Here is a 57671-nt window from a genome sequence, read left to right on the forward strand (position 1 = left end):
CGGCATGGACACCGTCACCGACGCCCTGCTCGCCGCGATCCTCGCCGCGATCATCTGGACCGGCGCCGGCAACAGCCTCCGTATGGCCCGGCTGCGCGAACACCTCCCGGAACTCCGCGCCCGCAACCTCACCCGCCGCGCGGTCCCCGTCGAGACCACCACCCCGCTCTCCGAGGCCCTGCGCCGAGCCAACGCCGCCGGCGCCCGCGCCCTGGTCGTCGTCGACGCCGACGGCCAGCCCCTCTCCCTCGTCCGCGAGGCCGCCATCGTCGGGGTCCCCGAGCACCGCCGCCCCTGGGTCACCGTCAGCGGCCTCGCCCAGGACCTCACGGACGGCATGCGCGTCTCCGCGGAGCTGGCCGGAGAGGACCTCCTGGACGCCCTGCGCGCCACCCCTGCCACCGAGTACCTCGTGGTCGAGGAGACCGGCGAGATCTACGGCGTCCTGTCCGCCGCCGACGTGGAGCGCGCCTTCGTGAAGGCCATGGCCCGCCCCAACTGACGCACGCACGCGTGGTCGGCGGCCCCCGTAAACGCCGGTAGGCTGGTCACATGTCCGAACCGACCGGTGCCGCCCGCAGGCGCGGGCCCTTCAAGGTCGGGGACCAGGTTCAGCTGACCGACCCCAAGGGCCGCCACTACACGTTCACGCTCGAAGCCGGGAAGAATTTCCACACCCACAAGGGTTCCTTCCCGCACGACGAACTGATCGGTGCTCCCGAGGGCAGCGTTGTCCGCACCACCGGCAACGTCGCCTACCTCGCGCTGCGCCCCCTGCTCCCCGACTACGTCCTGTCCATGCCCCGCGGCGCCGCCGTGGTCTACCCCAAGGACGCGGGGCAGATCCTGGCCTTCGCCGACATCTTCCCCGGCGCACGCGTCGTGGAAGCGGGCGTCGGCTCCGGCTCGCTCAGCAGCTTCCTGCTGCGCGCCATCGGCGACCAGGGCATGCTGCACTCCTACGAGCGCCGCGAGGACTTCGCCGAGATCGCCCAGCAGAACGTGGAGCGCTACTTCGGCGGTCCGCACCCCGCCTGGCAGCTCACCGTCGGCGACCTCCAGGACAACCTGTCCGACCTGGACGTCGACCGCGTCATCCTCGACATGCTCGCCCCCTGGGAGTGCCTGGAGGCCGTCTCCAAGGCCCTCGTGCCCGGCGGCATCCTCTGCTGCTACGTCGCGACCACCACCCAGCTCGCGCGCACCGTCGAGTCCATCCGCGAGATCGGCTCCTTCAACGAGCCGACCGCGTGGGAGACGATGCTCCGCAACTGGCACGTCGAGGGCCTGGCCGTCCGCCCCGACCACCGGATGATCGGCCACACCGGCTTCCTCCTCACCGCCCGCCGCCTCGCCGACGGCGTCGAGCCCCCCATGCGCCGCCGCCGCCCCGCCAAGGGCGCCTACGGCGAGGACTACGACGGCCCGAACGCCGCCGGTGGTGCCGCCGGCCGCTGAGCCGCACACACGGGCGGCCCTGTGCCGCACTCAACGCACGAACGCCGTGGCCGAGTTCCCGGAAATCCTCCGGAACTCGGCCACGGCGTCTTTCATCTGACGCACCGACTTCTGACGTTTCGACGTCGTCTGACCCTCCCGTGCGACCGGGCGAACGAACTGTCGACCCCGCCGTTCCCCCGCACCGTGGTGTGTGGCAGCATGCAGGCCACCCCCACCGGCACAGCCCTCACAGGAGACACTCCTAGTGCAGCACTCCGCCGTCCCGGAACTGGAACTGGCACACACCACCACCCGCCCCATCCACTGGGTCGCCACCGCCACGGCTCTCGCCGGCGTCGTGGCCCTCTCCGCGGGCCTGCAACCCGACTCCGCGCACGCCGCCCAGGCCGCCGGCCCGCAGACCAAGTCCGCGCCCGCCATCACCTCGGCACCCGCGACCACCGGAGTCGCCTTCCCCATCGACTGCGGCCCGCTGAAGGTCGTCGTACAGAAGAAGGCATCCGGAGACCTCGACGGCGACGGCCGGCCGGAGACGGTCGCCGTGGTCCACTGCGACGCGGGTATGGGTACCCCGCCCGACGGCGTCTACGTCCTTACCCAGGCCGCCGGCGCCGCGAAGCCGCGCGTCGTCGCCACCCTGGTCGCCCCGAAGTCCCGCGAGACCGTCACCGACTTCTCCGTACGCGACGGCGCCGTGGTCACGACCCTGCTCGGCTACTCGACGGAGGACGTGCCCAGTTGCTGCCCCGACGTGAAAGAGACCGCCAAGTGGCAGTGGCAGAACGGCGAGTTCGTCCGCTCCACCCCCGGCAACTCCCAGAACGTCTGACCTGACGGCCCGCCGAACCTCAGGCCGCGTCGGGCCCGTACACCTCGACCCGGTCCGCGACCCGGCGCACATGGATGCAGTCACCGGGGCACTCCTTGGCGGAGTCCACGACATCGACCAACAACGGCAGCGGCACGAGCGTGGTGGCGCCCTTGTCCTGCAACAGCTCGTCGTCCGGGCTCTTCACATAGGCCAGACCGTCGATGTCCAGCTCGAAGACCTCGGGGGCGTACTCGGCGCAGATGCCGTCGCCGGTACAGAGGTCCTGGTCGATCCAGACCTCCAGCGCCTCGCCGTCGGCCGCGGCCTCGTCCTGCACGGTGATGTCTCCTGTTTCCGCCGGGTGTTGAACATCGTCGACCCTACCTCCGCCCGCCCGAACGACCTTTCTCCGCGATCCCAGGTTTCACGCCCTCGCATGACGGACACTGTCCGCATGGACACTCTCAGTCAGGGGCGCCTTGGCCGGTTTCCGTCGGGCGCGGAACGCGCCCGCACGGCAACTCACGTCCACCGTGAAGGGTTTTGACCAACCCGGCCTTGGAACTGTCGGCTTCTGAATCACGTTGAGTGGGTATCCACACGGCGTGAGGGAGAGCGCAGGGTGACCGACGACACACCTTGACAGTCTTTGTGATCTAGGGGTTTCAATCGACACCCACCCAGGTAGGGTCTGGAAGCGTCCAGCTCCCCTTGGAGGAGGTGAGGACCGTGGCAGCCCACGACGACGACATGAACCGCGGCATCCGCCCGGGACGAGGGTCCGACGACCCGTCCGGGCAGATTGCCTACCTTGAGCAGGAGATCGCCGTCCTGCGACGTAAGCTCGCCGACTCTCCGCGACACACGAGGATTCTCGAAGAGCGGATCGTCGAGCTGCAGACCAATCTGGCCGGGGTGTCCGCCCAGAACGAGCGACTCGCCAACACGCTCCGTGAGGCCCGCGACCAGATCGTGGCCCTCAAGGAAGAAGTCGACCGGCTCGCACAGCCGCCGGCCGGCTTCGGTGTCTTCCTCGTGGCCAACGAGGACGGCACTGCGGACATCTTCACCGGCGGTCGCAAACTGCGGGTGAACGTCAGCCCAAGCGTGGAACTCGAAGAGCTCCGCCGCGGCCAGGAAGTAATGCTCAACGAAGCGCTCAACGTGGTCGAGGCCATGGAGTACGAGCGCGTCGGCGACATCGTCACCCTCAAGGAGATCCTGGAGGACGGCGAACGCGCCCTCGTGGTGGGGCACACCGACGAGGAACGGGTGGTGCGGCTCGCCGAGCCGCTGCTGGACATCACCATCCGCCCCGGCGACGCCCTGCTGCTCGAACCCCGTTCCGGCTACGTCTACGAGATCGTCCCGAAGAGCGAGGTCGAGGAACTCGTCCTCGAAGAGGTCCCCGACATCGGCTACGAGCAGATCGGCGGTCTGGGCGGCCAGATCGAGATGATCCGCGACGCGGTCGAACTGCCGTACCTCTACCCCGACCTCTTCAAGGAGCACGAACTGCGGCCGCCCAAGGGCGTCCTGCTGTACGGGCCTCCCGGATGCGGCAAGACGCTCATCGCCAAGGCCGTCGCCAACTCGCTGGCCAAAAAGGTCGCCGAGGTCACCGGCCAGGCCACCGGCAAGAGCTTCTTCCTCAACATCAAGGGCCCCGAGCTCCTCAACAAGTACGTCGGTGAGACCGAGCGGCAGATCCGCCTCGTCTTCCAGCGCGCTCGTGAAAAGGCCAGCGAGGGCACCCCCGTCATCGTCTTCTTCGACGAGATGGAGTCCCTCTTCCGCACCCGTGGTTCCGGTGTCAGCTCGGACGTGGAGAACACCATCGTCCCCCAGCTGCTCGCCGAGATCGACGGCGTGGAAGGCCTGCAGAACGTGGTCGTCATCGGCGCCTCGAACCGCGAGGACATGATCGACCCCGCCATCCTGCGCCCCGGCCGCCTGGACGTGAAGATCAAGATCGAGCGTCCCGACGCCGAGGCCGCCAAGGACATCTTCGCCAAGTACCTCACCGAACGCCTCCCGCTCCACCCTGAGGACGTCGGCGAGCACAGCGGCGACAAGACCACCACCGTCCAGAGCATGATCCAGACGGCCGTGGAACACATGTACACGGAATCCGAGGAGAACCGCTTCCTGGAGGTCACCTACGCCAACGGTGACAAGGAAGTCCTCTACTTCAAGGACTTCAACTCCGGCGCCATGATCGAGAACATCGTGGGCCGGGCCAAGAAGATGGCCATCAAGGACTTCCTCGACCACAAGCAGAAGGGCATCCGCGTCTCGCACCTCCTCCAGGCGTGCGTGGACGAGTTCAAGGAGAACGAGGACCTGCCCAACACCACCAACCCGGACGACTGGGCCCGGATCTCCGGAAAGAAGGGCGAGCGGATCGTGTACATCCGTACGCTCATCACCGGCAAGCAGGGCGCCGACACCGGACGCTCCATCGACACGGTGGCGAACACCGGTCAGTACCTGTAAAAAGCAGGGCGGCTGCGGGTGCCCTAAGCGGGTACCCGCAGCCGACTGTTTTTCAGGCCATGACCGAACAAGGGGCGCGCGAGGCAATGACGCAAATGATCTCCCCACCAGCGCAAAGCCGTTCTAGGCTCTTCGGTACCGCCGAGTCGCGCAGTGCGGGGACGGGCACCGCACACGCACCGGAGCGCCAGCGGTACTTGAGCAGCGTCCCCGACCGAGGGCGCCGCCGGGCAAGGAGGGCCGCATGACCGTACGGCGAGTAATGGGCATCGAGACGGAGTACGGGATCTCCGTCCCCGGCCACCCCAACGCCAATGCCATGCTCACCTCGTCCCAGATCGTCAACGCCTACGCGGCGGCGATGCACCGGGCGCGGCGGGCCCGCTGGGACTTCGAGGAGGAGAACCCGCTGCGGGACGCGCGAGGCTTCGACCTCGCCCGGGAGGCCGCCGACTCCAGCCAGCTCACCGACGAGGACATCGGCCTCGCCAATGTCATCCTCACCAACGGCGCACGGCTCTACGTCGACCACGCACACCCGGAGTACAGCTCCCCGGAAGTCACCAACCCCATGGACGCCGTCCTGTGGGACAAGGCCGGCGAGCGCATCATGGCGGAAGCGGCGGAGCGAGCCGCCCAACTCCCGGGCGCCCAGCCGATCCACCTCTACAAGAACAACACCGACAACAAGGGCGCCTCGTACGGCACGCACGAGAACTACCTGATGAAGCGGGAGACCCCCTTCTCGGACATCGTGCGCCACCTGACGCCCTTCTTCGTCTCCCGTCAGGTCGTCACCGGAGCGGGCCGCGTCGGCATCGGTCAGGACGGGCACGAGCACGGCTTCCAGCTCAGCCAGCGCGCCGACTACTTCGAGGTTGAGGTCGGCCTGGAGACCACCCTCAAGCGCCCGATCATCAACACCCGCGACGAGCCGCACGCGGACGCCGAGAAGTACCGCCGGCTGCACGTGATCATCGGTGACGCCAACCTCTCCGAGATCTCGACCTACCTCAAACTCGGCACGACAGCCCTCGTCCTCTCCATGATCGAGGACGGCTTCATCGCCGTCGACCTGGCCGTGGACCAGCCCGTCCGCACCCTCCACCAGGTCTCCCACGACCCGACCCTCAAGCGCCTGGTCACCCTCCGCAGCGGCCGGACCCTCACCGCGGTCCAGCTCCAGATGGAGTACTTCGAGCTCTCCCGCAAATACGTCGAGGAGCGCTACGGCTCCGACGCGGACGACCAGACCAAGGACGTCCTGGCCCGCTGGGAGGACACGCTCAACCGCCTGGAGAACGACCCGATGAGCCTGGCCGGCGAACTGGACTGGGTCGCCAAGCGGGAACTCATGGAGGGCTACCGGCGCCGCGACGGCCTCGACTGGGACGCGGCCCGCCTCCAGCTGGTCGACCTCCAGTACGCGGACGTACGGGCCGAGAAGGGCCTCTACAACCGCCTGGTGGCCCGCGGCCGCATCAAGCGCCTGCTGGACGAGGACACGGTCGAGCGGGCGCGTACGACGCCTCCGGAGGACACGCGCGCGTACTTCCGCGGACGCTGCCTGGAGCAGTACGCCGACGATGTCGCGGCCGCCTCCTGGGACTCCGTGATCTTCGACCTCCCGGGACGGGACTCGCTCCAGCGCGTCCCAACCCTCGAACCGCTTCGCGGAACGCGTAATCACGTCAAGGAGCTCCTTGACCGCTGTCGTACCGCGGAAGACCTGGTCAGGGTCCTGTCGGGCGGCTGACAGGACCCTCGGGTCCGGGGCGCCGGACAGGGTGGAATGTCCGGTGGCCGGGAATCATCGAGGTGGCCGCCGTACGTTGTAGGAACTGCGGGGCCGATGTCAGTCCCTGCAAGTAGGGTCTGATCAAGAACGTCGAACCGAGCGGGGTGAGGGTTATGGCGACCAAGGACACCGGCGGCGGACAGCAGAAGGCGACGCGCTCCACGGAGGAGGTCGAGGAGCAGGTCGAGGAGGCACAGGCGACCGACGACCTCAAGGAGCGCCACGAGAAGCTGAGCGACGATGTCGACTCGGTTCTGGACGAGATCGACGATGTCCTAGAGGAAAACGCAGAGGACTTCGTTCGAAGTTTCGTTCAGAAGGGTGGCGAGTAGCCTTCGAATTGAAGGTCACGGGGGGCTCGGGTTGGTAAGTGAAGAGGGTGCGAAGCGCTGCTCGCGGTGTCAGCAGTACAAGCCGCGGGCGGACTTCGCGCGAAATGTGGCAATGCGGGACGGCCTGCAGGCCTACTGCCGTGAGTGCGCAGCGGCTTACCACCAGGAGCGGCAGGTGGCCAAGGGGTGCAACGTACGGCCGAGAGTGAGTACACCCGAGGGCCACAAGCACTGCCGCACGTGTGGCGAGGTAAAACCGCACAGCGAATGGGATCGAAACCGTAGTGCTTCGGACGGCCTGGCAACGCTCTGCAAGGCATGTAAGGCGGTGAAGGGCCGCGCGGGCCATTTGAAGCGCAACTACGGACTCACCGAAGCCGAACGTGACGCGATGGTCGCCTCTCAAATGGGGCTCTGCGTGATCTGTTTGAAAGCTCCTGCGGTTCATGTGGATCACTGCCACGAGACGGGTAGGGTCCGTGGCGTACTGTGCTTCAACTGCAATTCGGCCATCGGCAAGTTGGGAGATGATCCCGACGCTGTTCGTCGGGCTGCCGCCTACTTGGAAGGATCCTCGTGGAAGCCAACACTCGTAGCCCCGGGCGTCTACCAGCTGCCTTCCTGACGCCTGGGTCGTCGTCCTTCATGGATTTCCTCTCCGACCACCAGCCGGAGATGCTCCCGGGCAACCGCCAACTGCCGCCCATGCAGGGCGTCATCGAGGCTCCGCACGGCACGACGATCGTCGCCGTGACGTTCCCCGGTGGCGTGGTGCTTGCCGGTGACCGGCGGGCCACCATGGGCAATGTCATCGCGCAGCGGGACATCGAGAAGGTGTTCCCCGCGGACGAGTACTCGGCCGTCGGCATCGCCGGCACCGCCGGGCTCGCCGTCGAGATGGTCAAGCTCTTCCAGCTGGAGCTGGAGCACTTCGAGAAGGTCGAAGGCGCCCAACTCTCCCTGGAGGGCAAGGCGAACCGACTGTCCACCATGATCCGTTCCAACCTCGGCATGGCGATGCAGGGCCTGGCCGTGGTCCCGCTCTTCGCCGGTTTCGACGTGGACCGCGGCGTCGGCCGCATCTTCTCCTACGACGTGACGGGCGGCCGCTCCCAGGAGCACGGCTACGCGGCCACCGGCTCCGGCTCGGTCTTCGCGCGCGGTGCCATGAAGAAGCTCTTCCACGACGGCCTGACCGAGGCCGAGGCCACGACCCTGGTGGTCCAGGCGCTCTACGACGCGGCCGACGACGACTCGGCGACCGGTGGTCCCGATGTCGCCCGCCGGATCTACCCGATCGTCACCGTGATCACCGAGGACGGTTTCCGCCGGCTCACCGACGACGAGTCCTCCGAGATCGCCCGTTCGATCCTGGAGCGGCGACTGCAGCAGCCCGACGGCCCGCGCGCCGCGCTGCTCTGACGCAGGGCCCGTTCTCATCAAGGTGATCCAGTGACTTCGACGGAACTTTAAAGAGAGGGACGGATACCGGTGTCGACGCCGTTCTATGTCTCACCCCAGCAGGCGATGGCCGACCGGGCGGAGTACGCCCGCAAGGGCATCGCCCGTGGCCGCAGCCTGGTCGTGCTGCAGTTCGCCGACGGCATTGTCTTCGTCGGCGAGAACCCGTCCCGTGCGCTGCACAAGTTCAGCGAGATCTACGACCGGATCGGGTTCGCGGCCGCCGGAAAATACAACGAGTACGAGAACCTGCGGATCGGCGGCGTCAGGTACGCCGACATGCGCGGTTACACCTACGACCGGGCGGATGTGACCGCCCGAGGCCTCGCCAACGTCTACGCCCAGACGCTCGGCACGATCTTCTCCAGTGCGGCCGAGAAGCCGTACGAGGTGGAGCTGGTCGTCGCGGAGGTCGGGGACACTCCCGACGGCGACCAGATCTATCGGCTGCCGCACGACGGTTCGATCGTGGACGAGCACGGCTCGGTCGCGGTCGGGGGCAATGCCGAGACGATCAGCAGCTATCTGGACCAGCGCCACCGTGACGGCATGACGCTCGCGGAGGCGCTCAAGCTGGCCGTGCAGTCCCTGTCCCGTGACACGAACGGCAGTGAGCGGGAGATTCCCGCCGAGCGCCTGGAGGTCGCGGTCCTGGACCGTACGCGTCCGCAGGCCCGTAAGTTCAAGCGCATCGTCGGCCGTCAGCTGTCCCGCCTGCTGGAGGGCGAGAACGCGGACACGTCGTCGGAGGAGTCCGACGCCGACGACGAGGAGTGAGTCGACCTCACGCAGCCTCTCGCGCGCCCCGGCCGGTCATCGGCCGGGGCGCGCGGCGTTGCGGGGGCCACAGGGGCGTCAGGGGGCGCCTGGTGGCGCCGTAGAGCCTCGGACGACCAGTTCCACCGGGATGTCTCCCTCCTCCGGTACGCGGCCGTCCAGGACGGCCAGGAGGGCGCGCATGCCGTGTTCGCCGAAGAGTTCGGCGTCGAGGTGGACGGTGGTGAGTTCCGGGTCGATGGCAGTGGCCAGGGCGAGGTCGTCGAGGCCGGTGATCGAGAGGTCGTCGGGGATGCGCAGGCCCAGGCGGCGGGCGGCCTTGTAGGCGCCGGCGGCGAGTTTGTCGTCGTCGCAGACCAGGGCGGTCACTCGCGAAGCGGGGTCCGCGAGCGCTGCCTCGGCCGCGGCCAGGGCGCCCTCGATCGAGATGGGGGCTCGGGTCGTACGGACCGTGGTGCCCGCGAACTCGGCGACCCGTGCGGCCAGTTCACGCGCGCGTACCTCGAAGGTCCAGGACGGGACGTCGGCGGCGAGGTGCAGGAAGTGCCGGTGGCCCAGGGTCAGCAGGTGGTCGGCGACCTGGCGGATGCCGTCGCCGATGTCCAGGTTGACGGTGGCGGCGCCCAGGCTGCCCTCCGGGTCACTGTCGAGCATGACCAGGGGGAGCTGGTCGCCGCGGATCGCGGTGAGGGCGTCGGCGGCCATGGAGGAGGCGATGACGCCGTCCAGGGCGGCCTGGGCGGAGGCGAAGGGGTCGCGGGCGGGGCCGATGCCCTCGGGGGAGGGGTAGAGGACGACTCCGAAGCCGTTTTCGGCGGCGACGCGGGCGGCGCCCGTGTAGACCCCGGCGAAGAACTCCGTCGTCAGCACCGGGACCACGAGCAGGACGGTGCGGGTGCGGCCCAGGCGGAGGTTGCGGGCGGCGAGGTTGGGACGGTAGCCGAGGTCGCGGGCGGCCTCGCGGACGCGTTCGGCGGTCGTGGCGGAGACCCGGCCGCGCCACTTGTCGCCGAGCACCAGGGAGACCGCGGCCTGGGAGACGCCGGCGGCCTGCGCGACGTCGCGGCTCGTGGGGCGGGTGTTGCCTGGTGCCACGGTCGGCCTGCTCCTTGGTGAGGATCCGTAGGGACTCCGTATGGACGCGTGAACAGCGCACATGGTACGTATGACAGACGACGTTATACGTAAAACCTCATGGGTGACGGTGAGGGGGAGGGCGGTTCGAGGCCGTGGGATATCTGGAGATCCTCAGGGCGAGGCACGCCACCCGCCTGCTGGTGGGCACGCTGGTGGGCCGGTTGCCGAACGCCACCGCGGCGATCGCGATCGTGCTGTTCATCCGCGCGGAGGGCGGCACCTACAGCCTCGCGGGCGCGCTGGCGGCCGTCTACGGGATCGCCAACGCGGTCGGACAGCCCCTCCTGGGACGCCTGGTGGACGTCCATGGACAGCCGCGCGTGCAACTGCCCGCCGCGGTCCTGTCGGCGCTCGCGATGACCGTCTTCGCCTTCTGGGGCACCGATCCGCTGCCGCTCGCCTACGCAGCCGTAGCCGCCGCCGGGCTTTTCGCGCCTCCCCTGGAGGGCGGTCTCCGGGCGCTGTGGCCGGCCGTGCTGCGCCGGGAGGAGCAGGTGCACACGGCGTACGCCATGGACGCGGTCGCCCAGGAAGTCATGTTCACCGTGGGGCCGTTGCTCGTGACGGTGTTCGTGTCCCTGTGGTCCGCCCCCGTGGCGCTGCTCGTGCTGAACGTCATCGGGGTGCTGGGCGCCCTCTCCGTAGTCGTCTCGCCCCCCTCGCGCGCGTGGCGCTCGGCTCCGCGCGAGGCGCACTGGCTGGGCGCCCTGCGCTCGCCGGGACTCCTCGCGCTGCTGGGCGCCTTCCTGTTCGTCGGGATGGCGCTCGGCTCGATCACGGTCGCGTCCGTGTCGTACGCCGACGGGCACGGCGGTGACGTGGTCTACGGCTGGCTGATGGCGGCGATCGGGCTGGGGGCGCTCCTCGGTGGGACCGTCTACGGGGCGCGGCAGTGGACCGGGGTGCCCGAGCGCCGACTGCGGGTCCTGGTGGGGCTGCTGGCGGTGTGTTACCTGCCGTTGATGCTCATGCCGGGCGCGGTTGCCATGGTGCTGCTCACCGTGCTCGCCGGGGTGTTCCTCGCGCCAGCCCTCGCCTGCGCCTTCATCATCGTCGACCGGCACGCGCCCAAGGGTACGGTCACCGAGGCTTTCTCGTGGCTTGTGACGACGTTCACCGTGGGGGCGTCGGTCGGAACGGGCGTCGCGGGGCCGGTCGTACAGGCCGGTGGGGCGCTGTGGGGGTTCGCCGTGCCGGGGGTCGCGGGGGCGGTGTCGTTGCTGGTCCTGGTGGCCACGGGGCGGGTCCTCGCAGCTCCCGCCGGGGGTGCGGTGGTTGCGGCTTCATCGGAAAATGATCCAAATCGAGCTGTCGAACCCCGTTTCAGCACAGGGGATCGGGCGTAATGTTCACTCATGGACCGCCGCATTTTCGGGCTGGAGAACGAGTACGGCGTCACGTGTACGTTCAGGGGACAGCGGCGTCTGTCTCCCGACGAAGTGGCTCGGTACCTCTTCCGCCGTGTCGTGTCATGGGGCCGCAGCAGCAATGTCTTTCTGCGAAACGGCGCCCGGCTCTATCTCGACGTGGGCTCACATCCGGAATACGCGACCCCCGAATGTGACAACGTGACCGAATTGGTCACCCACGACAAAGCCGGCGAGCGCATTCTCGAAGGACTCCTGGTGGACGCCGAACGACGCCTGCACGAGGAGGGAATCGCGGGCGACGTCTACCTCTTCAAGAACAACACCGACTCGGCGGGCAACTCGTACGGCTGCCACGAGAACTACCTGGTGGCACGGCACGGCGAGTTCTCCCGGCTCGCGGACATCCTCATCCCGTTCCTGGTCACGCGTCAGCTTCTGTGCGGCGCGGGCAAGGTGCTCCAGACTCCGCGCGGCGCCGTGTACTGCGTCAGCCAGCGCGCCGAACACATCTGGGAGGGCGTCTCCTCGGCGACGACGCGTTCCCGGCCCATCATCAACACGCGGGACGAACCGCACGCGGACGCCGAGCGCTACCGCCGTCTCCACGTCATCGTGGGCGACTCGAACATGTCCGAGACGACCATGCTGCTCAAGGTCGGCGCCACCGACCTGGTGCTGCGCATGATCGAGGCGGGTACGGTGATGCGCGACCTGACCCTGGAGAACCCGATCCGGGCGATCCGCGAGGTCAGCCACGACATCACGGGCCGGCGCAAGGTGCGTCTGGCCAGCGGACGCGAGGCCTCCGCGATCGAGGTGCAGCGCGAGTACTACGAGAAGGCCGTGGACTTCGTCGAGCGCCGCGGCATCCGTACGGGCACCGTCGAGCAGGTCCTGGAACTGTGGGGCCGCACGCTCGACGCGATCGAGGCCGAGGACCTCGACCGGATCGGCACCGAGATCGACTGGGTCATGAAGTACCAGCTCATCGAGCGGTACCGGGCGAAGCACAACATGACCATGTCCCACCCCAGGGTGGCGCAGATCGACCTCGCCTACCACGACATCCACCGTCGCCGAGGGCTCTACTACCTCCTGGAGAGGAAGGGCCAAGCCGCCCGGATCTGCAACGACTTGAAGATCTTCGAGGGCAAGTCCGTTCCGCCGCAGACCACTCGGGCCAGGCTCCGCGGCGACTTCATCCGCAGGGCTCAGGAACAGCGGCGGGACTTCACCGTCGACTGGGTCCATCTCAAGCTCAACGACCAGGCCCAGCGCACGGTGTTGTGCAAGGACCCGTTCCGTTCCGTGGACGACCGGGTGGAGAAACTGATCGCCGGAATGTAGGCAAAAACATCCGGATACCGACGTCCGGATACATATTCGGTACGCCACACGGGCCCCGTACGTTTCACGTACGGGGCCCGTGCCACGCCGTAGAGTTGCGCGCACGCCATCAACAAGATCGACCGATACGAGGCCTTCACCGTGCGCCGACGCTCCGTTCTTATCGCTGTTCCCGCAGGACTTGTGACGATCGCGGGGTGCGGTGACAGCGATTCCTCTTCCAGCAAGGCCAGTGCGTCGCCGTCGCCCTCGCCGTCCGCCTCGGCCTCGACCGTGCCGCCGCCGAAGCTGGTGGACGGTCCGCTGCCGGCGATCACCGCGGGCACGAAGTTCGACGAGAAGCCGACCGTCGCCAAGGGCAGTGGTGATCCGTCGAAGAACCTCGCGGTGAAGACGGTGATCGCGGGCGGCGGCAAGGCCGTTGCTGAAGGCGACTTCGTCAAGGTGAACTACCTGGGCCAGATCTGGTCGACGGCCAAGATCTTCGACAACTCCTACGACCGCAACACCTCGTTGGTCATCCAGCTCGCCCAGGGCGGCATCATCGACGGCTGGCGCTACGGCCTCGCGGGCAAGAAGGTCGGCAGCCGCGTCGAGATGGCGATCCCGCCGACCTGGGGCTACGGCACGGCGGGCAGCCCCCAGGCGGGCATCAAGGGCACCGACACGCTGGTCTTCGTGATCGACATCCAGGACGCCTTCAACGCCAAGAGCTCCGCCAAGGGCACGACCGTCGCGCAGTCCGACGCGGATCTGCCCAAGGTCGGCACGAACACCGACGGCAAGGCCCCCTCGGTTACCGTCCCGAAGGTGGACCCGCCGAAGAAGCTGGTGTCGAACTACGTCCTGGAGAGCGACGGAGCCGTCGTCAAGGAGGCGCAGTCGATCCTCTGTCAGTTCAAGGGCGTGGTCTGGAGCACCGGCAAGGAGTTCGAATCGACGTACTCCCAGGGCCGGTTGAGCCAGTTCGCGATCAAGGACATGGAGTCGGTCGTCAAGGGCCTGGCCCAGGGCATCACCGGCAAGAAGGTCGGCAGCCGCGTCATGATCGTCGCGCCCGCCGACCTGGCCTACGGCGACACCCCGCCGAGCGGTGGCGCCATCAAGAAGGGCGACACCCTGGTGTTCTCCGTGGACATCCTCGCGGCCATGTGACCCCTGCCGGTCGGGGCCTGGCCGGAGCGCGAATTCGGCCGGTCTGCGAGACTGTCCCAGTTGCCTTGTCGTACACAAGCAGGAGCCAGAGACGTGAGCATCGAGAAGCCCGAGATCGACTTCCCGGAGGGCGAAGCCCCGGCCGACCTGGAGATCAAGGATCTTTGGGAGGGTGACGGCGAGGTCGCGGTGGCGGGCCAGAACGTCACCGTCCACTACGTGGGCGTGTCCTTCAGCACGGGCGAGGAGTTCGACGCCAGCTGGAACCGCGGCACCCCGTTCAAGTTCCCGCTCGGTGGCGGCCGCGTCATCAAGGGCTGGGACCAGGGCGTGCAGGGCATGAAGGTCGGCGGCCGCCGCCAGCTGACCATCCCCTCGCACCTCGCCTACGGCAACCAGAGCCCGACCCCGGCGATCAAGCCGGGCGAGACCCTGATCTTCGTGGTCGACCTCATCGCCGTCTGATCACCGGTTCCGACCGGACCCGATCACCTGGGGCCCATGCCTGTGAGGGCATGGGCCCTCGGCTTTTGCCAGGCCTGCGCGGGGCGGTACGGTCATCGTTCGTAAGCACATACAGGGAGGCGAAGGGCGTCGATGGCCATTGCCAAGGCCGAGCGGCTGATGAACCTCGCGCTGTGTCTGCTCGGGACGCGGCGGCCGCTCAGCAAGCGTGAGCTGCGCGAGTCCATCGAGGCGTATCTGGAAGCGGGCTCCGACGACTCCTTCAACCGGATGTTCGAGCGCGACAAGGACGATCTGCGCGAACTCGGGCTCGTCATCGAGACGGTGGAGAACCTGGACGGCGAGGTCGGCTATCTCGCCCGCCGAGACAGCAACCGCCTCCCGCCCATCACCCTCGACGCCGAGGAGGCCGCCGCGCTCGGTCTCGCCGCCAAGGTGTGGCAGCAGGCCCGGCTCGCCGGCGCCGCGAGCGGCGCCCTGCAGAAGCTGCGCGCCGCCGGGATGCCCGAGGATCTCGATCCGTACGAGCCGCACGGCGCCCTGGAGCCGCGCATTCCGGTGCACGAGGCGTCGTTCGAGCCGCTGATGCTGGCCTGCCGCGACCGCCGCCCCGTCGTCTTCGACTACCGCAAGGCCACCGCCGCCCGCCCCGAACCCCGCACCGTCGAGCCGTGGGCACTGGAGTGCTGGCGCGGCCACTGGTACCTCGCCGGCTGGGACCGGGACCGGGGCGCCGAGCGTGTGTTCCGGCTGTCGCGGATCACCGGCAAGGTGCGGTCGCGCAACGGGCGGTTCACCGCGGACATCCCCGACGTCGTCACCGTGCGCGAGACCGTCGCGAGCTGGGCGGGGGAGACCGCCGACCGCTCCGCGCTGATCCGGCTGCGCACGGGCTCCGGTTACCCCTTGCGGGCGAAAGCGACGGCGGTTCGGGAACTCGGGGACGGCTGGGACGAGTTGGAGATTCCGTACGGCCACGGGCTGGACGCCTGGCTGGTGGAGTTCGGGCCCGACGTGGTCGTCCTGGAGCCCGCCGAGCTGCGGGCCGACGTGGTGGACCGGCTGCGTGCCGTGGCCAAGGGCTGAGGGGGAGCGGAAGAGAACTGTGGCAGGCAAACCGGTCAGGCCCGTCAACGCCATCGACCAGACCCGGCGGATGCTCTCCCTGGTGACCTACCTGAAGGAGCGCCCCGGGGCACGTATCGAGGACGTCGCCCGTGCCTTCGGGATCACCGAGGACGAGCTGGTCTCCGACCTCGACGTGCTGCCCATGTGCGGGACCAGCTTCCGGGGCGGCGACCTGCTGGACATCGACACCGACGGCGACCGCATCTGGTGGCACAACCCGGACGACGTCGCCGAACCGCTCCGGCTCGCCGCCGACGAGGCGACCGCGCTCCTGGTCGCCGCCCGCGCCGTATCGACCCTCCCGGGCCTGCGCGAGAGCGACCGGCAGGCGCTGCTGCGGGCCAACGCCAAGGTGGAGGCGGCGGCCGGCGAGGCGGCCGGGGCCAGCGCACGGCTCTCGGTGACCTTCGAGTCCGAGGGCGGGGTCTTCGCCGACGTCGACCGCGCGATCTCGGAGCGCCGCCGCCTGTGGATCCGCTACTACTCGCCCGCCCGCGACGAGTTGAGCGAGCGCGAGATCGACCCCATCCGGCTGGTCAGCGTCGGGCACACGTACGTGGAGGCCTGGTGCCGCCGCTCCGAGGCGCGCCGTACCTTCCGCCTCGACCGGGTCGCCGAGATCAAGATCCTCGACGAGCCGTCCGCCCCGCCCGAGATCGAACTGCGGGACCTGTCCGAGGCGCTGGTCCAGCCCGCCGCCGAGGACCCCGAGGTCGTCGTGGAGGTCGGTCCGGGTGGCCGCTGGGTCGCCGAGTACTACCCGCACGACAGTGCCGATGAGCTTCCCGACGGCGGGCTGCGTATTACCTTGCGCACCCCCGACCCCACGTCCCTGAGACGCCTGGCCCTACGGCTCGGGCGCGACGGGCGGATCGTCTCCCCGAGCGACCTCGCCGACAGCGCCCGCCGGGCCGCCCGCGAGGCGTTGGAGGCGTACGACGGTCCGCAGGGTGTTGTTGACGCAGTGCACGGTGTTGACGAGAGGCAGGAGCAGGGGCTGTGAGCGAGTCGACGATGACGGGTGTCTCGGGTGCCCAGGGTGGTCCGGAGATGACGGTGGCCGCCGCGTTCGCCGGGATGAAGAGTGTGGTGCCCGTGATGTTCAGAGCGGGCTGCCCGGACTGCCGGAGCAACTTCGAACTGGCGGCGAGCGCCCTGCGCCTCGCCATCGGCGCCACCAGCCGCACCACCTTCTACTCCTTCACCTGCCCCGACTGCGGCGCGGCCGTACGCAAGCCCGCGGGCGAGCGGATCGTCGAACTGCTCACCGGCGGCGGGGTCAGGACCCTGCGGCTGACCTCCGTCGGGTAGCAGGGTCTAGGCTCGCCCCATGTTCTGGGCGATGGTCGCGGTAGCTGTGGGTTTCCTGGGTCTCGCCGTGCTCGGCGTGCTCGCCGTCCGGGTCTTCCTGGAGGCGCGGCGGCTCGGACTCCAGGTCACGGACGCCGCCCACCGCATCAACCGGGCGGCCGAGGACCTGGAGCGCGCGGCGGCGTCGACGGCGCGTTCCGTCGACGCACTGTGAGTCACATATGGGCGAGGTGTGAGTTGGGCGCCGCATGCGCTTCGGGTCACTTTGCCCTGTCACGTTGTCCGTGGGGGCGGGTACGCTGCTGATCGCGGTCCGGATAACGAGGCCCGGAGCGCGGACCGGGAGTACGCACGGGGATTGCCTCACGTTTACCCCTGAGCGTTACGATCGCTGGCAGCACGCAGGTCGGACAGACGTCCGACCGATCGGACAGCACCCCACCCCAGCCGCCTCGGTGAGAAGGTAAAGACTTATGTTCGGAAGGCTCGGAGCTCCCGAGATCATTCTCATCCTCGTCGTCATCGTGCTCCTGTTCGGCGCGAAGAAGCTTCCGGACATGGCCCGCTCGCTCGGCAAGTCCGCCCGCATCCTCAAGAGCGAAGCCAAGGCGATGAAGGAAGAGGGCAACACCACGCCCACCCCCGCCGGCCCGCCGAACACCGACGAGTCCGTGCAGCGCACCATCCAGGCCTCTCCCGGCGACGTGACCAGCGCCCGCCCGGTCACCGAGCCGTCGGACACGACCAAGCGCTGACGCAGGGCCGGGACCCCCTCGGCCTGCCGCACGAGATGAGGACGTGGGTTGCCTAAGTCTGCCCGCAAGAAGGAGAAGGACCCCGAGGGGCGGATGCCCCTCGCGGACCATCTGCGTGAGCTGCGCAACCGGCTCGCGAAGGCGATGCTCGCCATCATCGTGGTGACCTGCGTGGCCGCCTTCTTCTACAACGACATCGTCAACATCATCACCAAGCCGGTGCTGGACTCGGTCGGTTGCGCCTCCACCTTCGAGGAACTCCAGAAGGCGGGCGACAAGACCCACCAGTGTGCGCAGATCACGATCAACGGTCTGCTGACACCGTTCACGCTGGCGTTGAAGGTGTCCCTGATGGCCGGTGTCGTCCTGGCCTCCCCGGTCTGGCTGTACCAGCTCTGGGGCTTCATCGCCCCGGGCCTGCACAAGAACGAGAAGAAGTACGCGCTCTCCTTCGTCGGCACCGGCGTCCCGCTGTTCCTCGGCGGCGCCTACTTCGCCTACAAGGTGCTGCCCACCACGGCGAAGGTCCTGATCGGCTTCACGCCGAAGGACGTCAACAACCTGCTGCCGCTGGACGATCTGCTCGACCTGGTCACGCGCATGGTGCTGGTCTTCGGCCTCTCCTTCGAGCTGCCGCTGCTGCTGATCATGCTCAACCTCACGGGCGCGCTGACCGGCAAGCGGATGCTCGGCTGGTGGCGCGCGATGATCCTCGGCATCACGGTCTTCGCGGCCGTCGCCACCCCCAGCACCGACCCGCTGACCATGCTGGCGCTGGCCGGCCCGATCTGGGTGCTGTACTTCGGCGCGGTCGTCTTCTCCCTGCTCAACGACCGGCGCAAGCGCCGTCGCGAGGCGGAGGGACCGGACGACGACGAGGCCTCGGACCTGGATCTCACCCCCGAGGACATCGGCGACGTCGAGACCGTCTCGGCCGGCCGGGCAGCCCTGCCCGAGCAGGCGAGCGGCACGGGTTCCGACCGGGTCAACGGCTATGACGACGTGACCTGAGCACCTCCCCACATCACCGCCGAGACCGGCCGTTCCCGCAGTGCGGGCGGCCGGTCTCCGTGTGTGGAGGACCCGTGGGAACGGATAATGATCGTCCTGTTGTCAGTGGCGCCCGGTACGCTCGAAAGCACGATGACAGAGGACCTCTCCCCGGCCGAGCGGTACGCGGCAGCCCGCCTGCGGGCAGCCGAGCAGGCCACCGCGCTCGCGGACTTCCGCGAGATGTACGACTTCGGTCTCGACCCCTTCCAGATCGAGGCCTGCCAGGCGCTCGAAGCGGGGAAGGGCGTGCTGGTCGCGGCGCCCACCGGCTCCGGCAAGACGATCGTCGGCGAGTTCGCCGTCCACCTCGCCCTCCAGCAGGGCAAGAAATGCTTCTACACCACGCCCATCAAGGCGCTGTCGAACCAGAAGTACGCCGACCTGTGCCGCCGTTACGGCGCGGACAAGGTCGGCCTGCTCACCGGTGACAACAGCGTCAACTCCGAAGCCCCGGTGGTCGTCATGACCACCGAGGTGCTGCGCAACATGCTGTACGCCGGTTCGCAGACCCTCCTCGGCCTCGGCTACGTGGTCATGGACGAGGTGCACTACCTCTCCGACCGCTTCCGCGGCGCCGTATGGGAAGAGGTGATCATCCACCTCCCCGAGTCGGTGACCCTGGTCTCGCTCTCGGCGACCGTGTCGAACGCCGAGGAGTTCGGCGACTGGCTCGACACCGTCCGCGGCGACACCCAGGTGATCGTCTCCGAGCACCGGCCCGTGCCGCTGTTCCAGCACGTGCTCGCCGGGCGGCGGATGTACGACCTCTTCGAGGAGGGCGAGGGCAGCAAGAAGGCCGTCAACCCCGACCTCACCCGCCTGGCCCGCATGGAGGCCCAGCGCCCCTCGTACCAGGACCGCAAGCGCGGCCGTGCCATGCGCGAGGCCGACCGGGAGCGGGAGCGCAGATCGCGCTCGCGGGTGTGGACACCGGGACGCCCCGAGGTCATCGAGCGGCTGGACAACGAGGACCTGCTGCCCGCCATCACGTTCATCTTCAGCCGCGCCGCCTGCGAGGCCGCCGTACAGCAGTGTCTGTACGCCGGGCTGCGGCTCAACGACGACGAGGCGCGGGAGAAGGTGCGGGCGCTCGTCGAGGAGCGCACGGCGTCCATCCCGGACGAGGACCTGCATGTCCTCGGGTACTACGAGTGGCTGGAAGGCCTGGAGCGCGGTATCGCGGCCCACCACGCGGGCATGCTGCCGACGTTCAAGGAGGTCGTCGAGGAGCTGTTCCTGCGCGGGCTCGTCAAGGCCGTGTTCGCGACGGAGACGCTGGCGCTCGGCATCAACATGCCCGCGCGCTCGGTGGTGTTGGAGAAGCTCGTCAAGTGGAACGGCGAGCAGCACGCCGACATCACCCCCGGCGAGTACACCCAGCTGACCGGCCGGGCCGGCCGCCGCGGTATCGACGTCGAGGGCCATGCCGTCGTCTTGTGGCAGCGCGGGATCAGCCCCGAGCACCTCGCGGGACTGGCCGGCACGCGTACGTATCCGCTGCGCTCCAGCTTCAAGCCGTCGTACAACATGGCGGTCAACCTCGTCGAGCAGTTCGGGCGGCACCGGTCGCGGGAGCTGCTGGAGACGTCCTTCGCGCAGTTCCAGGCGGACAAGTCGGTCGTCGGGATCTCACGGCAGGTGCAGCGCAACGAGGAGGGCCTGGAGGGCTACAAGGACTCCATGACCTGCCACCTGGGCGACTTCGACGACTACATGCGGCTGCGTCGCGAGCTCAAGGACCGCGAGACCGAGCTGGCCCGGCAGGGCGTGGCGCTCCGGCGCGCCGAGTCCGCCGTCGCGCTGGAGAAGCTCAAGCCGGGCGACATCATCCATGTCCCGACCGGCAAGTACGCGGGCCTGGCACTGGTGCTGGACCCGGGGCTGCCCGCCGGGCGTTCCAACGGGCATCGCGGATTCGAGCAGCATGACGGGCCGCGTCCGCTGGTTCTGACGGTGGAACGGCAGGTGAAGCGGCTCGCGTCGATGGACTTCCCCGTCCCCGTCGAGGCGTTGGACCGGATGCGGATCCCGAAGTCCTTCAACGCCCGTTCCCCGCAGTCCCGTCGGGACCTCGCCTCCGCGCTGCGCACCAAGGCCGGGCACATTCCGCCGGAGCGGGCCCGCAAGCAGCGGTCGCAGGCCGCGGACGACCGGGAGATCGCGCGGTTGCGTACGGCGATCCGGGCGCATCCGTGTCATGGGTGCAGCGACCGTGAGGATCACGCGCGGTGGGCCGAGCGGTATCACCGGCTGCAGCGGGACACGACGCAGTTGGAGCGGCGGATCGAGGGGCGGACGAACACGATCGCCCGGACCTTCGATCGGATCGTTGCGCTGCTGACCGAACTGGATTATCTGCGGGGCAACGAAGTCACCGAGCACGGGAAGCGGCTTGCCCGGCTGTACGGCGAGCTTGATCTGCTCGCCAGTGAGTGTCTGCGTGAAGGGGTTTGGGAGGGGCTTTCTCCTGCCGAACTTGCCGCGTGTGTCTCTGCGTTGGTGTTCGAGGCTCGGGTCAGTGACGATGCGACTGTGCCCAAGGTGCCGTCCGGTGCGGCCAAGGCCGCGCTCGGGGAGATGGTGCGGATCTGGGGGCGGCTTGATGCCCTTGAGGAGGATTTCCGGATCACTCAGACCGAGGGGGTTGGGCAGCGGGAGCCTGATCTTGGGTTTGCCTGGGCCGCGTATATGTGGGCCAGTGGGAAGGGGTTGGACGAGGTTCTTCGGGAAGTGGAGATGCCGGCCGGGGACTTTGTTCGGTGGTGCAAGCAGGTGATCGATGTGTTGGGGCAGATCTCTGCTGCGGCGCCGGTTACTGGTGGGGAGGCGTCTTCTACCGTGGCCAAGAATGCGCGGAAGGCTGTTGAGTTGTTGCTGCGGGGGGTTGTGGCCTACTCGTCCGTGGGGTAGCGGTTTGGGGGCGGGCGCGGGTGCGTTGTGGCTGGTCGCGCAGTTCTCCGCGCCCCTAAAAACTCACCGGTCCAGGTAGGTTCGCCAGGCGCCGTAGCTGGTGATGTCCTCTGCGTCTGTCAGCGCTGCCGGTTCGCAGAGGAAGCCCGGCACCCTTGTGCCGTCCGCCAGTTCTACGCTGCCCAGCGTCATTGGGCGGGGCAGGCTTGCCAGTAGGCGGCCCAGGCCTTCTGCCGGTAGGTGCCATACCTCTGTCTCTATCGCCGCTCCTCCCTCGCCGACGTGAACCAAACCCGGCTTGGGTGGAGTTGTTGCCAGGGCATGCAAGCGGTAGACCGGGGCCGTCGTGGTCGTTCGGTCCAAACGGGCGCCCAGGGACAGGAGTTGGGGGTTCAGGGGCTGACCCGTCAAGTGGGCTCCTACTACTGCCAGTTGCACCGAGGGATTCAGCTCGCGTGCTATCTGTCCCAGGCGGTCGTCCGTGAATGCCGGGCCGATCAGCATGACGCCGAAGGGCAACCCGTTCACCTCGCCGGACGGGACTGCTGCCGCCGCCAGGTCGAAGAGGTTCGTGGAGTTGGTGAAGCGGCCCAGGCGGGCGTTGGCGCCGAGGGGGTTGGCCGCTACCTCGGCAAGGGTGGGGTGGCCCGGGGTTGTCGGGAGCAACAGGGCGTCTGCGTCTGCCAGTTCGGAGAGGGCTTGGGCTCGTAGGGCGGCCAGGCGTTCCTCGTCCGAGTACAGCTGGTGGGCCGGGATGTCTCGGGCTCGGGTGATGATGCCGGTGACCGTGGGGTCCAGGCCCTCCGTGCCGTCCGCTATTGCCTTGTCGACAAATGCCCCTACCGCTGTGTAGCGCTCCGCCACGAACGCGCCCTCGTAGAGCATCGCCGCCGCCTCCGTGAACGGGGTGAGGTCCAGGGTGCGGATCTCGGCGCCCGCGTTGGAGAGGCGGGTTACTGCCTCCTCGTAGGCCTCCGCCCAGCCCTCGTCCAACTCGCCCAGTTGGTCTCGTGGCGGGACCGCTATGCGCCAGGGGCCCGGGGCGCGTTGGGAGAGGGGCGGGAGGGCGCGGGTTGGTGGGGAGGTCATGAAGGACAGGGCCTGTTCGGCCTCGGGGAGGGTGCGGGCGAAGACCGTCACGCAGTCGATCGAGGCGCAGGCCGGGACCACGCCCGCCGTCGGGACCAGGCCCCGGGTGGGCTTCAGGCCGACTATGCCGTTGAAGGCGGCGGGGACCCGGCCCGAGCCCGCCGTGTCCGTGCCGAGGGCGAAGTCGACGATGCCGAGTGCCACGGCAACCGCCGAACCCGCGCTGGAGCCGCCGCTGATCCGTTCCGGGTCGTACGCGTTGCGGACCGCGCCGTACGGGGAGCGGGTGCCGACCAGGCCCGTGGCGAACTGGTCGAGGTTCGTGGTGCCGAGCACGATCGCGCCCGCCGCGCGAAGGCGGGCCACCACCGGGGCGTCGGTCGTCGGCTCGTAGGCGTATGCCGGGCAGCCTGCCGTCGTGGGTAGGCCGTGGACGTCTATGTTGCCCTTGGCCGCGAACAGGCGGCCCGCGAGGGGGAGTTGCTCGCCCGCCGCCACGCGCGCGTCCAACGTCTTTGCCTCTTGCTCGACCTCCGTCTGCGGGCGCAGGTCGATCCAGATTTCGGGGCGGTTCACCGCCTCGATGCGGGCGTAGGCGGCGCGGACTCGGGACACGATGCTCGACATCTCTTCTTGCTCCTTGCGGTTCGGCTCGCGGGTTCGACGTCCGGGCTCAGCTTGCGGGGGCCAGGACCAGCAACGCCGTTCCCGCCTCGACCTGGTCGCCGGGCCTGGCCAGGATCTCGGTCACCACGCCGGCCATCGGGGCGTGGACCCTGGACTCCATCTTCATCGCCTCCAGGGCGAGGAGGGGTTGGCCCGCCGTCACCTCGTCGCCCGGCTCCACGTTCAACTGCCAGACGGACGCGGCGAATTCGGCTTCCACGAGGCGTCCGCCCGCCGGGATCGTCACCTCGGCCTGCGCTGGTGCCGGGGCGGCTGCCGCCTCCGCACGCGTGAACTCGCCCGCCGCCTCCCAGGCATCGCGTTCCGCGCCGAACGCCGTCTGCTGGCGGGACCTGAACTCCGCGATGGACTCGGCGTTCTCGGTGAGGAAGGACTCGTACTCGGCGAGCGAGAACGTGCCCTCCTCGATGCGCGGGACGAAGCGGCCGGAGGTGATGTCGGCCCGGAGTTCGAGGAGTTCGTCCGGTTCCACCGGGTACCACTTGATGCGGTCGAAGAAGCGGAGCAGCCACGGGGAGCCCGGTTCGAACGCGCCGCGTTGCTGCCACCCCGACCAGACTTGGGTCGTCCTGCCCACGAACTGGTAGCCGCCGGGGCCCTCCATGCCGTAGATGCAGAGGTACGCCCCGCCGATGCCGACCGAGTTCTCGGCGGTCCAGGTGCGGGCCGGGTTGTATTTGGTGGTGACCAGGCGGTGGCGCGGGTCCAGAGGGGTTGCCACCGGCGCGCCCAAGTAGACGTCTCCCAGGCCCAGTACGAGGTACTCCGCGTCGAAGACCGTGCCGTAGACGTCCTCGACCGAGTCCAGGCCGTTCACGCGGCGGATGAACTCGATGTTCCAGGGGCACCAGGGGGCGTCGTCGCGGACGCCTGCCATGTAGCGGGCGATCGCCTCGCGTGTTGCCGGGTCGTCCCAGGAGAGGGGGAGGTGGACCGTGCGGGAGGGGACGATCAGTTGGTCGGTGGGGGGTAGGGAAGCTGCTATCTCCCTTACGGAGGACAGGAGTTCGGACTGGGGGAGGCGGGTCGGGTCCGTTTGGATCTGGAGTGAGCGGATGCCTGGAGTGAGGTCCGTGACGCCCTCGAAGTCGGCCTCCGCCACCGCCTCCATCAAGGCGTGGACCCGCATGCGTTGTGCCAAGTCCAGTTGCATGGGGCCGAATTCGACGAGGAGGTTGTCGTCGCCGCTGCGGCGGAAGGTGACGTCTCCGTCCCGCGCCAGGATGCCGCCGTCCACGATGGCGGGGCGGGGTGAGCCGTCGACGTTCACCGGGAGGAAGCGGACGGTGTCACCTGGCCTGAACTGGCCCAGTTTCCAGCGCTCTTGGGTGATGACCGTCGCCGGGCAGACGAAGCCGCCCAGGGACGGGCCGTCGGGGCCGAGCAGGACCGGCATGTCGCCCGTGTAGTCGACGGCGCCCACCGAATACGGGGTGTCGTGGATGTTGGACGGATGCAGGCCCGCCTCGCCGCCATCCGTTCGGGCCCAGCGGGGCTTCGGGCCGACCAGGCGGACGCCGGTGCGGGCCGAGTTGAAGTGGACCTTCCAGTCGGCCGCGTAGAAGTCGTGGATGTCGTCCTGGGTGAAGAACTCCGGTGCCGCGTGCGGGCCTTCGACCGCCGCAACATCCCATACGGCGCCGAAAGTTGGGCGGTCGGCGGTGGGTACGGGTGTGCCCTCGGTGCTCGTGCCGCCGTGCAGGACGTCACCCGTGCGCAGGGCCCGTCCGCCGTGGCCGCCGAAGCGGCCCAGGGTGAAGGTGCTCGCGCTGCCGAGGAAGGCCGGCACGTCCAGGCCGCCCGCGAACAACACGTAGGTGCGCAGACCGTGTTCGGCGGGAGTGCCGATCTCCAGGACCGCGCCCGCCGGTACCGTCACCGGTTCCCACTGCGGGACCGGGGTGTTGTCGATCGTCACCGGTGCCGGGGCGCCCGTCACGCACACCGTGGTGGCGTGCGTGAACCTCAACGTCGGTCCCTGGAGGGTGCATTCGAGGCCGGGGGTGCCCTCCTCGTTGCCGAGCGCGCGGTTGCCGAGGCGGAAGGAGAGGTCGTCCATCGGGCCGCACGGGGGTACGCCGACCTGCCAGTAGCCGGTACGGCCCGGCCAGTCCTGGACGGTGGTGAGGGTGCCGCCGGAGACGATCTCGATGCGGGGGGTGGGGTCCGTGACGGTGGTGAGTGTTGCCGTGGAGTGGGTTGCCGTGCGGAAGTCCGGTTCCGCCAGCGCCGCCCGGACCAGGCCCAGGTTCGTCTCGATGCCGTCCACTCGGGTGCGGGCCAGTGCCTCGTCGAGGCGCCTGAGCGCGTGGGCGCGGTCGGGGCCGTAGGCGATGACCTTCGCGAGCATCGGGTCGTACGACGTCGTCACCTCGGTGCCGGTCTCCACCCAGCCGTCGACGCGGACGCCCTCCGGGAACTCGACCCGGGTCAACAGGCCCGCGCTGGGCCGGTGTTCGCGGGACGGGTCCTCGGCGTAGACGCGGGCCTCGACGGCGTGGCCGCGTGGGGAGCCCGGGTCGCGGACGACGTCGGGCTCGCCCTGGGCCAGCCGTAGCATCCAGGCGACCAGGTCGACGCCGTAGACCTCCTCGGTGACCGGATGTTCCACCTGGAGACGGGTGTTGACCTCCAGGAAGTAGGCCTCCTCGCGCCTCGCGTCGTAGACGAACTCGACGGTGCCTGCGGAGCGGTAGCCGACCGAGGCGCACAAGTCGCGCGCTGAGGTGGCCAGTTGGGTGCGGATGTGGTCGGGGAGGCCCGGTGCGGGGGCTTCCTCCACCACTTTCTGGTTGCGGCGTTGGAGGGAGCAGTCGCGGTCGCCGAAGGTGACGACCTTGCCCTTGCCGTCGCCGAAGACCTGGACCTCGACGTGGCGGGCGTGTTCGACGAGGCGTTCCAGGAAGACGCCGGCCGAGGAGAAGGAGGCGGCGGCCACGCGCTGCACCCGGTCCCAGGACTCGGTGAGTTCGGCGGGGGAGTGGCAGGCCGACATGCCGATGCCGCCGCCTCCGCCGGTCGCCTTCAGCATGACGGGGTAGCCGATCAGGGCTGCTTGGGTGAGCGCCTCGTCCGGGTCCGCCAACAGGCCTGTGCCTGGCGCCAGTTGGACACTCGCCGCCTCGGCTGCCGCTCGTGCCGTGTGTTTCGCGCCGAACAGCTCCAACTGCGCGGGAGTCGGGCCGACGAACACGATCCCGGCGTCCTCGCAGCGCCGTGCGAAGGCCGCGTCCTCGGAGAGGAAGCCGTAGCCCGGGTGGATCGCGCCCGCGCCCGTGTCCTTGGCCGCCTTCAACACCAAGTCGGCGTCCAGGTACGACTCTTTGGCGGGGGCCGGGCCGAGTCGTACCGCCTCGTCGGCGAGGCGTACGTGGGGTGCCGCGCGGTCGGCGTCGGAGTACACCGCGACCGTGCGCAGGCCGAGTTCGCGGGCCGTGCGGATGATGCGGACGGCGATCTCGCCCCGGTTGGCGATCAGCAGCGTGTCGAAGGTCATCCGGCATCCCCTTGGGCGGCGGCCCCGGTGATCGTCATCTCCACTGCCGTCGGCTCGAAGCCGTTGCAAGGGTTGTTGATCTGGGGGCAGTTGGAGACCAGCACGAGGACGTCGCGTTCGGCGCGCAGGGTCAGTTTGAGGCCCGGGGCGGAGAGGCCGTCGACGATGCCGAGGGTGCCGTCCTTCTCGACCGGCACGTTCATGTACCAGTTGATGTTGGAGACCAGGTCACGCTTGCCGAGGCCGTAACGGGCGCCCTCCGCAAGGAAGTTGTCGACGCAGGCGTGCTGCGACCAGGTGTGGTGGCCGTAGCGCAGGGTGTTGGACTCCTTGGAGCAGGCGCCGCCGACCGTGTCGTGGCGGCCCACCTCGTCGTCCGTGACCGTCATCAGCGGGGTGTGCTCGTTGGACATCAGCACGCTGCCGGTGGTCAGGAAGAGGTTGCCCTGGGCGTGGATCGTGTCGGGGGCGCTGTAGCGGACCGACGTGTCGTGGGCGTCGTAGACGAGGAAGTCGACGGCCTGGTTGCCGTGCAGGTCGGTGATGGTGAGGGTCTCGCCGGTGCGGATGATGGCGGACCAGGCAGCGCGGGCCGGTACTTCCACCGTCTTCACGGCCGGTGCGTCCTCGGTCTTCATATGAGCCCCCTCGCGGCAAGGAATTCGGCGGTGTTGAGGAAGGCGCGGCGGCCTTCGGGCGTGGCTTCCCACAGCGGGTCGCCCGGCTTGGTCGCCTCGGCGCGCCAAGCCAGCACCTCCAGCGGGGAGTTGACGTAGTCGTCGCGCGGGTCGGCCGGGTGCGGGACGTTCGCGAGCAGTACGGTCACGTCCTGTTCGGCGCGCAGGGTCACGCTGCCGCCGGGGCCGGTCGAGCCGGTGAAGTCGAGGGAGCCGTCGTCGCGGACCTCGACGCCCTGGAAGAAGGAGAGCGAGGGCGGCAAGTCCCGTGGTTCCAGGCCGTTCTTGGCGGCCGCGAGCTTGAACAGCTCCCGCCCGGCGGGGGAGTCGGACTGCGGGGTGCCGTCGCCGTAGCGCTCGGTGTTGCGGACCAGGGTGGAGGTGCCGCACAGCGCGTCGTGCCGGCCGGAGGTGTCGGCGACGAGGGAGGCGAGGACGCGGCCCTGGTCGGAGAGGAGGAGCTGGCCCTCGCCGAGGTAGGCGTTCCACTGGACCTTGACCGTGTCGGCGACGTTCAGGCGCTCCCACGGGCGGTCGGCCGCGTAGAGGAGCAGGTGGGCGCAGGCGTCGCCGCGCAGGTCGGTCAGGCGGAGCTCGGTGCCGCGGGCCAGGACGCGGTGGGTGTAGTTGCCGCCCGCGACCGTCTCGGCCCACACCAGGTGGCCCGCCTCGCAGGGCGGGGCCGGCCAGTCGCCGGCCGGGACGACGGGCATCGCCTCGGCCCGGGTGCCCTCCTGGGCGCGGGCGTGGTCGCGGGCTCCGTAAGTGGTCGCTGTCGCCATCGCGGGGGACCTCCGGCTGCGGGGACGTCGTGGTCGTGCGGCATTTCTGTCGCTCGACAGAAATTAGGAGGCCGTGGGGTCGCCGGGATTGCCCGGGTGTTGCCGGTCGGTTACCGAGCCCTCACGAAGATCACCCGGCGTTCGGTGGAGGGTCGCCGTGCGGGGCCGTGTGCGAGGATCGAACGCATGGGGACACCAGGTGCACAGGGGGGCCGCCGGGTCGGCAGGCCGCGGGCCGATCAGCGGCCGGACAGTGGACTGTCCCCGCGTGCCGAACTCCTCGCCGCCGCCGCCGAGTTGTTCACCACCCGGGGCTACGCCGCCACCACCACCCGGGCCGTCGCCGAGCGCGCGGGCATGCGGCAGGCGTCGATGTACCACTACGTCTCCGGCAAGGAGGAGCTGCTCGCGGACCTGCTGGAGTCCACGGTCACGCCCTCGCTGACGTACGCCCGGGAACTCCTCGCGGACGACGCGAGCCCGGCCGAGGGTCGGCTGTGGGAGCTGTGCCGCACCGACGTCGAGCTGCTGTGCGGGGGTTCGCACAACCTCGGCGGGCTGTATCTGCTGCCCGAAGTACGCGCCGAGCGGTTCGCCGGTTTTCATGCCGTTCGTGCCGAACTCAAGGACGCCTACCGGCAGTTGCTCGCCGCGACCGCGGCCGGTGGCGCGCTCGCCAAGAGCGAGTTGGAGCTGCGGACGGATCTGGTGTTCGGGCTGATCGAGGGTGTCATCCTCGTGCACCGTTCCGATCCCGAGCGGCCGGTGTCCGCCTTCGCGGAGGCGACGGCCGACGCCGCGTTGCGCATCGCGGGCATCTGAGCCGGATTTCGGGCTGAACCCGAGCCGGAACCGGGGCTTCACTCATTACGGTGAGTGATTTTCGTATGCCCGTTCGCCGTGACTCGCTGTGTGCGATTGAAGCCACAGCGTGTAAATGGGCTGAGGGTACTCCCCTTCCGTGTCCCTTTTCAGGGGCTTGCTGAATATGACACAGCGGTGATCCGGTCGGACTAAGCTCGCCCGCAGCGCACCGAGTTGGGCTGTATTCGTGCGCTTGTTCCCAAACATGCAAAAGATACAGAAGCTCCCCCCGGATTTCCCCCATCCCCCCAGCCGACCTGTCTTTAGAGGGCATACATGGTGAGTGTTCAATCGCCCCCCGGTGGCCGTGAACTTCCCTACGCGCGCGTGCTGTTGCCGCCTGCCATAGTGATGGCCGCGGCGACCGGGGCCGCCGTCGCCCTGGTGGCGGGGCCCGCCCGGATCGCCGTCGGCTGGTGCGGAGCCGTCGCCACCCTTCTGGTGATCGTGACGGCCGCCGAAGCGGTACGCCGCGGACGCAACCTGCGGGACCTGCGCGCCCAGCATGACCGTCACGCTGCGTATCTGGAACGGCGGCTGGCCGACCAGAACACGGAGATGCTCCGGCTCGGCAAGGAGATCCTGCCCGCCACGCTCTACCGGCTCAGCAGTGGAGAATCCCCCGGAGAGGTGATTCGGCAAGTCGTCGACGCCGATCCCGACTGGCGGCAACTTCCCCAGCCGCAGCGCGACTTGCTGAGGACCGTGCTCAACATCGTGCAGCGCGAGGAGAACATGCGTGACTCCGCGCAGCGTTCCTTCGTCAGCATCGCCCGCCGTGTCCAGGCCATCGTCCACCAACAGGCCAAGGAACTCCGGGAGATGGAGGAGGACCACGGCCGTAACCCCGAGGTCTTCGACGACCTCCTGCGCATCGACCACGGCACCGCGCTGATCGGCCGTCTCGCCGACTCCATCTCGGTGCTCGGCGGTGGCCGCCCGGGCCGTCAGTGGCCCGAACCGGTGCCGCTGTACAGCGTGTTGCGCGGCGCGATGTCCCGCATCCTGGAGTACCGGCGCATCGAGCTGCACTCCATCGCCAAGGTCAACATCCGCGGCATCTCCGTCGAGCCGGTCATCCACGCGGCGGCCGAACTCCTCGACAACGCCACGCGCTACTCGCCCCCGCAGACCAAGGTGCACGTCACCGCCGTAGAGGTGCAGACCGGTGTCGCCATCGAGATCGAGGACGGCGGCGTCAGCCTCAGCGAGGAGTCGCGGGCCCGGGCCGAGGGCATGCTGGAGCGCGCCAAGGCCGGCACCGACCTCCAGGACCTGGGCGAGAGCCCGCGCCTGGGTCTCGCCGTCGTCGGGCGGCTCTGCGCGACGTACAACATGCAGATCTCGCTGCGCGCCTCGGCGTACGGCGGCGTCCGTGCCGTCCTCATCGTGCCCAGCGAGATGCTCACCCCCGGCACCGCGCCCGGACTCGCCCACGGCATCGGCGCCACCGCCCTGCCCAAGGCGGAGCTCGGCGCGGTCGACGGTCCCAAGCGCACGATCAAGCGGCGCCGACCCACGAGCCCGCGCATCCCGGCCTCGGTGAGCATGGAGGACGAGGTTCCCGAGGTCACCGAGTGGACGGCGGGCGGCCTGCCGCAGCGCCGCAGCCGGGTCAAGGTCCCGCTCGCGCAGCGGTACGCCGAACAGGCCGCCGCCGAGCGCGCCGAGGCCGCCGCACGGGAGGCCCGCTCCGCCTGGGGCACGCCCGAGCCCGAGCCGGAGAAGAAGGACGAACCCGAACCGGGCCTGTGGGTCGAGGCGTTCATGGAAGGCCTCAAGGGTGACCCGGACCCGACCGCTTTCACCCAGAAGACCGAGCCGGCCCGTGTCGAGGCCGACGACGAGGGGGACCTCAAGTGATCCAGCAGCGAGCCAACTTCGACTGGATGCTGAAGGATCTCGCCGACGGCGTGCCCGGCATCCAGCAGATCGTGGTCCTGTCCGCCGACGGGCTGCGCATCGCCCGCTACGGCGGCGATCCGGACGCGGCCGACCGCGTCGCCGCGGCCTGTGCCGGACTGCAGAGCCTGGCGGGTGCCGTCGCCTCCGAGATCCCGGGCAGCGACGGCCGGATGAAGATGGTCATCATCGAGATCAACGGCGGCTACTTCTATCTGATGGCTGCGGGCGCCAACGCCTACCTGGCCGTCCTGTCCGACGTGGTCGCCGAACCCGGCCTGATGAGCAACCGCATGCGTGACCTCGTCGTCAGAATCGGCGCCCACCTCACCAGCCCGCCGAGGCGCAACGGGCAGACCGTATGACTCCTCCGCAACGCCAGCGGCGACAACCCGCGGAGAAACCGCCGCCCGAACCCGGGAAGAAACAGGGCGAAGGGAAGATCCCGGAGCGGCTGTACGTGCTCACCGGCGCGACCGAGGACGGTGACCGGGCCGAACTCGACCTGGTCACCCTGATCGTGGCGCGTTCCGACGCGCCGCAGTCGGCCACTCCCGAGCAGGCGGCCCTGCTCGGGCTCTGTATCGCCCCCCTGTCCGTGGCCGAGCTGTCGGCCTATCTCAACCTGCCGTACAGCGTGGTGACCGTCCTGCTCACCGAGCTGCTGACGGCCGAACTGGTGCAGGCGCGCGCCCCGATCGTCCGCCAGGCGCTCCCCGACCGTTCCCTCCTCGAAGCGGTGATGCATGGACTTCAAAAGCTCTGACACCATCACGGGCCCTCGCACCGAGGACCATCTCCCGCACACGGCCCAGGCCGCGGTGAAGATCGTGATCGTCGGCGGCTTCGGGGTCGGCAAGACGACCATGGTCGGTTCGGTCAGCGAGATCAGGCCGCTGACCACCGAGGAGACCATGACGCAGGCCGGCGTCGGCGTCGACGACAACTACGGCTCGGAGAGCAAGACGGCCACCACCGTCGCGATGGACTTCGGCCGCATCAGCATCACCGACCAACTGGTGCTGTACCTGTTCGGCACCCCGGGCCAGGAACGCTTCTGGTTCCTGTGGAACGGGCTGTTCGAGGGCGCGCTCGGCGCGGTGGTGCTGATCGACACACGGCGCCTCGAAGTCAGCTTCGACGTCATAGGACGGCTGGAGGAGCGCGGGGTGCCGTTCGTGATCGCCGTCAACTCCTTCCCGGACGGCCCGCATTACCCCATCGAAGACCTGCGCACGGCGCTCGACCTGTCCCCGGACATCCCCATCATCGAGTGCGACGCGCGCCGCCGTGCCTCCAGCCGGGACGTCCTGATGACCCTGATGCGCTTCCTGCACTCCCTGGCGATGACGGGCTCACTGACCTGAACCGCCCAACTCCCCCGACACCGGATCCACTTCAGTTTTCGGAGCGATCACTGTGACGCCTGAACCTCACTCCCTGACCGACACGGACGACACCAGGCTCGGTCCGCCGCCCGGCTGCCCCGCGCACGGCCAGGGGCCCGGGGGACTGCACCGGCTGTACGGCCCCGAAGCGGCGGACCTGGGCGCCCTCTACGAGAAACTCCGCGCCGAACACGGCCCCGTGGCACCGGTGTTGCTCCACGACGACGTACCGATCTGGGTCGTCCTCGGCCACACCGAGAACCTGCACATGGTGCGTACGCCCTCGCAGTTCAGCCGGGACAGCCGGATCTGGACGCCGCTGCGCGAGGGCATGGTCAAGCCCGACCACCCGCTGATGCCGCACATCGCCTGGCAGCCCATCGCCTCGCACGCCGAGGGCGACGAACACCTGCGGCTGCGCGGCGCGGTCACCGGCGCCATGTCGACCATCGACCCGCGCGGTATCCGTCGGCACATCAACCGCTACACCCAGATCCTCGCCAACACCTTCTGCGAGCAGGGCCACGCCGAACTCGTCGGCCAGTTCTGCGAACACCTGCCGATGGCCGTGCTGTGCGAGATCCTCGGCATGCCCGACGAGTACAACGAGCAGATGGTGGAGGCCGCCCGCGACGCCCTCAAGGGCACCGCGACCGCCATCACCAGCCACCAGTACGTCATGGACGCGCTGACCCGGCTCACCGCGCTGCGCCGGGCCGAACCCGCCGACGACTTCACCAGCCACCTCGTCATGCACCCGGCGGGGCTCAGCGACGACGAGGTCAGGGAGCACCTGCGGCTCGTCCTCTTCGCCGCCTACGAGGCCACCACCAACCTCCTCGCCAACGCGCTGCGCATGGTCATCACCGACCCGCGCTTCCGCGCCCAGCTCAACGGCGGGCAGATGACGGTGCCGGAGGCGGTCGAGCAGTCCCTGTGGGACGAGCCGCCGTTCAGCACGGTGTTCGCCTACTTCGCCAAGCAGGACACGGAGTTGGGCGGCCAGCGCATCCGCAAGGGCGACGGACTGCTGTTCGCGCCGGCGCCGGGCAACGTCGACCCCCGGGTGCGCCCCGACCTCAAGGCCAACATGATGGGCAACCGCTCCCACCTGGCCTTCGGCGGCGGCCCGCACGAGTGCCCCGGCCAGGACATCGGCCGCGCCATCGCCGACACCGGCGTGGACGCGCTGCTGATGCGGCTCCCGGACATCGAACTCGACTGCGACGAGGACGAGTTGAGCTGGACCTCGTCCATCGCCTCCCGCCACCTGGTGGAACTGCCGGTGCAGTTCGCCCCGAAGCCCCCGCAGGACGTCTCGGAGAAACCGGGCCACGCGGCGGTCCCGCAACCCCGCCACACCTGGCACGTCGGCATGCCGTCCGACCCGCAGCCGACGGCGGCCGCTGTGCCGCAACCCGTCGAGGTGATGGCTCCGCCGGAGCCGGTCGCGACGCCCGAACCGGTACACCAACTCGGGGCGTGGCAGCGGTTCCTGAGGTGGTGGCGGGGCTACTGACCGGCCCAGTCCGCGTACGAGGACCAGGCTTCGAGCACCCGCCCGCTACGGAACCGGTGCTCGGCCCCCGTGACCGGATCGGTGAACTCCAGTGCCCGCGCCAGCAGTTGGAGCGGTCGCCGGAAATCACCGTCCGGCACGGGGTCGTGGACCACGGGATACAGCGGATCACCGAGAATGGGCACGCCCAACGCGCTCATGTGGACGCGCAGTTGATGCGTCTGCCCGGTACTGGGAACGAGCCGGTACCGGGCGAGCCCGTCCCCCCGCTCCTCGACCAGCTCAACGCGACTGACCGCATTGACCTCACCCTCGACCTGCCTGGCGGCCATCACCCCACGCTCTTTGAGAATCCGGGAGCGCACGGTCGTAGGAAGGGCCAGCCCGGAGTCGTACGACGCGACCGCCTCGTACTCCTTCCGCACCCGCTTCTCCCTGAACAGCGCCTGGTACGCGCCCCGTTCCTCGGGCCGCACCGTGCACAGCACGAGTCCGGCGGTGAGTCGGTCGAGGCGGTGCGCGGCGCCGAGTTCCGGGATCCCCAACTCTCTGCGCAGCCGCGCCAACGCCGTCTCGACGACGTGACTCCCGCGCGGGGTGGTCGCGAGGAAGTGCGGCTTGTCGGCGACGACGATGTGCTCGTCGCGGTACACGACGTCCACGGGGAAGGGCACCGGTACCTCGACGGGCAGGTCCCGGTGGAACCACACGAACATGCCGGGTTCGTAAGGGAGTTGTGCCACGCTCCTGCCGTCCACCCCGACGAACAGCCCGTCGTCCATCATCTGGTCGACGACCCCTTCACCCGCCCCCGAGAGCCGGTCCACCAGGTATTCGCGCACGGTCGTCCAGGAATCCACCGGGGGCAGGCGGACCCGCACCGGATCGACCCCGTCGCGTTGGGGGAGGGGAGAGGGCGGGATGCGGCGTTTTCGGGTCATTGCGATCAAGGGTAGGCGGTCGGTCGGGTCACCGGGTCACGCCGGGAGATCGCCGACCGGGATGCCGAGTCGGTCGGCGACGGTCGTCAGGGCGGTGCCCAGCGGCAGCGCGATCCGGGTGCGGGCGTGCGGGTCGCCCCGGGTGGGGTCCCGGTTGACGATCAGGACCGGCTTGCCCTCCTGGGACGCCTGACGGACGAACCGCAGCCCGGACATCACCGTCAGCGAGGAGCCGAGGACCAGCAGTGCGGTCGACTCGCGGACCAGCCGCCGGCAGTGCTCGACGCGCTCCGGCGGAACCGCCTCGCCGAAGAACACCACGTCCGGTTTGAGGACGCCGCCGCAGTCGGCGCACGGCACGACGCGGAAGTCCCCGACCTGCGCGTCGGTGAGGTCCGCGTCACCGTCCGGGTTGATCCCGGCGGCGACCGGGTCGAAGCCCGGGTTCTCGGCCTCCAGGCGGCGGGCGAGTTCGCGGCGCGGGCTGATGGCGCGGCACGAGAGACACACGACCTGGTCCAGGCTGCCGTGGAGTTCGACGACGCCCTCGCTGCCGGCGGCCTGGTGCAGGCCGTCGACGTTCTGGGTGATCACGCCCGAGACGCGGGCGTCCCGGGCGAAGGCGGCCACGGCCAGGTGTCCGGCGTTGGGGCGGGCCCGCCCGAAGGTGCGCCAGCCGAGGTGGCTACGCGCCCAGTACCGGCGCCGCGCGTGCTCGCTCGCGGTGAAGTCCTGGTAGGTCATCGGGGTGTGCCGGCTCAGGCTCCCGCCCTCGCCCCGGTAGTCGGGGATGCCCGACTCCGTGGAGAGGCCCGCCCCGCTGAGCACCAGCACACCGCCCGCGCTCAGCGCGTCGACGACCGGCTCCAGGTCGGTGGTGCCCGGCAGCAGGTCCGCCGCCGCGGGGGTCCAGCTCAGGGTGGGGCGCATGCGCATGCCGCCAGGGTACGGAATCGGGGGCGGCCCGCGACGGGCGTGGACGGTCGCCGGGGAACGGGACTCCGTCCGTCGCGGGCAAACCGGCACCCGGCGCATCGGGCGGGGCGCGTGGGCGCGCAGGGGCCCGCCGGGGTGCGCGCGAGCGCCGTTGCGGGGCGGCCGGCGGCGGAAAGCATGTCCTGAGTACCGGGAGTTCAGTACCGCGAGCGAGGAGACGTGCGATGTCCAGCGAGTTCCAGCGGACCAAGCTCCAGGCCATGTTCGAGGCGTTCGACGCGGACGGCAACGGCTATCTGGAGGAGGCGGACTTCGTGGCCCTGGCGGACCGCTGGGGCCGCCTGCCGCGCGTGAGAGAGGGATCGGAACTCGCGGCGCGCGTGGACGGCGTGCTGAAGGGCTGGTGGCAGCATCTGTCGGCGACCGTGGACACGGACCGGGACGGCCGGATCGACATGGACGACCTCCTCGCCATGGTGGACCACCTGCCGACCATCCCCGAGGCCGTCACCGCCACCGCCGACACCATCTTCGACGCGGTCGACGAGAACGCCGACGGGCGCATCTCGCGCGGCGAGCACCAGCGTCTCGTCGACACCTGGCACGGGCGGCCCGTGGCGACCGGCGGTGTCTTCGACCGGCTCGACCAGGACGCCGACGGCTACCTCAGCCGCCCTGAATTCGCCCTGCTGTGGACCCAGTTCTGGACCAGCGACGACCCCGCCGACCCCGGCAACCTGATGTGCGGCCCGATCGGCGCCGGGTGAGGCACTGACGGGGGCCCGACGAGAGCGGGCCGCCCGTGCCTCACCCGGCGCCGAGGACTCCACCTCGCGGCCGGGGCCGAACCGCCGTCACGTCGGTTCCGGGACAGCCTCCGAAGTGGTCAACTCCTGTGCCGAGCGAGCCCGTTGTGCCCTCACCGCCCGGTACCCGAACCCCGCCCCCACCGTGACGACCAGGAACAGCACCGTGAACCACTGGAAGTACCAGTGCCCGCCCGCCGGGTCGTACACCGCGGCCCGCGGCCACGCCAGGTTGACGGTCATGACCAGGCCGTAGAGAAGGGCCAGGGCGTTGACCGGCACTCCCCACCGGCCCAGGGAGAAGAGGCGCGCGCCCGTCTCGTCCGTGCCCTCCACCTCGAACTCGCCCCGCACGCGGCGGAGCAGCAGCGGTCCCGTCACCATCGCGTACGCCAGGTACAGCATCACGATGCAGGTCGTGCCGATAGCGAGGAACGCGTCCGGGGAGGCGAAGTTGAGGAGGAGCAGGGCGGCCGCGAGGACGCCGACGACGAGGGCCGGGGCGCTGGGCATGCCGGTGCGAGGGTTGACCTTGGACAGGCGGGCGGAGAACGGGAGTTGGCCGTCCCGGGCCATCGAGAAGAGCATGCGGCAGGCCGCCGTCTGGATGGCCAGCGTCGCTACGGCTATCGCCACCACCACGTCCGCCAGCAACGCCTTGCCGACGCCGTCGCCGAGGCTGCTCGTGAGGACGTAGCTGAGGCCGTCGACGCCCAGGTGACCGTCGGTCAGGCTGGGGGCGGCGAGCAGGCCGCCGAGGATGATCAGGCCGCCGAGCAGGCCCGCGGCGGTGAGCGCGGTGAGGATCGTGCGGGGCGCGGTGCGGCGGGGGTTGTGGGTCTCCTCGCTCATCTCGCCCGCGCTGTCGAAGCCGATCATCACGTACGCCGCCGTGAACGAGCCGACCAGCAGCGCGCCGAGCAGGCCGCTCTCCAGGCCGCCGCCGGTGTGGAACGTGATGCTCGGGGTGCGCTTCGAGTGGGTCAGGAGCAGGACGACGATCAGGATCGCGCCGATGATCTCCGCCGTCACGCCGACCCGGTTGATCACCGACATCACGCGGTTGTCGAGGATGTTCACCAGCGTCGTCAGGACCAGCAGGATCACGCCCAGGACCGCCGCGTTGGCCGCGCCGTCCGGTGAGGTGGGTGCCGGGTCGCCGCCCACCAGCTGGAAGCCCGACCAGATCGCCGGCAGGACCATCTGGAGGGCCAGCGCCGCCGCCGCCACGACCACGATCTGGCCGATCACCATGATCCAGCCCGCGAACCAGCCGAACGTCGCGTTGGAAAGGCGGGACGACCACTGGTAGATCGCGCCCGAGATCGGGTAGCGCGCGGCCAGTTCGGCGAAGCAGGCCGCCACCAGCAACTGGCCCGCCAGCACGATCGGCCAGGCCCAGAAGAAGACGGCGCCGCCGAACGCGTACCCGAAGGCGAAGAACTGGAAGACGGTCGTCAGTACGGAGATGAAGGAGAACCCGGCGGCGAACGACGCGTACCGGCCGAGGCTGCGGTGCAGCTCCTGGCGGTAGCCGAACTCGGCGAGGGAGTTGTCGTCGGGGGAGGGGGAGTGCGGCGGATCGGGGCGTACGTCGGAGGGGGCTGTTGTGGTCACGGCGGCACCTGCCTTCGGCGCAGGAGAGCGGAATCCTGACGGCGACAGCGGAATTCCTGTCGGGTGACAGAAATTAGGGAGGTGCTGTTTCGGCCACGTCACGCCACGGTGTCTGTGGCGGGCCTAAGTCCTCACGCCGGAACACTGCACACCGCGCACCCGCACACGGGCACACCCCACACCGCCCGGCGCGACCGGCCCGCGCACGGCGAAGGGGCGGTGCCGTGAAGCACCGCCCCTTTTCCGAACCTGAATCCGTCCCCGGCGCTACGCAGCCGCCGTAGCCCCCTCCTGCTCCGCCTCGATCTTCGCGTTCCACTCCCGCTTCGACGCCTGCCAGCCGTCCTCGTTGTGGCCCAGGCGCCAGTAGCCGGAGATCGACAGGTCCTCGCGCGGGATCGCCAACTCGACGCGCAGCAGGGCGCGGAGGTCTTTCACGAAGGCCGCCTCGCCGTGCACGAACGCGTGGATCCGGCCCTCGGGGAACTCCAGCGCCCGGACGGCCTCGGCCAGCGCCTCGCCGACCGGACGGTCGCCGCGGTGCAGCCAGACGACCTCGATGTCGGAGTCGATCTTCTGCTCCTCCTCGGGCCCGGAGACCTCCACGAAGGCGTGGGCCGTGGTGCCCTCGGGCAGCGACTCCAGCGCCCGGGCGATCGCGGGCAGCGCGCTCTCGTCCCCGGCGAGCAGATGCCAGTCGGCATCCGCGTCGGGGGCGTAGGCGCCGCCGGGGCCCATGAAGTGGACGGTCTCGCCCGGCTGGACCCGGGTCGCCCACGGACCGGCGAGGCCCTCGTCGCCGTGGATCACGAAGTCCAGGGTCATTTCGAGGTGCTGGGGGTCCCAGGCGCGCACGGTGTAGGTGCGGGTCACCGGCCACTGCTCGCGCGGGAACTCGGCGCGGATGCGCTCCACGTCGAACGGCTCGGGGTAGACCGCGCCCCCGGCCGGGAACAGCAGTTTCACGTAATGGTCGGTGCAGGTGTCCGCCGAGAAGTCGGCCAGACCCTCGCCGCCGAGCACCACGCGCTGCATATGGGGAGTCAGCCGTTCGGTGCGGACGACCTGCGCGGAGTGGGGCTTACGCGGCTTCCGTGCCGGACGTTCTGCCATGACGGCCTCCCAGATTCCCATGCTTAGGCTTACCTAAGTTAGCACTAGATTCTTTGTGATAGGCAAGAAGGCGAGAGCAATAACAATGCTTACGCGCCCAGCGTGGTGAGCAGTCGCTGCAATGATCCGCCCAGCCCCCACCGCTCCGCCAGTGCGCCCACCAGCTCCGGGTCGCGCGGGGCGTGCGGGAGCGTCGTGTCGACATCCGGCAGGGGTACGTCGTCGGCGACCCGGACGACCTTGGGCGCGACCGCGACATACGGCCGCGACTCGTCGAGCCGCTTGCGCTGCGAGGGGGTCAGCTTGGACTTGGGGTCGTCGATCGCGGCCATGATCCCGGGCACGTCACCGAACTCGGCGAGCAGCTTCGCCGCCGTCTTCTCGCCGATCCCGGGGACACCCGGCAGACCGTCGCTCGGGTCGCCGCGCAGCAGCGCCAGATCCACATAGCCGCGCCCGTCGACACCGTACTTCTCGCGCAGGAACGTCTCGTCGGTGAGTTGGAGCGAGCCGACACCCTTGATCGGGTACAGGACGCGGATCCCGCGGGCGTCGTCGACGAGCTGGTACAGGTCGCGGTCGCCGGTGACGATGTCGACCGGGCCCTTCGCGTGCGCCGTGAACGTGCCGATCACATCGTCGGCCTCGTACGGCTCGACGCCCACGCGCGCGATGCCGACCGCGTCGAGAACGGCCTCGATGATCGGCACCTGCGGGGAGAGCGTGTCCGGCACTTCTTCCTCGTCCGGACCGCTCTCGCGGACCTCGGCGACGCGGTGCGCCTTGTAGGTGGGGATCAGGTCGACGCGCCACTGGGGCCGCCAGTCCGCGTCCATGCAGGCGACCAGGTGGTCGGGGCGGTGGTCCTTGACCAGGCGGTCGATGAACTCCAGCAGGCCGCGTACGGCGTTCACCGGCGTGCCGTCCGGCGCCTTCACGGACTCCGGGACGCCGAAGTAGGCGCGGAAGTAGAGCGAGGCGGTGTCGAGGAGCATCAGTCGTCCGGTCACCCCACGCATCATGCCGCACGACGGCGCGACGACCACCCCTCCCTGTCACCCGGAGGGACCAACACCGTCTGTTGGTGAGCTGGGCCACTCCTGTGTTTGCGCCCGGGAAGCCCGGGAAGGCGCGGCGTCGGAGCGATGCCGGTTGCACATTCAACCGTCGAGGGACTCTCGGGTCCGTCGCCGTCGCTCCCGTCCTGCCCCCGATCGAGAGGTACGCGTGTCAGCCAGGCTAGAAGCCGAGCATCTGTACAAGGTGTTCGGCAGACGACCCGACCAGGCAGTCGAACGGCTCCGCGAAGGAGCCGACCGGGAGGAACTGCGCGCCGACGGCACCACCGCCGCCGTGATCGACGCCTCCTTCTCCGTCGCGCCGGGACAGATCTTCGTCGTCATGGGCCTGTCCGGCTCCGGCAAGTCGACTCTCCTGCGCATGCTCAACGGACTCCTGGAGCCCACCGCGGGCCGCGTCCTCTTCGACGGACAGGACCTCACCGCGCTCGGCGACCGCGAACTCCGCGAGGTCCGGGCCCGCAAGGTCAGCATGGTCTTCCAGCACTTCGCGCTCTTCCCGCACCGCAGCGTCCGCGAGAACGCCGCCTACGGTCTTGAAGTGCAGGGCGTGCCCCGCGCCGAGCGCCTGAAGCGCGCCGGCGAGGCGCTCGCCCTGTGCGGCCTGGCCGGCTGGGAGGACTCCTGGCCCGACGAACTGTCCGGCGGGATGCAGCAGCGCGTCGGCCTGGCCCGCGCGCTCGCCACCGACGCCGACCTGCTCCTCATGGACGAGTCGTTCAGCGCCCTCGACCCGCTGATCCGCCGGGACATGCAGGACCAACTTCTGGAACTGCAGCAGTCGTTGAAGAAGACGATCGTCTTCATCACCCACGACCTCAACGAGGCCATGCGCCTGGGCGACCGCATCGCCGTCATGCGCGACGGCCGCATCGTGCAGACCGGCACCGCCGAGGACATCCTGCTGCGCCCCGCCAACGACTACGTCGCCTCCTTCATCCAGGACGTCGACCGCTCCCGGGTACTGACCGCGAGCTCCGTCATGGACACCGGTGTCGACGGCCACGAGGCCGACTGCGACTGCACGACCGCCACCCCGGACACCCCCTTCACCGAGCTGTGCGCGATCAGCGCCCGCCTCACCCACCCGGTCGCGGTGGTCGACGAGGCCGACGAGGTCGTAGGAGTCGTACCGCAGGAACGCCTTGTCGCGTTCCTCGGCGGGGACTCCGTGGAGGAGGTGACCGCCCATGCCTAGGCTCCCGCTCGGCGACTGGGTCGACTCCGGTGTCGACTGGCTCCTCGCCCACATGTCCTGGCTCTTCGACGCGATCAAGACGGTCGTCGAGGGCATGTACGACGGCATCAACGCGGTCCTCACTGCCCCCGAACCCCTGATCCTCGCGGGCATCTTCGCCGTGATCGCCTGGTGGCTGCGCGGCCTGGTCGCGGGTGTCCTGGCCTTCGCCGGGTTCCTGCTCATCGACTCGCTCGACCTGTGGGACCGGGCCATGTCGACACTCGCCCTCGTCCTCGTCGCGACCGTCATCGCGCTGGTGATCTCGATCCCGCTGGGCATCTGGGCGGCCCGTTCCAAGACGGTCAGCGCGGTTGTACGACCGGCCCTCGACCTGCTCCAGACGATGCCGTCGATGGTGCTGCTGATCCCGGCGATCCTCTTCTTCGGCCTCGGCACCTCCGCCGGCGTCATCGCCACCCTGATCTTCGCGCTCGCCCCCGGCGTCCGCATGACCGAGCTGGGCATCCGCCAGGTCGACGCCGAACTCGTCGAGGCCGCCGAGGCGTTCGGCACCTCACCGCGCGACACCCTGCTGCGCGTCCAACTGCCGCTCGCGCTCCCGACGATCATGGCGGGCGTCAACCAGGTCATCATGCTGGGCCTGTCGATGGTCGTCATCGCCGGCATGGTCGGCACCGGCGGCCTCGGCGGCGCCGTCAACGAGGCCATCGGCCAGCTCGACATCGGCTTCGGCTTCGAGGCGGGCGTCGGCATCGTCGTCCTCGCCATCTACCTCGACCGCATGACCAGCGCGCTCGGCACCCAGATCTCCCCGCTCGGCCGCAGGGCCGCCGCCAAGGCCCGCGCGTCCGACGGCGCCAAGCTCTGGAACTACCGCCCCCGCCCCGCGTTCGCCGTGATCGGCGTGGTCGTCCTCGCCCTGGTGGCGAGCGGCATCGGCGTCTTCGGCTCCTCCTCCGACTCGACGGCGAGCGCCGCCGACGACGTCGGCAAGGGCAAGAACATCACCATCGGCTACATCCCCTGGGACGAGGGCATCGCCTCCACCTTCCTCTGGAAGGAGATCCTGGAGGAGCGCGGCTACAAGGTCACGACCACCCAGTACGCGGCGGGCCCGCTCTACACCGGCCTCGCCACCGGCCAGATCGACTTCCAGACCGACTCCTGGCTGCCCACCACGCACGCCGAGTACTGGAAGAAGTACGGCAAGCAGCTCGACGACCTCGGCAGCTGGTACGGCTCCACGTCCCTGGAGCTGACCGTCCCGTCGTACGTGAAGGACGTCAACACCCTCGCGGACCTCAAGACCCACGCCTCCGAGTTCGGCGGCAAGATCACCGGCATCGAACCGAGCGCCGGAATGATGGGCCTCCTGAAGACCAAGGTCCTCAAGGAGTACGGCCTCCAGGGCTCCTACGACGTCGTCGACGGCTCCACCCCGGCGATGCTGGCCGAGCTGAAGCGCGCGTACGCCAAGAAGCAGCCGATCGTCGTCACGCTCTGGTCGCCGCACTGGGCGTACAGCGACTACAAGCTGAAGAAGCTCAAGGACCCGAAGAATGCCTGGGGCAAGGGCGACGCCGTGCACACCATCGCGCGCAAGGGCTTCGCCGACGACAACCCCGACGTCGGCAAGTGGCTGAAGGACTTCAAGATGACCGAGAGCCAGCTCACCGGTCTGGAGGCGCAGATCCAGAAGTCCGGCAAGGGCGGGGAGCAGGACGCCGTCCGCACCTGGCTGAAGCAGCACCCGGGCCTCGTCGACCAGTTGGCCCCGGTCGCGAAGAACCAGAAGAGCGGGCAGAACTGAAAAGCCAGGCGGCCGGGTGACCTGACGGCACCGGCCGCCGCCCCGAGGTGGGCCCCGCCGCACGTACCCCCCTTCGTGCGGCGGGGCCCACCTTTTCGTGCTGTCCCGGTACGAAAAGGATCCGGCCAACCACACAGCGCTACGAAGCCCCCCGATCCGGCCCTGGATGTGGGCGGGAACACAGTCGACCGCGCACGCATTGAAGAGTAAAGAAGAACTCCCGTGCTGATCGAGGGTCGGCGGACCCTCGCGCACTGGCCAGAACTGTGAGGTCCGATCGCACGCTGTGTGACGTGGATGTGACAGGCGCATGAAACGGTTTGCCGAACATGCGTAGGGTGCAGAGAACTCATCAGAGGCAGCTTCAGATGTGGCTGCGGAAACAACCGCGGACCGACGAGCGAAGGAGGGAGCCGGAGCGATGGGCGACCACAAAGAACAGCCCCTTCGGGTGGGCGCGGCCGTACGGCGCCGTCGCCGTGCGCTGTCCCTGACCCTCGCCGTCGTGGCCGAGCGCAGCGGCCTGTCGGTGCCCTTCCTGAGCCAGGTCGAGAACGACCGGGCCCGCCCCAGCCGCAGCTCCCTGGAGAAGGTGGCCGACGCCCTGCGCACCACGGCCGTCGAACTCCTCGCCGCCGCCGACCCCGCGTGCAGCGTCGACGTCGTCCGCGCGGAGGAGCCCGAGTCGGCCGCACCCCGGATGCGTTCCCTGGTACGGGGCCATCACCAGCTGCACGCCTCGGAGTTCACCGGCGACCACGACGCCGGGCGCGAATTCCAGCACCGCAACGACGAGTTGATGTACGTCGCGGACGGCGCCGTCGAGATCGAGGCGGAGGGCCGCGCGTACCGTCTCGTGCGCGGCGACACCATGTACCTCACCGGAGGCGTCCGCCACCGCTGGCGCGCGACCGTGCCGGACACCCGGGTGGTCGTGGTTGCCGTGGCCGAACACATCGAGGCCGTCCAGGACCGCCAGCGCTGATGCGCGTCGTCTCCCTCGTCCCGTCCCTCACGGAAGCAATTGCCGTGTCGCTGCCGGGAGTTGTGGTCGGCGCGACGGACTGGTGCAGCCACCCGTCCGACCTCGACGTGACGCGCGTCGGCGGCACCAAGAACCCGAAACTCGACCACATCATCGCCCTCGCCCCCGACTTGGTGATCGCCAACGAGGAGGAGAACCGCGCACCGGACCTGACGGCCTTGCGCGAAGCGGGAGTTGATGTCCTGGTCACCGAGGTCCGCGACGTTCCCCAGGCCTTCCGCGAACTGACCCGGGTCCTCGCCGCATGCGGTGCTCCGCTACGACCGCGCTGGCTGGACGAGGCGGAGGAGGCGTGGGCGCAACTCCCGGAACCGGAAAGCCGCATGACCGCCGTCGTCCCGATCTGGCGCCGCCCCTGGATGGTGCTGGGCGCGGACACGTTCGCGGGAGATGTCCTGTCCCGGCTCGGAGTCGACCACGTGTACGCGACCCACGCCGAACGCTACCCGCGCGCCACGGTCGACGAACTGCGTTCTGCGGCACCGGACTTGGTGGTCCTCCCGGACGAGCCCTACCGCTTCACGGCCGACGACGGACCGGAGGCCTTCGCCGGGCTGCCCTGCGCGCTCGTCAGCGGCAGGCATCTCACGTGGTACGGGCCGTCACTGGCCGAAGCGCCACGGGTGCTGGGCGCGGCCCTGCGAGCAGCTCACCGCTGAGCAGGCCCCGGGCCGTGTGCACGGCGGCGGTGACCCAGGCGGCGACCAGCACGCCGTAGAGGGCGATCGCGAGGCCGTCGTAGACGGCGAGGCCGGTGTGGTGGGAGAGGGACTCGGCGCCGGTGACGCAGGTCCCGACCGGGAAGGTGAACGCCCACCAGGTCATCGTGAAGCGCATGCCGTGGCGGCGGGCTCGGACGACGTGGGCGGTGGCGAGGCCGAGCCAGAGGAGGGCGAAGCCCATGACGGGGACGCCGTAGAGGACGGCGAGGAGGCTGAAGGCCTGGGCGTCCGCGGCGGGTACGACACCGGGGGCGAAGTCCGCGAACTTGCCTACGGCGGTGGTGGATTGGCCCAGCGGGCCCAGCACCAGGAACAGCGTCGGGGTGAGCGCGAGGGGCAGCGGGCCGCCCGTGACGAGCCGGGCGAAGACCAGCGGCAGCATCAACAGCGTTGCCAGCAGGCTCAGTCCGAACATCGCGAAGCACGCGAGGAGCAGCGTCTCCCGGGGCTGCCCGGCCGGGAGATGCGGCACGAGGAGCGGGCCGAGCGCGGCGGACACCATGGGCGCGACGACGGGCAGCAGCCACACCGGGGTCGCCTGCGCGGGGTGCACGTGATGCCGTACGGCCATCAGGTACGGGACGGCGACGGCCGCCGTGAGCCCGATGAGCGTCCCGGCGCCGAACAGCACGGCGTCGAGCGTGACCGCCGCCCGGAGTCCGATCCAGTCCCGCCCGACGACCAGGGTGCCGCCGCCCACCGCCAGCAGGGCCATCGCGAGGCAGCCGTAGAAGGGGGCCATCGCGGGGTCGAGGAGGTGGGCGCGGGCCTGGTCGCGGTGGTGGGTCCAGTGCAGGGTCCGGGCGGCGAGCAGGGCCAGCAGCATCGCGAGCGAGAGGGCCCAGACGGCGGTGCAGGCCGTGCGCAGTCCCGGGAGGTGGAGCGGGAGCCCGGCACCGGCCGTGGCGACGATGGCGGTGCCCATGACGGAGGCGTACCAGTTGGGTCCGAGATGACGTACGGCGGTGACCATGCCTCCACCGTCTCGCCGACCGGGACGGGCGACCAGGGAGTATCTGTCTATGGGGACATAAACTGGATTTATGAGCGGGAGCGATACGGAAGATCAGCGGGGCGGGTCGATAGCGCACCGGGTGCCGGACCTCGGCGCGCTGGAGCTGCTGCTGGCGGTGGCCCGGCTCGGCAGCCTCGGCGCGGCGGCCCGTGAACTGGGGATCACGCAGCCGGCGGCCAGCAGCCGTATCCGCTCCATGGAACGGCAGCTCGGCGTAGCCCTGGTCGACCGCTCCCCGCGCGGATCGAGCCTGACCGACGCCGGCGCCCTGGTGACGGACTGGGCCCGCCGGGTCGTAGAGGCGGCCGCAGCCTTCGACGCGGGCGCCCAGGCCCTGCGCCACCGCCGCGACTCCCGGCTCCGGGTAGCCGCCAGCATGACGATCGCCGAGTACCTCCTCCCCGGCTGGCTCCTCGCCCTCCACTCCCAACGCCCCGACACGGCCGTCTCGTTGCTGGCCGGCAACTCGACCACGGTCGCGGAACGACTCCTCGCCGACGAGGCCGACCTGGGTTTCGTGGAGGGCCTGTCCGTGCCCGCGGGACTGGACTCCACGGTGATCGCCCACGACCACCTGATCGTCGTGACCGCCCCGACCCACCCCTGGGCCCGCCGTCAACGCCCGGTCCCGGCCGAGGAGTTGGCGTCGACACCGCTGATCCTGCGGGAGAAGGGCTCGGGGACCAGACAGGTACTGGACGCGGCGCTCGGCGGCCTGGCCCGCCCTCTCATCGAGTTGTCGTCCACTACGGCGGTCAAGGCGTCGGCGGTGAGCGGAGCGGGTCCCGCGGTGCTGAGCGAACTCGCCGTGGGGGAGGAGCTGTCGATGCGGAGACTGGTGCGCATCCCGGTCGAAGGGGTCACTCTCGCCCGGGACTTGAGAGCGGTATGGCCAACAGGGCATCGCCCCACGGGCCCGGCAAGAGAGCTGCTGTCACTGACACGGGGTTAGTAGCCGTCCGCCCTTTCAGTACAGGTCGGCTGCATCCAGCCCGTCCGGCGTTTGAGGACGAGGCCGTTCAGGCCTAAGCGGGGGTCTGGGGGCGGCAGCCCCCAGGGATGGGACGGGTAGGGGCGGCGGGGGCGAAAACCTTTGGCGCGCGCCCGCAACACTTGCGCACCATAACCGGCATGACCCGCCCCGCCCCGCCCGCCCAAGGCGTCCGCACCCCCTGGGAAACCCTCCCCGCCCACCTCCACGACGCCGTCGCCCGCCTGCTCGGCTCACCGGTGGCCCACGCCGTCACCCAACCCGGCGGCTTCTCCCCAGGCACGGCCGCCCGCGTCCGCACCGCCGCCGGCACCCACGCCTTCGTCAAGGCGGTCAGCGCCGAGACCAACCCCCACAGCCCGGAACTCCACCGCACGGAGGCCCGCAACGCCGCCGCCCTTCCGCCTTCGGTCCCCGCGCCGCGCCTCCTAGGCACCTACGACGACGGCACCTGGGTGGCCCTGGTCTTCGAGGAGGTGGCCGGTCGGCAGCCGCATGTCCCGTGGCGGGAGGCCGAGTTGGAGCGGGTGCTGGATGCGGTGGAGCAGTTGGGCCGTAGCCTCACACCGTCCCCCGTGGCCGCCCCGGCCGTCGCCGAAAGCCTCGCCCAAGCCTTCGCCGGCTGGCGTCGGCTGCTCGACGGCGAGGCGGGCGACGTCACGGGACGGCTCGACCCGTGGACGGCCGCGCACCTTCCCGAACTGGCCGAACTCTCCGCCCCCTGGGCCCAGTTCGCCGCCGGTGACACCCTCGCGCATGCCGATCTGCGCGCCGACAACATGCTGCTCACGGACGACGGAGGGGTCGTCTTCGTCGACTGGCCGCACGCGCTCCGTGCCGCGCCCTGGTTCGACCTGCTCGTCATGCTGCCGTGCGTCCGCGCCCAAGGTGGCCCGGATCCGGAGGAGTTGTTCACCCGGCATCCCCTGGCCGAGGGCGCGGACCCGTCCGGTGTCACCGCCACCCTGGCGGGCCTCGCCGGTTATTTCGTCGAGCACTCGCTCCGGCCGTCACCGCCGGGCTTGCCCACCGTGCGCGCGTTCCAACGGGCCCAGGGCGACGCGGCCCTGGCCTGGCTCAGGAAGCGGTTGAAGACGGCGCCGTAGGAATGGTCGAAGACGGCGCTGTAGGGATGGTTGAAGTCGGCGCCGCAGGGATGGTGGCCGCCGCGACCAACGCCCGCATCACCCTCAGGTCCTCACCCATCTCGGGATGCCACTGCACCCCCAACACCCAGTCGGCCGACGGGAGTTCGACGGCCTCCGGGGTGCCGTCCTCGGCCCAGGCCGACACCGTCAGGCCCGCGCCCAGGCGGTCCACGCACTGGTGGTGGAACGTGGGGACCGAGGTCTCCTCCGGAACCGCCGACGCGTACAGGGTTCCCGGTACCGGCTTGACCGGGTGGTGGCCGAAGACGCCCGGGGTTTCCGCGTGGCCGTCCATGTGCTGGACGAGGGTGCCGCCCACGGCGACGTTCAGGAGCTGCATGCCCCGGCAGATGCCCAGGAGGGGGATGCCCGCCGTCAACGCGGCCTCGATCAGGGCGAGTTCCCAGGCGTCGCGGGCGGGGGCGGGCGGGCCGGAGCGGGGGTCGCGCTCCGCGCCGTAGCGGATCGGTTCCACGTCCGGGCCGCCGGCGATCACCAGGCCGTCGAGGCGGGCGACGGTCGCCGCGGCGTGCTCGGGGGCGTCGGGCGGCAGCATCGCGGCGAGACCGCCCGCGCGCTGGACGAGGCGCGGGTAGCCGGCCGGAAGCAGCGCGGCCTCCAACTCCCAGGCGCCCCAACGCGCTCCGGCCTCCAGATACGTACTGATGCCGATCAGCGGCCTGCCCGCCATGCACCCCTCCGACGTGAAGCGAATTGAATGGACTCCGTGCGAACCATTGAACTACCCCGCTGGTCAGGCGGTCATGCGAGGAACCCGCGCAGCAGTGCCGCCGTTCCCGCGCAGTGCTCGCGCATCATCTCCCGCGCCCCGTCCGCGTCCCCGTCGAGGACCGCCTCGACCAGCGCGATGTGCTGGCGCTGCGAGTGCTCCAGGTTGCGGACGAGGAGGGGGATGCAGTCGAGGAGGTCGTTCACCGTGGCCCGTACCGCCGCGTACTGCGCGGTCAGGGTCGGTGAACCGCACAGCTCGGCCAGGGTCAGGTGGAGCAGGGTGTCCAGGCGGCGGTAGTCGGCGAGCGGGGCGTCGTGGGTGCGGGCCAGCGCCTCGCGCAGGCGGTCCGCCTGCTCCTTGGTCAGGCCGTGGGACGCGCACAGGCCCGTCGCGCCGACCTCCAGCACCTCCCGGAACCGCAGTACGTCCTCGATGTCGACCGCGCTGATCCGCCGCCGCAGCTCGTCCTCGCCGCCCGCGTCCGACTTCGGCAGGACGAACGTCCCGCCGTAGCGTCCGCGCCGCGACTCCACCAGGCCCTGGTCCTGCAGTACCTTCAGAACCTCGCGCAGCGTCACCCGACTGATCCCGAGCCGCTCGGCCAGTTCCCGCTCGGCCGGCAACCGTTCGCCGCCCGGCACCAGACCCAGCCGTACGACCTGCAGTATCTGTTCCAGCGCCTCTTCGAATCCGTTGCCCGCCCGCACCGGCCGCAGGACCGGGGTCAACCGGTCCTCAAGGCCGTCCTCCGCATCCAGTGACATATGGCGGCACCCCCTTCCCAAGCAATGGTTCTCCGCAATACCTTATGGCTTCCGGCTGACCGTAGAAGCCGAAGGAGGCTTTCCCGTGGCAGACCGCACACCCCCACTGAGCGTCGAGGAACTCCAACGCCTCGTCGCCAGTGGTGAGATCGACACTGTTGTCCTGGCCTTCCCCGATATGCAAGGGCGGCTGCAGGGCAAGCGGTTCGCCGCCCAGTTCTTCCTGGACGACGTGCTCCGGCACGGCACCGAGGGCTGCAACTACCTCCTCGCCGTCGACACCGAGATGAACACGGTCGACGGCTACGCGATGTCCTCCTGGGAACGTGGTTACGGCGACTTCGCCATGCACCCGGACCTGTCCACCCTCCGCCGTGTGCCCTGGAACGCCGGCACCGCCCTGCTGATCGCCGACCTCGCCTGGAACGACGGATCGCCGGTGGTGGCCGCGCCCCGCCAGATCCTGCGCCGCCAGCTGGAGCGCCTCGCCGAGCACGGTTTCACCGCGCAGGTCGGTACGGAGCTGGAGTTCATCGTGTTCAAGGACACGTACGAACAGGCCTGGGACGCCAACTACCGAGGGCTCACCCCGGCCAACCAGTACAACATCGACTATTCGGTGATGGGCACCGGCCGCATCGAGCCGCTGCTGCGCCGGATCCGCAACGACATGACCGTCGCCGGACTGACCGTCGAGTCCGCCAAGGGCGAGTGCAACCCGGGCCAGCACGAGATCGTCTTCCGCTACGACGACGCCCTCGTCACCTGCGACCAGCACGCCGTCTACAAGACCGGCGCCAAGGAGATCGCCTCCCAGGAGGGTGTCTCGCTGACCTTCATGGCGAAGTACAACGAGCGCGAGGGCAACTCCTGCCACATCCACCTCTCGCTCGCCGACGCCGACGGCGGCAACGCCATGGCGGGCACCTCGGACGACCCCGGCGGCATGTCCGAGGTCATGCGGTACTTCCTCGCCGGGCAGCTCGCCGCGCTCCGCGACTTCTCGCTGCTCTACGCCCCGAACATCAACTCCTACAAGCGGTTCCAGCCGGGCTCGTTCGCGCCGACCGCCGTCGCCTGGGGCTACGACAACCGCACCTGCGCCCTCCGGGTCGTCGGCCACGGCCGCTCGATGCGCTTCGAGAACCGGCTGCCCGGCGGGGACGTCAATCCCCACCTGGCGGTGGCGGGCCTGGTCGCCGCCGGGCTCTACGGCATCGAGCACAAGCTGGAGCTGCCGGAGGCCTGCGCGGGCAACGCCTACAGCGGTGACTACGCGCACGTCCCCACCAATCTCCGTGAGGCCGCCGAGCTGTGGGAGAACAGCCCGATCGCCAAGGCCGCCTTCGGCGACGAGGTCGTCGCGCACTACCGCAACATGGCACGCGTCGAACTGGACGCCTTCGACGCCGCGGTGACCGACTGGGAGCTGCGTCGCTCCTTCGAACGTCTGTGAGGACTGCTTTGCCTGCCGAGCACCCGCTGGAAGTACTGAACCCCGCCACCGAGGAGGTCATCGCCACCGTCCCCGCCGCCACCGCGGCCGACGTGGACGCCGCCGTCGTACGCGCCGCCCGGGCCCAGGCGAAGTGGGCCGCGCTCCCGCCCGCCGACCGGGCCCGGCTGCTGCGCCGCTTCGCCACGGCGGTGGACGAACACCTCGAAGAACTGGCCCAGTTGGAGGTCCGCGAGGCCGGGCACACGGTCGGCAACGCCCGCTGGGAGGCCGGCAACGTCCGTGATCTGCTCGACTACGCGGCCGGGGGAGTGGAGCGGCTGACGGGTCGTCAGATCCCGGTCTCGGGCGGCCTCGACATCACGATCCTCGAACCGCTGGGCGTGGTGGGCGTGATCGCCCCCTGGAACTTCCCGATGCCGATCGCCGCGTGGGGCACCGCGCCGGCGCTCGCGGCGGGCAACGCGGTCATCCTCAAGCCGGCCGAGACGACCCCGCTGACCGCGCTCCGACTGGCCGAACTCGCCCTGGAAGCAGGCCTTCCCGAGCACCTCTTCCAGGTCCTCCCCGGCCACGGACCGGTCGCGGGCACCGCGCTCGTCGAGCACCCCGGCGTCGCGAAGATCGTCTTCACCGGCTCAACCGCCGTAGGCAAACAGGTGTTGGCGAAGGGCTCGGAGCTCCTCAAGCGCGTCACCCTCGAACTCGGCGGCAAGAGCCCCAACATCGTCTTCGCCGACGCGGACATCGAGGCGGCCGCCGCCGCCGCGCCCATGTCCTTCCTCGACAACTCCGGCCAGGACTGCTGCGCCCGCACCCGCATCCTCGTCCAACGCAGCGTCTACGACCGCTTCTTGGAGCTCCTGGCCCCCGCGGTCGAGGGGGTGACGGTCGGCGACCCGGCCGACGAGAAGACGGACATGGGTCCCCTGATCTCCAAGGTCCAGCTGGAGAGGGTCCGTTCGTACGTCACGGACGACCTCGGCGGTATCCGGGGCACGGCGCCCGAGGGGCCCGGCTTCTGGTTCCCGCCGACGGTGGTGACCGGCGTCGACCCGCAGGCGCGCGTGGCCGTCGAGGAGGTCTTCGGCCCGGTCGCCGTAGTCCTCCCCTTCGAGGACGAGGCGGAGGCGATCGGCCTGGCCAACGCCACCGACTACGGCCTCTCCGGTTCCATCTGGACCCGGGACGTGGGCCGCGCCCTGCGCGTCTCGCAGGCCGTCCGGGCGGGCAACCTGTCCGTCAACTCCCATTCCAGCGTCCGCTATTGGACCCCCTTCGGCGGCTTCAAGCAGTCGGGGATCGGCCGCGAACTCGGCCCGGACGCGCTCACCGCCTTCACCGAAACCAAGAACGTCTTCATCAGCGACGTCTCCACCCGCAATGTCTCGACCAGTACGGAGGGCTCCGCACAGTGACCTCAGAGATTGTTTGCCGGCGTCTCGTCGGCCGTACCGCCGTCATCACCGGAGCCGGCAGCGGCATCGGCCTCGCCACCGCGCGCCGGCTCGCCTCCGAGGGCGCCAACGTCGTCTGCGGCGACATCGACGAGACCCACGGCAAGGCGGCGGCCGACGAGGTCGGCGGGCTGTTCGTGAAGGTCGACGTCACCGACCCCGAACAGGTCGAGGCGCTCTTCAAGGCGGCCTTCGACACCTACGGCAGCGTCGACATCGCCTTCAACAACGCGGGCATCTCGCCGCCGGACGACGACTCCATCCTGGACACGGGACTTGAGGCCTGGAAGCGCGTCCAGGATGTCAACCTCACGTCCGTGTACCTGTGCTGCAAGGCCGCGATCCCGTACATGCGGCGCCAGGGCAAGGGCTCCATCATCAACACGGCGTCGTTCGTGGCGCGGATGGGCGCGGCGACGTCGCAGATCTCGTACACGGCGTCCAAGGGCGGCGTGCTGGCCATGTCCCGTGAACTGGGCGTGCAGTTCGCCCGCGAGGGCATCCGCGTCAACGCGCTGTGCCCGGGGCCGGTCAACACCCCACTCCTGCAAGAGCTGTTCGCGAAGGACCCCGAGCGGGCCGCGCGCCGCCTGGTGCACATCCCGGTCGGCCGTTTCGCGGAGGCGACCGAGATCGCCGCGGCCGTCGCGTTCCTGGCGAGTGACGACTCGTCGTTCGTCAACGCGGCCGACTTCCTTGTGGACGGGGGGATTTCGGGGGCGTACGTCACGCCGATGTGAGGTCGGTAGGTCAGCACACAGCGACGGCCCGGAAGAACTTCCGGGCCGTCGTGCGTTTTTGTCGGTCCGTCAGAGGAACGTCATGCCCTCGCCGCGATAGGTGGGCACCGTGGCGGTCACCGCGTCGCCCTCGATCAGGTGCAACGCGTCGAAGCGCTCGCACAGTTCACCGGCCTTGGCGTGCCGGAACCACACCTTGTCGCCGATCAGCAGATCGTCGGCGGGGGAGCCCAGCAGCGGCGTCTGGACCTCGCCGGGCCCTTCCTGGGGGTCGTAGCGCAGGCCCTCCGGGAGGTACGGCACCGGGAGGCGGTCGGGGCCGGCGGCGCCGGAGGCGGGGTAGCCGCCGCCGAGGACGGTGACGACGCCGACGCCCGGGCGCCGTACGACGGGCATGGCGAAGAGTGCGGACGGACGGCCGTGGAACGACGTGTAGTTGTCGAAGAGGCGCGGCACGTACAGCCCGGAACCGGCCGCGATCTCGGTCACGGCGTCCTCGGCGGCGGTGTGCTGGACGCTGCCGGTGCCGCCTCCGTTGACGAACTCCAGGTCGGGCACAACTGCCCTGACCGCGCGCACCACTTCGGCACGTCGCTCGGCGAGTTCGCGCTTGGCGGTGGCCTGCATCAGCCGGATGGCGCGGGACCGGAACGGCCGCCCCGCGACGGAGTCGCCGACGCCGGCGATGTGACCTTCGTAGGCCATGATCCCGACGACCTTGAAGCCGGGCCGGCGGGACACGGTCCGTGCCATGTCGGCGAGTTGGGTGGGGGAGCGGAGGGGGGAGCGGAGGGCGCCGATGCGGACGCGGCCGCCGAGCATCCGCAGCGAGGTGTCCAACTCCAGGCAGACGCGGATGACTTCGGTGCCGCCGTCGCGTGAGTCGTCGATGAGTTTGAGCTGGGCCGGGTCGTCGATCATCACGGTGACGGCGGCGGCGAGCTTGGGGTCGTTGGCGAGTTCGCCGAACGCGGCGTGGTCGGCGGAGGGGTAGGCGAGGAGGACGTCGTCGAACCCGGAGCGGGCGAGCCACAGCGACTCGGCCAGGGTGAAGGACATCAGGCCCGCGAAGCCGTCCCTGGCCAGGACGCGTTCGAGGAGCGCTCGACAGCGGACGGACTTGCTCGCGACGCGGACCGGCTTGCCGCCGGCCCGGCGGACGAGGTCGTCCGCGTTGGCATCGAAGGCGTCCAGGTCGACGATCGCGAGAGGGGCGTCGAGGTGGGCGGTGGCCCGGTCGTAACGGGCCCGGTCGGCGGCGCGCGCAGTCATGAACGCAGCCTGCCAGACAGGATTACCGCAGGGTAGGGGGACGTTCCGGGCAGATGCCCCGGGGGTGTGGACTGGTTCCCGTTCGAGCGGGGGCAACCCGTAGAGTGACGCGCACGCACGGAGGAAACGCCGCCGGTCGTTCGACCGCGCCCGGGATGGCGGTCCGCCGCTGCGGGTATGCGTTGCCGGGGACGATTTTGTGGTCGTGCCGGTGAGGACGGGGTGGACACCGGCCCGTATACAAGCAAGGGCAGGAGTACACCGGCCCCGCGTACGGACAAACGGTGGCCCGGGTACGAGGAAACGGGGGGTGCATGAGCACGGAAGCGCGACGCGCCCCTGGACCGGCGGGCTCGGGCTCTTCAGGCTCGGTGAACCCGATGAACTCGGTGAACGTGACGAATTCGGGGAACGTGACGGACTCGGTGGGGCAGCCCGCGTCTGACGATGCGACTGATGCGACGGCAACGGGCGAGGACTTGGACCGACCGCATTCCGGTTCGACGGGGGCGGCTGGGACGAGCGGGGTGACTGGGGCGGCCAGGGCGACGGGGGCGGCTGGGGCTTCGGGGGGTGTGTCAGGGGCTGCTTCGGGTTCCGCTTTTGGTCCGGCTTCGGGTTCTGCTTGGGGACCGGCTTCGGGTTCCGGTTCGGGTCCGGCCTCGGGTTCCGGTTCGGGTCCGGCCTCGGGGGGTGCTTCGGGTTCCGGTTCGGGTTCGGTCTCGGCGGGTGCTTCGGGTTCCGCGTTGAGGGGTGGTCCGGTTTCGGGTGCCCCGGGGACGCCGGCTGCGCCGAACAGGCCTCGTACGTTCGGTACTTCGAGTTCGTGGGACGCGTGGAGCGCGCCGGGGATGCCGAGCGTGCCGACGAACGGTGGGGCGTCGGACCGGCGGCCCCCTTCGGGTGCGCACGCGAGCGGGCGGCGGCGTGCGGGGGATGCGCGAGCGAACGACGGCACGGGTGTGCCGGGTGCCTCGGCGGCTTCCGGGGCTGCGGGAGCTTCGCGAACCGGGCGTGAGCCGTTCGCGCCGGGTTCCGGTACGGCGGCGGGGAGCGGGAGCGGGGGCGACGGGTCCAGCACGGGGTGGTGGGACGGCGGCGGTAACGGGCGCCGTACGGCACCGCAGAACGGTGGGTCCGACGCCGGCTCGGTGTCTCCGGGTAACGGTCCTGATGCTGGCAGGGTGTTTCCGGGCAACGGCCCTGATCCCCGCGCCGCGGCTCGGAACAACGGCTTCGATGATCGCGAGGGGTCCGGTTCCGCATCGGGTTCTTCCGACGGGCGGCCGCGTTTTCCCGGCCTTCGGCCCTTCGCGCCCCGCGTCACGGACCCCGTGAGTCCGCCCCCTCCTCCAGCATCGGCACGCTTCCCGGACACCCCGCCCGCGCCCGGCGGCGAGGCCCGCCGCACGAACTTCGAAGGAACCACGCCGGGTGCCGTCCCACCCCGGCCGCCGCACCGCCCCACGGAGGGGCCACGGGGTAACGAGGCGCTGGGGGAACCCAGTTCGGAGACGGCGGCTCGGTTCCACCAGACCACACCGACCGGCTCCTCCACCCCGCCACGCGCTGCGGGCGAGAGCCCTGACGGCTCGTCCGACTGGCTTCGCCATGCCTCGGGCGGCGCGGGGACGCGTCCGGGCTCGGCTGCTCCCTCGGGTCCTGCGGGTGGGGCGTCCGATGAGTCGCTCGATCAGCTTCGCCATGGCCCGGGCCACCCGGTAGCGCCTGCGGGTGAGGCTCCGAGCGAGGCGTTCGACTGGTCGCGTCAGGATTCGGCTCGCTCGGGGATGCCTCCTGCTCCGGTTGTCCCGCCGCGCGTTGCGGGCGATGCCTCCGGTGGGGCCCCCGATTGGCTTCGCCATGTTCCGGGTGGCGCGGGAACGGCTCCGGGCTCGGCTGCTCTGTCGGGTTCTGCGGGTGGGGCCTCCGATGAGCCGTTCGATCGGCTTCGCCATGCCCCCGGTCGCCCGGTAGCGCCTGCGGGCTCCGCTGCTCCGTCGAGTGCTGCGGGTGATGCTTCTGGTGAGACGTCTGAACGGCTTCGCCATGTTCCGGGGCGTCCGGGAACGCCTCCGGGTTCCGCTGCTCCGTCGCGTCCTGTGGGCGAGACTCCGGGTGAGGCGTTCGATTGGGCGGGTCAGGATTCGGCTCGCTCGGCGGTGCCTCCTGCTCCGGTTGTCCCGCCGCGCGTTGCCGGCGAGGGCCCTGGTGAGTCGTCCGATCGGCTTCGCCATGCCCCCGGTCGCCCCGGAACGCCTCCCGGTCCCGCTGCTCAGCCCCGTCCTGAGGGCGAGGCTCCGCGTGAGTCGTCTGACGCGCAGCGCTACGTCCCGACCCGTCCGGGGACATCTACCGGCCCCACCACTCCGCCTGTTCCGGAGGCCGAGCCTTCGAGCCAGCCGTCGGACCGGTTGGGTCGGGACTCTGCTCGTCCGGCGACGCCTCCTGGCCCGGTGACTCCGCCGCGCTCCGAGGGCGAGCCCCCGCGTGAGGCATCCGGCTCGCAGCGGTATATCCCCACGCGCCCGGGAACATCCGCCGGCTCCACTACCTCGCCCGGTTCCTCAGCCGAGGCTCCGCGTGAGTCGCCTGACTCGCAGGGCTATGTCCCCACCCGGCCGGGAACATCTGCCGCCCTCAATACTCCGCCC

Annotated in this window: 50 protein-coding genes and 1 pseudogene (1 of these 51 only partly in view); 36 read left to right on the forward strand and 15 right to left on the reverse strand. The window is 69.9% G+C overall.

What is annotated here, in order from left to right; all coding sequences use genetic code 11:
• From ACIBK4_RS34415 to ACIBK4_RS34425, 3 genes are all read left to right on the forward strand, one after another.
• Window positions 1-502: the 3' end of a site-2 protease family protein gene (locus tag ACIBK4_RS34415; protein WP_399001154.1), read on the forward strand. 1631 nt of this gene lie to the left of the window's left edge; 502 of the gene's 2133 nt are visible here — the last part of the coding sequence; the start codon falls outside the window, past its left edge; the stop codon is at window positions 500-502.
• A 50-nt stretch (window positions 503-552) separates the two neighbouring features.
• Window positions 553-1458, forward strand: a complete 906-nt coding sequence (locus ACIBK4_RS34420) for a tRNA (adenine-N1)-methyltransferase (RefSeq protein WP_366436185.1) — start codon at window positions 553-555, stop codon at window positions 1456-1458.
• 247 nt (window positions 1459-1705) lie between these two features.
• The gene (locus tag ACIBK4_RS34425) at window positions 1706-2290 is read left to right on the forward strand and encodes a hypothetical protein (protein ID WP_399001156.1); all 585 of its coding nucleotides are present in this window, start codon (window positions 1706-1708) and stop codon (window positions 2288-2290) included.
• Between the two features lie 19 nt (window positions 2291-2309).
• Here the strand turns inward: ACIBK4_RS34425 and ACIBK4_RS34430 are convergent, their stop codons facing one another.
• Window positions 2310-2615, reverse strand: coding sequence for a ferredoxin (locus ACIBK4_RS34430; RefSeq protein WP_399001489.1), 306 nt, complete (start codon window positions 2613-2615; stop codon window positions 2310-2312).
• Between the two features lie 386 nt (window positions 2616-3001).
• Here ACIBK4_RS34430 and arc point away from each other — a divergent pair, with 386 nt between their 5' ends.
• The 6 genes from arc (at window position 3002) to prcA (ending at window position 9136) form a co-directional block, all read left to right on the forward strand.
• The gene (arc, locus tag ACIBK4_RS34435) at window positions 3002-4768 is read left to right on the forward strand and encodes a proteasome ATPase (RefSeq protein WP_399001158.1); all 1767 of its coding nucleotides are present in this window, start codon (window positions 3002-3004) and stop codon (window positions 4766-4768) included.
• Window positions 4769-5012: 244 nt separating this feature from the next.
• The gene (gene dop, locus ACIBK4_RS34440; protein ID WP_174447560.1) at window positions 5013-6524 is read left to right on the forward strand and encodes a depupylase/deamidase Dop; all 1512 of its coding nucleotides are present in this window, start codon (window positions 5013-5015) and stop codon (window positions 6522-6524) included.
• Between the two features lie 155 nt (window positions 6525-6679).
• Window positions 6680-6898: a ubiquitin-like protein Pup gene (locus tag ACIBK4_RS34445; RefSeq protein ID WP_399001160.1), complete on the forward strand. Its 219-nt coding sequence runs from the start codon at window positions 6680-6682 to the stop codon at window positions 6896-6898.
• Window positions 6899-6929: 31 nt separating this feature from the next.
• Window positions 6930-7523 (forward strand): endonuclease VII domain-containing protein, encoded by a 594-nt coding sequence (locus ACIBK4_RS34450; protein WP_399001162.1) that lies wholly within the window; start codon window positions 6930-6932, stop codon window positions 7521-7523.
• Window positions 7475-8320, forward strand: a complete 846-nt coding sequence (prcB, locus tag ACIBK4_RS34455; protein WP_390165145.1) for a proteasome subunit beta — start codon at window positions 7475-7477, stop codon at window positions 8318-8320. The genes ACIBK4_RS34450 and prcB overlap by 49 nt, the downstream gene beginning before the upstream one ends.
• A gap of 69 nt (window positions 8321-8389) precedes the next feature.
• A complete protein-coding gene (prcA, locus tag ACIBK4_RS34460) occupies window positions 8390-9136 on the forward strand; it encodes a proteasome subunit alpha (protein ID WP_399001165.1) in 747 nt (248 codons plus the stop codon).
• A 78-nt stretch (window positions 9137-9214) separates the two neighbouring features.
• Here the strand turns inward: prcA and ACIBK4_RS34465 are convergent, their stop codons facing one another.
• A complete protein-coding gene (locus ACIBK4_RS34465; RefSeq protein ID WP_399001167.1) occupies window positions 9215-10231 on the reverse strand; it encodes a LacI family DNA-binding transcriptional regulator in 1017 nt (338 codons plus the stop codon).
• A gap of 134 nt (window positions 10232-10365) precedes the next feature.
• Between ACIBK4_RS34465 and ACIBK4_RS34470 the strand changes: the two genes are divergently transcribed.
• The 11 genes from ACIBK4_RS34470 (at window position 10366) to ACIBK4_RS34520 (ending at window position 21767) form a co-directional block, all read left to right on the forward strand.
• On the forward strand, window positions 10366-11619 hold the full coding sequence (locus ACIBK4_RS34470; protein WP_399001169.1) for an MFS transporter: 1254 nt from the start codon (window positions 10366-10368) through the stop codon (window positions 11617-11619).
• Between the two features lie 9 nt (window positions 11620-11628).
• Window positions 11629-12990, forward strand: coding sequence for a Pup--protein ligase (gene pafA / locus ACIBK4_RS34475; protein WP_033283736.1), 1362 nt, complete (start codon window positions 11629-11631; stop codon window positions 12988-12990).
• A gap of 141 nt (window positions 12991-13131) precedes the next feature.
• Window positions 13132-14145 carry an FKBP-type peptidyl-prolyl cis-trans isomerase gene (locus ACIBK4_RS34480; protein ID WP_399001171.1) on the forward strand — a complete coding sequence of 338 codons (1014 nt, stop codon included), beginning with the start codon at window positions 13132-13134 and terminating at the stop codon, window positions 14143-14145.
• A gap of 93 nt (window positions 14146-14238) precedes the next feature.
• Window positions 14239-14610: an FKBP-type peptidyl-prolyl cis-trans isomerase gene (locus ACIBK4_RS34485; RefSeq protein ID WP_266767093.1), complete on the forward strand. Its 372-nt coding sequence runs from the start codon at window positions 14239-14241 to the stop codon at window positions 14608-14610.
• 132 nt (window positions 14611-14742) lie between these two features.
• Window positions 14743-15696 (forward strand): helix-turn-helix transcriptional regulator, encoded by a 954-nt coding sequence (locus tag ACIBK4_RS34490; protein ID WP_399001174.1) that lies wholly within the window; start codon window positions 14743-14745, stop codon window positions 15694-15696.
• A 19-nt stretch (window positions 15697-15715) separates the two neighbouring features.
• Entirely contained in the window at window positions 15716-16741 is a 1026-nt protein-coding gene (locus ACIBK4_RS34495; RefSeq protein ID WP_399001176.1) for a helix-turn-helix transcriptional regulator, read from the forward strand.
• Complete coding sequence (locus tag ACIBK4_RS34500) at window positions 16738-17049, forward strand: hypothetical protein (protein ID WP_399001178.1); 312 nt, start codon at window positions 16738-16740, stop codon at window positions 17047-17049. The genes ACIBK4_RS34495 and ACIBK4_RS34500 overlap by 4 nt, the downstream gene beginning before the upstream one ends.
• A 19-nt stretch (window positions 17050-17068) precedes the next feature.
• Window positions 17069-17263 carry a hypothetical protein gene (locus ACIBK4_RS34505; RefSeq protein ID WP_365307969.1) on the forward strand — a complete coding sequence of 65 codons (195 nt, stop codon included), beginning with the start codon at window positions 17069-17071 and terminating at the stop codon, window positions 17261-17263.
• Between the two features lie 259 nt (window positions 17264-17522).
• A complete protein-coding gene (gene tatA / locus ACIBK4_RS34510; protein WP_366436193.1) occupies window positions 17523-17804 on the forward strand; it encodes a Sec-independent protein translocase subunit TatA in 282 nt (93 codons plus the stop codon).
• 48 nt (window positions 17805-17852) lie between these two features.
• Entirely contained in the window at window positions 17853-18815 is a 963-nt protein-coding gene (gene tatC / locus ACIBK4_RS34515; protein WP_399001181.1) for a twin-arginine translocase subunit TatC, read from the forward strand.
• Between the two features lie 87 nt (window positions 18816-18902).
• Window positions 18903-21767, forward strand: coding sequence for a DEAD/DEAH box helicase (locus ACIBK4_RS34520; RefSeq protein WP_399001183.1), 2865 nt, complete (start codon window positions 18903-18905; stop codon window positions 21765-21767).
• 63 nt (window positions 21768-21830) lie between these two features.
• On the opposite strand, the pseudogene atzF reads toward ACIBK4_RS34520, so the two are convergent.
• The 4 genes and pseudogenes from atzF to ACIBK4_RS34540 form a co-directional block, all read right to left on the reverse strand.
• A pseudogene (atzF, locus tag ACIBK4_RS34525) lies at window positions 21831-23498 on the reverse strand (allophanate hydrolase); the annotation flags it as partial.
• A gap of 31 nt (window positions 23499-23529) precedes the next feature.
• Window positions 23530-27039: a 5-oxoprolinase/urea amidolyase family protein gene (locus tag ACIBK4_RS34530; RefSeq protein WP_399001185.1), complete on the reverse strand. Its 3510-nt coding sequence runs from the start codon at window positions 27037-27039 to the stop codon at window positions 23530-23532.
• Window positions 27036-27677, reverse strand: a complete 642-nt coding sequence (locus tag ACIBK4_RS34535; protein WP_399001187.1) for an urea amidolyase associated protein UAAP2 — start codon at window positions 27675-27677, stop codon at window positions 27036-27038. The genes ACIBK4_RS34530 and ACIBK4_RS34535 overlap by 4 nt, the downstream gene beginning before the upstream one ends.
• Window positions 27674-28498, reverse strand: a complete 825-nt coding sequence (locus ACIBK4_RS34540; protein WP_399001189.1) for an urea amidolyase associated protein UAAP1 — start codon at window positions 28496-28498, stop codon at window positions 27674-27676. The genes ACIBK4_RS34535 and ACIBK4_RS34540 overlap by 4 nt, the downstream gene beginning before the upstream one ends.
• Window positions 28499-28684: 186 nt before the next feature.
• Between ACIBK4_RS34540 and ACIBK4_RS34545 the strand changes: the two genes are divergently transcribed.
• The 6 genes from ACIBK4_RS34545 (at window position 28685) to ACIBK4_RS34570 (ending at window position 34171) form a co-directional block, all read left to right on the forward strand.
• Entirely contained in the window at window positions 28685-29320 is a 636-nt protein-coding gene (locus ACIBK4_RS34545) for a TetR/AcrR family transcriptional regulator (protein WP_399001191.1), read from the forward strand.
• 318 nt (window positions 29321-29638) lie between these two features.
• Window positions 29639-31225 carry a sensor histidine kinase gene (locus tag ACIBK4_RS34550; RefSeq protein WP_399001193.1) on the forward strand — a complete coding sequence of 529 codons (1587 nt, stop codon included), beginning with the start codon at window positions 29639-29641 and terminating at the stop codon, window positions 31223-31225.
• A complete protein-coding gene (locus ACIBK4_RS34555; RefSeq protein ID WP_019066134.1) occupies window positions 31222-31629 on the forward strand; it encodes a roadblock/LC7 domain-containing protein in 408 nt (135 codons plus the stop codon). The genes ACIBK4_RS34550 and ACIBK4_RS34555 overlap by 4 nt, the downstream gene beginning before the upstream one ends.
• Window positions 31626-32030, forward strand: coding sequence for a DUF742 domain-containing protein (locus tag ACIBK4_RS34560; protein WP_399001196.1), 405 nt, complete (start codon window positions 31626-31628; stop codon window positions 32028-32030). The genes ACIBK4_RS34555 and ACIBK4_RS34560 overlap by 4 nt, the downstream gene beginning before the upstream one ends.
• The gene (locus tag ACIBK4_RS34565; protein WP_200680124.1) at window positions 32011-32631 is read left to right on the forward strand and encodes an ATP/GTP-binding protein; all 621 of its coding nucleotides are present in this window, start codon (window positions 32011-32013) and stop codon (window positions 32629-32631) included. Before ACIBK4_RS34560 ends, ACIBK4_RS34565 begins: the two co-directional genes overlap by 20 nt.
• A 52-nt stretch (window positions 32632-32683) precedes the next feature.
• Complete coding sequence (locus ACIBK4_RS34570) at window positions 32684-34171, forward strand: cytochrome P450 (RefSeq protein WP_399001198.1); 1488 nt, start codon at window positions 32684-32686, stop codon at window positions 34169-34171.
• On the opposite strand, the gene ACIBK4_RS34575 is transcribed toward ACIBK4_RS34570, so the two are convergent.
• Window positions 34165-35112: a pseudouridine synthase gene (locus tag ACIBK4_RS34575; protein WP_399001200.1), complete on the reverse strand. Its 948-nt coding sequence runs from the start codon at window positions 35110-35112 to the stop codon at window positions 34165-34167. The genes ACIBK4_RS34570 and ACIBK4_RS34575 overlap by 7 nt on opposite strands.
• A gap of 36 nt (window positions 35113-35148) precedes the next feature.
• Window positions 35149-36048, reverse strand: a complete 900-nt coding sequence (locus ACIBK4_RS34580; RefSeq protein WP_399001202.1) for an NAD-dependent protein deacetylase — start codon at window positions 36046-36048, stop codon at window positions 35149-35151.
• 224 nt (window positions 36049-36272) lie between these two features.
• On the opposite strand from ACIBK4_RS34580, the gene ACIBK4_RS34585 reads away from it, so the two are divergent.
• On the forward strand, window positions 36273-36815 hold the full coding sequence (locus ACIBK4_RS34585) for an EF-hand domain-containing protein (protein ID WP_399001204.1): 543 nt from the start codon (window positions 36273-36275) through the stop codon (window positions 36813-36815).
• An 87-nt stretch (window positions 36816-36902) separates the two neighbouring features.
• Here ACIBK4_RS34585 and ACIBK4_RS34590 read toward each other — a convergent pair whose 3' ends face one another.
• The 3 genes from ACIBK4_RS34590 to ACIBK4_RS34600 all read right to left on the reverse strand — a co-directional run bounded on the left by ACIBK4_RS34590 (window position 36903) and on the right by ACIBK4_RS34600 (window position 40603).
• A complete protein-coding gene (locus tag ACIBK4_RS34590; RefSeq protein WP_399001206.1) occupies window positions 36903-38471 on the reverse strand; it encodes an amino acid permease in 1569 nt (522 codons plus the stop codon).
• 267 nt (window positions 38472-38738) lie between these two features.
• Window positions 38739-39584, reverse strand: coding sequence for a siderophore-interacting protein (locus ACIBK4_RS34595; RefSeq protein ID WP_399001208.1), 846 nt, complete (start codon window positions 39582-39584; stop codon window positions 38739-38741).
• 89 nt (window positions 39585-39673) lie between these two features.
• On the reverse strand, window positions 39674-40603 hold the full coding sequence (locus ACIBK4_RS34600) for a 5'-3' exonuclease H3TH domain-containing protein (protein WP_399001491.1): 930 nt from the start codon (window positions 40601-40603) through the stop codon (window positions 39674-39676).
• 208 nt (window positions 40604-40811) lie between these two features.
• Between ACIBK4_RS34600 and ACIBK4_RS34605 the strand changes: the two genes are divergently transcribed.
• The 4 genes from ACIBK4_RS34605 to ACIBK4_RS34620 all read left to right on the forward strand — a co-directional run bounded on the left by ACIBK4_RS34605 (window position 40812) and on the right by ACIBK4_RS34620 (window position 45378).
• The gene (locus ACIBK4_RS34605) at window positions 40812-41861 is read left to right on the forward strand and encodes a glycine betaine/L-proline ABC transporter ATP-binding protein (RefSeq protein ID WP_399001210.1); all 1050 of its coding nucleotides are present in this window, start codon (window positions 40812-40814) and stop codon (window positions 41859-41861) included.
• Window positions 41854-43674: an ABC transporter permease/substrate binding protein gene (locus ACIBK4_RS34610; protein WP_399001212.1), complete on the forward strand. Its 1821-nt coding sequence runs from the start codon at window positions 41854-41856 to the stop codon at window positions 43672-43674. Before ACIBK4_RS34605 ends, ACIBK4_RS34610 begins: the two co-directional genes overlap by 8 nt.
• 421 nt (window positions 43675-44095) lie before the next feature.
• On the forward strand, window positions 44096-44659 hold the full coding sequence (locus ACIBK4_RS34615) for a helix-turn-helix domain-containing protein (RefSeq protein WP_266767073.1): 564 nt from the start codon (window positions 44096-44098) through the stop codon (window positions 44657-44659).
• A complete protein-coding gene (locus tag ACIBK4_RS34620) occupies window positions 44659-45378 on the forward strand; it encodes a helical backbone metal receptor (protein ID WP_399001215.1) in 720 nt (239 codons plus the stop codon). The genes ACIBK4_RS34615 and ACIBK4_RS34620 overlap by 1 nt, the downstream gene beginning before the upstream one ends.
• Here ACIBK4_RS34620 and ACIBK4_RS34625 read toward each other — a convergent pair.
• Window positions 45305-46414 carry a TDT family transporter gene (locus ACIBK4_RS34625; protein WP_399001217.1) on the reverse strand — a complete coding sequence of 370 codons (1110 nt, stop codon included), beginning with the start codon at window positions 46412-46414 and terminating at the stop codon, window positions 45305-45307. The genes ACIBK4_RS34620 and ACIBK4_RS34625 overlap by 74 nt on opposite strands.
• 70 nt (window positions 46415-46484) lie before the next feature.
• Between ACIBK4_RS34625 and ACIBK4_RS34630 the strand changes: the two genes are divergently transcribed.
• Together ACIBK4_RS34630 and ACIBK4_RS34635 are read left to right on the forward strand one after the other, a co-directional pair.
• A complete protein-coding gene (locus ACIBK4_RS34630; protein WP_399001219.1) occupies window positions 46485-47408 on the forward strand; it encodes a LysR family transcriptional regulator in 924 nt (307 codons plus the stop codon).
• A 179-nt stretch (window positions 47409-47587) separates the two neighbouring features.
• Window positions 47588-48553, forward strand: a complete 966-nt coding sequence (locus ACIBK4_RS34635; protein WP_399001221.1) for an aminoglycoside phosphotransferase family protein — start codon at window positions 47588-47590, stop codon at window positions 48551-48553.
• Here the strand turns inward: ACIBK4_RS34635 and ACIBK4_RS34640 are convergent.
• The gene (locus tag ACIBK4_RS34640) at window positions 48525-49286 is read right to left on the reverse strand and encodes a gamma-glutamyl-gamma-aminobutyrate hydrolase family protein (protein WP_399001223.1); all 762 of its coding nucleotides are present in this window, start codon (window positions 49284-49286) and stop codon (window positions 48525-48527) included. The genes ACIBK4_RS34635 and ACIBK4_RS34640 overlap by 29 nt on opposite strands.
• 71 nt (window positions 49287-49357) lie before the next feature.
• Window positions 49358-50092 carry a FadR/GntR family transcriptional regulator gene (locus ACIBK4_RS34645; protein ID WP_399001225.1) on the reverse strand — a complete coding sequence of 245 codons (735 nt, stop codon included), beginning with the start codon at window positions 50090-50092 and terminating at the stop codon, window positions 49358-49360.
• Window positions 50093-50177: 85 nt separating this feature from the next.
• Between ACIBK4_RS34645 and ACIBK4_RS34650 the strand changes: the two genes are divergently transcribed.
• Genes ACIBK4_RS34650 through ACIBK4_RS34660 form a run of 3 tightly spaced genes read left to right on the forward strand, consistent with a single transcriptional unit; the run spans window position 50178 to window position 53745 of the window.
• Entirely contained in the window at window positions 50178-51548 is a 1371-nt protein-coding gene (locus ACIBK4_RS34650) for a glutamine synthetase family protein (protein WP_399001227.1), read from the forward strand.
• An 8-nt stretch (window positions 51549-51556) separates the two neighbouring features.
• Entirely contained in the window at window positions 51557-52966 is a 1410-nt protein-coding gene (locus tag ACIBK4_RS34655) for an aldehyde dehydrogenase family protein (protein ID WP_399001229.1), read from the forward strand.
• Window positions 52963-53745, forward strand: a complete 783-nt coding sequence (locus ACIBK4_RS34660; protein WP_019064934.1) for a 3-oxoacyl-ACP reductase — start codon at window positions 52963-52965, stop codon at window positions 53743-53745. The genes ACIBK4_RS34655 and ACIBK4_RS34660 overlap by 4 nt, the downstream gene beginning before the upstream one ends.
• Before the next feature lie 69 nt (window positions 53746-53814).
• Here ACIBK4_RS34660 and ACIBK4_RS34665 read toward each other — a convergent pair whose 3' ends face one another.
• Window positions 53815-55017 (reverse strand): amino acid deaminase/aldolase, encoded by a 1203-nt coding sequence (locus ACIBK4_RS34665; RefSeq protein ID WP_399001232.1) that lies wholly within the window; start codon window positions 55015-55017, stop codon window positions 53815-53817.
• Between the last annotated feature and the right edge of the window lie 2654 nt (window positions 55018-57671).

This window comes from Streptomyces sp. NPDC050528, from assembly GCF_044457795.1.
Lineage (GTDB): Bacteria > Actinomycetota > Actinomycetes > Streptomycetales > Streptomycetaceae > Streptomyces.

Coding starts and splice junctions, on each gene's coding strand:
- ACIBK4_RS34420 (WP_366436185.1), top strand. CDS start 553: ATGTCCGAACCGACCGGTGCCGCCCGCAGGCGCGGGCCCTTCAAGGTC.
- dop (WP_174447560.1), top strand. CDS start 5,013: ATGACCGTACGGCGAGTAATGGGCATCGAGACGGAGTACGGGATCTCC.
- ACIBK4_RS34445 (WP_399001160.1), top strand. CDS start 6,680: ATGGCGACCAAGGACACCGGCGGCGGACAGCAGAAGGCGACGCGCTCC.
- pafA (WP_033283736.1), top strand. CDS start 11,629: ATGGACCGCCGCATTTTCGGGCTGGAGAACGAGTACGGCGTCACGTGT.
- ACIBK4_RS34490 (WP_399001174.1), top strand. CDS start 14,743: ATGGCCATTGCCAAGGCCGAGCGGCTGATGAACCTCGCGCTGTGTCTG.
- ACIBK4_RS34505 (WP_365307969.1), top strand. CDS start 17,069: ATGTTCTGGGCGATGGTCGCGGTAGCTGTGGGTTTCCTGGGTCTCGCC.
- tatA (WP_366436193.1), top strand. CDS start 17,523: ATGTTCGGAAGGCTCGGAGCTCCCGAGATCATTCTCATCCTCGTCGTC.
- ACIBK4_RS34520 (WP_399001183.1), top strand. CDS start 18,903: ATGATCGTCCTGTTGTCAGTGGCGCCCGGTACGCTCGAAAGCACGATG.
- ACIBK4_RS34530 (WP_399001185.1), bottom strand. CDS start 27,039: ATGACCTTCGACACGCTGCTGATCGCCAACCGGGGCGAGATCGCCGTC.
- ACIBK4_RS34535 (WP_399001187.1), bottom strand. CDS start 27,677: ATGAAGACCGAGGACGCACCGGCCGTGAAGACGGTGGAAGTACCGGCC.
- ACIBK4_RS34540 (WP_399001189.1), bottom strand. CDS start 28,498: ATGGCGACAGCGACCACTTACGGAGCCCGCGACCACGCCCGCGCCCAG.
- ACIBK4_RS34545 (WP_399001191.1), top strand. CDS start 28,685: ATGGGGACACCAGGTGCACAGGGGGGCCGCCGGGTCGGCAGGCCGCGG.
- ACIBK4_RS34550 (WP_399001193.1), top strand. CDS start 29,639: ATGGTGAGTGTTCAATCGCCCCCCGGTGGCCGTGAACTTCCCTACGCG.
- ACIBK4_RS34560 (WP_399001196.1), top strand. CDS start 31,626: ATGACTCCTCCGCAACGCCAGCGGCGACAACCCGCGGAGAAACCGCCG.
- ACIBK4_RS34565 (WP_200680124.1), top strand. CDS start 32,011: ATGGACTTCAAAAGCTCTGACACCATCACGGGCCCTCGCACCGAGGAC.
- ACIBK4_RS34575 (WP_399001200.1), bottom strand. CDS start 35,112: ATGACCCGAAAACGCCGCATCCCGCCCTCTCCCCTCCCCCAACGCGAC.
- ACIBK4_RS34580 (WP_399001202.1), bottom strand. CDS start 36,048: ATGCGCATGCGCCCCACCCTGAGCTGGACCCCCGCGGCGGCGGACCTG.
- ACIBK4_RS34585 (WP_399001204.1), top strand. CDS start 36,273: ATGTCCAGCGAGTTCCAGCGGACCAAGCTCCAGGCCATGTTCGAGGCG.
- ACIBK4_RS34595 (WP_399001208.1), bottom strand. CDS start 39,584: ATGGCAGAACGTCCGGCACGGAAGCCGCGTAAGCCCCACTCCGCGCAG.
- ACIBK4_RS34600 (WP_399001491.1), bottom strand. CDS start 40,603: ATGCGTGGGGTGACCGGACGACTGATGCTCCTCGACACCGCCTCGCTC.
- ACIBK4_RS34610 (WP_399001212.1), top strand. CDS start 41,854: ATGCCTAGGCTCCCGCTCGGCGACTGGGTCGACTCCGGTGTCGACTGG.
- ACIBK4_RS34615 (WP_266767073.1), top strand. CDS start 44,096: ATGGGCGACCACAAAGAACAGCCCCTTCGGGTGGGCGCGGCCGTACGG.
- ACIBK4_RS34620 (WP_399001215.1), top strand. CDS start 44,659: ATGCGCGTCGTCTCCCTCGTCCCGTCCCTCACGGAAGCAATTGCCGTG.
- ACIBK4_RS34625 (WP_399001217.1), bottom strand. CDS start 46,414: ATGGTCACCGCCGTACGTCATCTCGGACCCAACTGGTACGCCTCCGTC.
- ACIBK4_RS34630 (WP_399001219.1), top strand. CDS start 46,485: ATGAGCGGGAGCGATACGGAAGATCAGCGGGGCGGGTCGATAGCGCAC.
- ACIBK4_RS34635 (WP_399001221.1), top strand. CDS start 47,588: ATGACCCGCCCCGCCCCGCCCGCCCAAGGCGTCCGCACCCCCTGGGAA.
- ACIBK4_RS34640 (WP_399001223.1), bottom strand. CDS start 49,286: ATGGCGGGCAGGCCGCTGATCGGCATCAGTACGTATCTGGAGGCCGGA.
- ACIBK4_RS34645 (WP_399001225.1), bottom strand. CDS start 50,092: ATGTCACTGGATGCGGAGGACGGCCTTGAGGACCGGTTGACCCCGGTC.
- ACIBK4_RS34665 (WP_399001232.1), bottom strand. CDS start 55,017: ATGACTGCGCGCGCCGCCGACCGGGCCCGTTACGACCGGGCCACCGCC.